Below are 57,671 nucleotides of genomic sequence, written 5' to 3' on the forward strand. Positions count from 1 at the left end.
TTAGAGACCCGCAAGCATCATGAAATAAGTCTGTCGGAAGGACTTGAACTGCTTTTACAAAACGAGCAGCAAGACCGGAAAAATAAGCGTTTTGACCGATTAAAAAAGAATGCTGGCTTCCGTTACCAGGCATCTGTGGAAGAAGTTTACACAGAGTCTGAACGGGGTGTGAGTAAAGAGTTAATGGCATCCCTGGCAACCGGAGGATATATCCAAAACGGAGAATCTGTACTGATAACAGGAGCATCCGGATGTGGTAAGAGTTTTATCGCCTCGGCTCTTGGTCATCAGGCTTGTATGCAGGGCTATAAAGTGGCTTATTTTAACCTTCAAAAGTTACTTTTGAGAACCAAAATGGCGCGTTTAGAAGGTACAATTATCAAGTTCTTTGAAAAGCTGTCCAAAACAAACCTGGTAATAATCGATGACTTTGGTCTTACTTATCTGGAACAGCAACAACGCATGGACTTAATGGAAATAGTGGAAGATCGACATGGTCAAAACTCTATTATCATAGCCAGCCAACTCCCTGTGGCCAACTGGTATGATATTATTGGAGAGGAAACAATAGCGGATGCCATTCTTGACCGGTTGGTTCACACATCACATCGAATCGAATTAAAGGGAGATAGTTTGAGAAAAAAACGGTAATATTGTCAGTCCATCACGCTCTTTGAACCAGTCCAATGTTAGGGGGGGCAATATCACCGGAGAGGGGGGTCAGTATCACCGGAATATCCAATTGCCGAAGAAAGACCAATATTGCCTCTGTTTTTCTTTTTCAGCTTAAGTAGCCTCTGTTTCCCGAATAATTCTAAAATGTTTTGATTAGGACAACAAATATACAGTAGTTCTATAAATAGTGAAACTTTTTTTGTTGATTTTTTATTTTGTGGTTGATTGGATGAAACATTATTTCTCTACTTGCCTAATCCCCTACTAGCCTAATCTACTAATCTCCTACTTGCCTGCTAGCCTAATCCCCTACTTGCCTATAAAACTTCTCATTCCCCATCATACTCAAAATAATCACCAGCACAATGGTAAAAGGATTGAGGGACGCCACCAGCCATGATTCTACACTGATGGATAGCAATATGCCAAAAAGAACTGCCCATACAAGTGGGGAGAAGCGGGAGGCCCTGATGAAGTTGACCAGCCAGCCAAAACAAAAAAGAATCAACCCGACCAGCCCGGTGTCCAGCCACATGGTAAGCCAGCTGTTGTGTACGTTGCCCTGGTGACCATGTTTTTCGAAAAAGTCTTTGTAGTGAGAAAAAACCAATTCGTTGTAAGAAAATCCTTTGCTGAACCAGTAGTTTTTCTGAATGTTTTCCATAGCCACCTGACGTGCCACCACACGCCCTGAACCGGTATCCAGGGTTTCGAGCCGGAAGTAATCTTCTAACCCCAGAGAGAGTACGATGCTTTCGAAATTGGCCATCACATATTGGTACGAGAGAAATATCAGTGACATGACGATAAATCCCATAATGGAATCACGACGTAAGAGGAACCAGGCAGCCAAAAAGAGGGCTGTAGAGAAGATACCGCCGCGACTTCCGCCCAAAATAAGGGAAACAAATATTAGTGCATAAACAAAAATGACCTGGTTGCGGGTAAACAGGTATTTGTGAAAATAAATGACAATAGTAAACAGGGCAGTAAACATAAACCCGTAAATTCCCAGTCCGTTGGGGTTGCCCAATAATCCGGAGAACCGCTCTCCTTTAAATATGACGAATCCGGGGGAGATAAATCGCAATGCCAGACCCGTGGCCAGGACAATGACTCCTACCATAATCAGATGATAGAGAAATCGCTCTTTTTCCCAGGTAAGCAGGAGGTTTACTGTGGGGGGGATTACTGTCAATAGCAATACATATGATACGGTTTTCTGAAATCCTCCAAAGGCTACCGGACTGCCGATTAGGGCAATGAATGCCACCGCAAAAAAGGGAATGAAAGGTTTTATAAAGCGCAGGGGATCGTCTTCTTTGGGCATGACCAGAAAAAGATAGCCCATTACCAGCATCATGGCTGTCTTCAGATTCACGGCAAAGCTGAAGATAGGTTGCCGGCTGTCGCTTAAGGTCAATACCAGCCATAACCCTAACAAAATCCATAGCAAGGCTCCCTTTTTATTCAGCACGAGCATGTGAACGGGTACCACCACATACACCAAAGGTCCTGCGAAGGCTCCGACCAGCACCCAGAACAGGAGGGTGAGATAGTTGTTTTTTTCGTATAGGAGTTCGTTGAGCATAGTATTTAGGTTATTAGGGGATTAGGCTAGTAGGCTAGTAGACAATTAGGCAAGTAGAGTTTAGGGGTTTAGGTCATTAGGTTGATAGGCTAGTAGGCTAGTAGGCCAAAAGGCAAGTAGAGATGTCATTCTGAGCTTGCGAAGAATCTCTGAAAGTACCAATAGTCTAGTAGAGTTTAGGTTATTAGGCAATATATTAACATTAAAAGTTTCATGTATGAATGAAATAGAATTTAATAGTCCGTTTTTTTCGTGCATAAATGAAACGAGCATGACAAGGTTTGTCACTAAAGAACATGTATAAACTTCAATCATGCGAGTTCCATCAGACCAATAACTTAGAATAATTTTATACTGATGAAACGAGCATGATATTTTTTAAGCATAAATATCACAAAAGAATATGTTTAAAAAATATTATGCGAGAGCGAAGCGGTTCCATTCGTTCTCAAATTTTTAATTAGTTCTTTATCAGATAATTACAAATTTTTAAACGAATGAAATTTTTAAGTATTTAAGCTGTTATATTTTTGTATTGGAAAGAAAATCAATTAAATGTATATGTTCTACTCCTTGTACATTCTTAGGAGCATATTGGTCTAATGAAACCACCATTTTTTTATAATTATTATTAACTTCCAATAAATTACCAAATTCTCTGTCAATCACCTGTTGGTCTGGCAATAAATATGCCGCCTGGACGTATAATTTCTTTCCGTTTTTGTATGCAATAAAATCTATTTCTTTATTGCCGGAAACTCCTACTTTAACATCATAGCCGGCAATTTTAAGATGATTAAATACTGCATTCTCAACTACCTGGTTTATCTGTATATTATTTTCGCCGGTTAGGGCATTTTTCAAACCAATGTCTTCAAAATAGTATTTTTCGTTGGTTTCAAATATTTTTTTACCGGACAAATCGCTGCGATTAACTTTAAAAACCAGAAAAGCATTTTCAAGATATGACAGGTAGTCTAAAACAATCTGCGGCGACATTTTCAAGTTTTGCGATTTCAGATAATCGCTTATTTTTTTTGCTGATATTAGGTTTCCTGTATTGTTGGCCAAATATTTCACCAAATTTTCTAAAAAGATGTGGTTTCGGATCTTGTACCGTGTAATTATATCTTTGTAAATTATTGTTGAAAATATATTTCTGAGATATTCAAAAATAACTTCATTTTGGGGCGAAAGATTTATTATATAAGGCAATCCGCCAATTTCCAAATATTTATTCAGACTCTGAATATGGTTTTCTAATTGGTGAAATTCAAGAAATTCTAAGTACGATAATCCATAAACTTTTATTTCGATATACCTGCCGCTTAGGGAACTTGCCAATTCTCCCGAAAGAAGCTTTGCATTGCTGCCGGTGCAGTAAATATCTGTATCAGGCTCGGATGAGAAATGTCTCAGAGCTTTTTCAAAATTTTCAATGTCTTGTATTTCATCAATAAAGATGTAATTTTTGTGATTTTTACGGAATTTATTTGTGCAATATTTAATTAATTCGGTATAATTTTTTATTGTGTCAAATTCGTAGCGCTCTTTGTTTATGTAAATTATATTGGCTTTGGGATCATTATTCTGTATATAATCAATTATCTGAAACAGCAAATAACTTTTCCCCACTCTGCGCTGGCCGACGATTACTTTTATTAAATTTTTTTCCGTAAAAGGGAGAATCTTATCGGTATAAATATTTCGATTTATATATCTGTTTTTCATCTGTACATGAAATTTTTGTAAATATATAAAACTTTTTCATTTATACATGAAAGAATGCTTAACCTAATCCCCGGGATTAAAATCCCGGATCATAAAATGGATCGTGCCTATGGCACTTTGAAGCAAGATATTTGGTAAGACCTGAATGACAGTTTACTTTTCTACTAGCCTAATCTCCTACTAGCCTAATCTCCTACTAGCCTAATCTCCTAATCCCCTACTAGCCTAAACACTTATTCTCCTAATTTCCTGAATTGTTCGTTCTGCCACCTGTTCCCACAAAAACTTCTCTTTAATTCTATCTACTGATATTTTCTTCATTTTCAGTAGATTTTCATTATCCATATTGAGCATGTTTATCATGGCATTTTTTAATTGATTTTTGTTGCCCGGTTCTATTAAAATGCCATTGTTGCTGTCAACCTGCTCACTGACCGCCCCAACATCCGATGCGATAATTGCACACCCTGATGCCATTGCTTCTAAGATTACTGTGGGCATGCCTTCACTCCAGGAAGGACAGACGAGTACGTCGGCATTCCGGAGGATTTGCTGTATTTTTTTTTCGTCGTGGATGGGGCCGTGGTAAACTAGACGAGTAGGCGAGTAGGGGATTAGGCTAGTAGGGGAGTAGGCAAGTGGGTTATTAGATGTTTTGGTTGCGGGTTGGTTACCCCCTTCAGGGGGGCAGGGGGTGAGCGAAGGGGAGGTTAGGCTAGTAGACGAGTAGGAGTTTAGGTGAGTAGAGGTTAGGTGTTTGGATTTGGGGATGGGACCGATGAAATGAAATTCGAATGGTTGGTTTTCTTTCATTAAATGTTGAAGAACTGAATGAAGCTCTTCGATGCCTTTACGTCTCTCATATCGCCCAATGAAAGCAAATTTTCTGATTTTGCTTTTTTGCTCGGGAGCTTCATCAATCAGCCAATCGTTTGTAATACCAATTGGCATTTCGATAATATTATTTTTTGCCGTAGTTAGCTTTTTTTGTATATGCGTTAACTTACCACCTAATGAAAAAATGATATCTGAATGGCGAATATTCCATTTTACCCATGGGCGAAGTAACAAATGTTCCAGTTTAATTCTCAGTGAGGGTGCTTTTTGAAACATTTCAACCCCATGAAAGTTGATGCCTGTTTTAATTCTGCCCCATGCTCCAGGTTCTTTCCGCCTTGCAAGAAACTCCCATCCGGAAAACCCTTGAATATAGACAAAGTCTGGTTGTGGTTGTTGAATAAACTTCTTGTAAACCCGTTTTGAGTAAATATAGCTCTCACGGATATAATGGCCCGGATATTTTGCCCGCTTTGGAAAATGAACCGGGAAAAATTGAAGGTTTTGTAACTCCTCCTCTGTAAAACCTTCCGGGGTTGTTGGAAGGGGCTGACCCTCTGGGATGGCATGATAAACATCAACCTTTACCCCTGTACGGGCCAGGTACTTGGCCAGGTAGTAGCTGTGTTTTTGCATGCCACCCATGATGTGAGGGTAAATGCCGTCGGTGAGGAGGGAGAGGTGCATGAAGTTAGTTATTATGTGTTAGGACGCAGCAGAGCTGCTTTAGGTTTTAGGATGTTGCCGTTATGCGGTGCACGGTGTGTCGGTTTTGCTGTTGACTAATTGAAGTTCACTTTTAGAAACTATTTTTCGAAGGTGTAAAAACCAATGCTCGAAACGATGCTTGTTGAACAATAGCTTTTGAATATGAAGTTAGACTTGAGTTGTTATTATCTTCCGGCCAAAACTTTTTTGCCCAACCAATTATACCCTTTTATCCGGTGGATGCCGTTTTGCAAGCCTTTGATATATAGGGTAAATAGCCCCTTAGGATTATGGAACGATTTTACGCGATCAAATAAACGGTTGCGTTCTTCTGCCGAAATATTGCCCAAATCATACTGAACCTGTGCCGTTAAATAAGCGGACTGGAAGGTGCCATTGAGTGCTTTAAATAATGGAGCCTTATCGTTACGGACTTTTATGATTTGCTTCATTTTGCTTGAATATAACTCAACAGCTTTAATAAAGGTTTCTACAAACTGATAAGGTGCTTTTAATTTGCGCTTTTCATCAATTCGGTAATAAAAATCAGGAGCTCCACCAATAATCTTGTATTTTACACCGGGTTGCAACAAAGCGCGGGTATGCAATTCCACATCCTGTAAGCGCGGAAAGGTTTCATCAAAGCCATTTAAACGTTTTAAAAATGAGGTTTTCCAGATGGGTAATGAAATATTCCAGGGGAGTATATGGGCTAAAAATTGTTTTGCATGATTCCCTTGAGAGGGAATCCATTGTGAATTACTGTCGCCAATGTTCCTATAGAAAGTACCTCCGGAGAATACGAGGAAATGATGATCGGGGTTCTGTTTTATATGGTTTAGTCTATTTGACAAACAATTTGGGGTTAAAATGTCATCCGAATCTAAGAACATTGTATAATTTCCTTGTGCGTTTTTCAGGCCTATATTACGACAGGTTGAACCTCCCTTGGGTTGGCGATTCCGTTCGAAAAGCCGAAAACGCTTATCTTGCTTGCAATATTGTTTAATTATTTCGATGGATTGATCGGTGGAACCATCATCGACAATAATGGCTTCCCAGTTTTCATGAGTTTGGGCAATAACGGATTGAATAGTTTTTTGTATGAAGTTGGCCTTGTTGTAGTTTGGGATGATGATGGAAACCAATGGATGGATGTTATTTTGTTGCATGTGTTTGGTTGGGAATTTTGGTGGAAAAGAGTTAGAAACTCATGATTGAAAGTTGTTAGCGTGTAAATTTTTATTTGTAATTATTCCTTTGCACACCCCCTTGGCCCCAAGAGGAGGTACGCTACCGTGCGATTCCTTTTGAATTGTTACATTTGTATGTTTTCATTTATTGCGAGTTGTGGGGTTGCTCGGTCCTCCCCTTTAGGGGAGTTAGCGGGGTGTGGGTAGGGCAGTTGAAAAAACTACCTTAATAAATCCTTGCATGTCTTTTTTAACTGTTCTACTACCTTCTCAATATTTTCTATTACCCCTTTATTCTTTAACCGGATAACCTTAATCCCCAAACGTTCAAGTTTTGCTGTTCGGTTTACATCGTATTCGTTTTGTTCCGAGTTGTTGTGGATACTGCCATCCAGTTCAATTACCAACTTGATTTTGTGGCAGTAGTAATCAGCTATGAAAATGTCTATTGGGTGTTGGCGACGGGAAACCCAGTCCTAATTTTTGATTATCTTTAATATACTCCCATAGCTTAAGTTCAGCCGGCGTCATATTTTTTCGTAGTTCTCGGCTTTTTCGTAAATGTGCGGTTTTGCGTTAAAGAACATATTTACTTGGTAACTAACAGCCATTTGTGTGTTTTAAATAGAATGCAATTTTATGTGCTTTACTGAGTTTGCCCTCCCTGCGCTCTACCCCCTGCCCCCCTATATGGGGTGCCACAACCGCACGATTTTAATGAATTTGAAATATGCGGATGTATTATTATATAAGGTTTTGTGGGTTAGCCGGTCCTCCCATTAAAGGGAGTTAGAGTGGTTGTAGGAAGGGTAAGTTGATGACTTTTATTTAAAACATTCGTTTTTTTTGTCCTTGCGCTCACACCCTGGCTCCCTATAGGGGGGACCTCCACCGCGAGTTCCTTTTTGGATGGGAACATTAGGTTGTATCAAAATCCCATGTGGATTGTGGGTTGGTTCGGTACTCCCTTTTTGGGGAGCCAGAGGGGGAACGGGGTAGAGTTAAATGAAAAGCCTACCGACCTAACAACTTCCTTGCCACTTCTGCACCCCAAAAGCCTAGTGCCCTATATAAAATCAAATATCCCCTTGTTGAATGCTCCTGTTTTTCAAATGGCCGGTATCGGTCTTTCAGGTGTTTTTTATATAAAGTATGGGCCTCAATTAGATTCTCATTGGCCATGATTTTCAGAATTCCGAAAAGTCCATCATCAAAGAACCTTTTTTCTTGTGCAAATAGTGTTGATTTATTTTCTGCAATCCATTGAACCATTTCCACTCTTTTTTCAAAATAGCGAATCCACTTTTTAGAATGATTTTGTTGCGATATCTGCCCCTCCGGCCGTTCCCTCACGATTGTCAGTGGCTTATCATCAAATATAACGTTTTCGGTTACTTGTAATAATCTGAACATCAAATCGGCTTCCTGACTGCTTTTAAGGGATTCGTCCCACCCGTTGATTGCTTCGATGTAATTGCGGTTCCAGAGATTGGAACTGGTAATGCCAAGTTGTGTGGCAAACAGACTTTTGAAAGGGTGTTCTTTGTTTAGGCTAGTTTTGGTTTCATTGCCCTTAAGGTCTCGTTTCAGGCAGGTGGCAGCGATAAAGGGGACATCGACAGCTGGCGTGTTGTTGATAAGTGCCACCTGGTGCGCCACTTTTTCAGGCTTCAGCAAATCGTCTGCATCCAAAAACTGCAACCATTCTCCCTTGCTTAACTGCAAGCCTTTGTTGCGAGCCGCGGGGGCGCCCGGTTTCATTTCTTTGTCGACGATGAGTTGCGGGTATTGTAGTTTAAGTTGCTCCAGCTTTTGCCAGGTACCGTCGGTGCTGTTGTTGTCGATGCAGATGACTTCAATATGGAGGTAGGTTTGGGCAAAGGCCGAGTGGATGCACTCTTCGATGTAGGGGGAGACGTTGTAGGCGGGGATGATTATGGAGACTGATATTTTGTTTTCCGGGTTCATACGAAAATTAATTTTGCATGAGTTTATGAAGAATTCGCCAATGTCTGCGAATCTGTTGTTTAATTTTGGAGTGTGGTTCCATTGTTGCATGTGCTTTTTTTGCATAAGACAAATAATTGCCCCAATCCTGCTTCTTCGTATGAATAAAATTAGATTTGTCTTTTGGATCACGCACTCTTTTTCTGCGACGATGACTGCCCAAATATGAGAACTTTTTGTAAAGTCTGTTTTTGAATAATTCACCGAATGTAGTTGTATTACCAAACCGAAGAGCGTGGTGTTTACCTTTTTTTACAGACCTTTTCATACGGCGGTAAAATTTGGACAGACTTGCTGATTTTAGGTAGGCATTTTCACCGTCAAATTCAAAACCCAGATATTCAAAACGATTGTTGGTATCTAAATACTCACCTCTTTTGTGATAACAGGTTATTTTATTATCCTTATTTTGGAAAAGAAAGACCTGCGTTTTTTCTTCCTGTATTTCTAACTTTTCTTCAGAAATAGCCTTTCGCATCCAGCTTTTTACTTGTTCTTCATAGTCAGAAGGACAAACAACAACCATATCATCAGAATACCTGCGGTATATTCCACCGATTTCTGTAACTTTTTTGTTTATGGTTGTATCAAACTCAAGCATATAAAGATTGGCCAGAATTGCACTTATTGTTGCCCCCTGCGGTATTCCTTTTTTTCTTAATTCTTTTGTTTCCTGGTTTAGGTATTTGTTATTCTTTATGTATTGATGTCTGTTATCCCATTTTAAATAATCTTTTTTTGTACAAAAAGCTATGGCATTTTGGTTGTGTAAATACTTAAGTCTTGTAACCCTCTTTCGTTTTTTGTTATTATGGATTTTAGGGTTTTTTGAGTGATTTTGTGTTATGATTTGGTTTTTGAAGTTTTCGAAAATATCTATCTCATCTATGTATGAGAATTTAGTGATATTCCGGAACACATTGTAATGGTCATCAGGTAGATTAAACCTCGTTAATAACCTTTGCCAACTGTGTTTTATTTTTTTGTGGTCAATGTTTTTAAAGAAACCCTTGATGTCAAAAACAATGGCAACCATTTCTGATTTGGTTTCTTTGCTAATATATTTGAATACATCATTGGCAAAGTCAATATTGCATTTTTTTTTACCACAGGGTTTTAGTGGGTTTATCGGGATTTTTCGATAGGCTGTTACACAATCATTGATTTCTCTTTCTTTTATTTGCTCTTCATACAAATATTGAAGTGTATTCGCATAAAAGCTGTAAATATTTGAATCCAGATGGCTTGCATAATGAATTGGGCGTGTTTTTGGTTTATTGTTTATCCGTGTTCTTGAACGGCTTCCATCAGGCAAATCGTATTTTCTAAACTTTCTTTGTTTTATTTCCCGGTGAATAAAAGGCAGAAAGGCATGAGTTGCTACTTTTTCAGGATCACTTACGTATTTTGCTACCCATTGCCTGTCATTACCAGTTAAGGGAAGTCCAATATGCGGATATTGCTTTTGTTTATACCAATCTTTCTCCATATGATAAAAAATGCAGCAAAGAACAGTCCAATACGGGGCAAGCTTGACCGGCACATGCTAATACGACACCCCATTAGGTATCGCCCCTGCATTTTGGGATGCAAATATTAGTAACTTTGAAACCAATAACAATCTATATGATTGAAATGATATTCACTACTACCAAATGTATGCACGAGAGATGGGAACTTTTGATAAGTTTCTGCGTAGAAATTATTGTTTCTACTTGTTTCTCTCATGAAATACATGTTCCTCATCAACATATATTATGATGAGCCTGAACCAAAAAACGTGACCGGCCGGCACTGTTCATTTGCTGCACTGTATGTTTTTTTACGTAATTGAAATTGACTATTTATAATTCACAGATTCTTTAGCGTATTTGTGAATCTTTGATAATTAATTTCTGCATTGAAGTGATTATTCCAATAATTGTAAACCTTTTGACGAAAACCTGCATTTCTTGAAAAACTCATGAATACTTCTTGAAGATTCTGGGCTATTTCTATTGGTTCGGGGTGTTCAGAAAGCAGAATTCCTGTCGAGTTATTTACAATTTCATTTGTACCACCCACATTTGTGGCAAGAACAGGTATGCCATATCCGGTAGCTTCCATTATACTTACCGGTAATCCCTCCGATGATGAGGTGTTTATAAAACAATCAACAAAATTGTTTTGAAAATATTGGAGTACTGCCTGATTAGGAATCATTCCTTTAAATTCTGTCTTGATATTATCAGGTAAATTCTTTTTTGCTAAATCTTTTACTTGCTTCAGTAAAGGTCCATCTCCAAAATGAACCCACCGTATTTGAAAGTCCGTAATTTTTGCAAGGGCCTCCACTATTAGGTGAACTCTTTTAATATCAATCAACCGCGAACAACTTACCAGTAGGTATTCCTTGTTGGCGGGTATCGACAGGTTTAATCGGTGATTATTTTCAATACCGAGATACGATAATTGGTATTTGTGTTGGTACTGAGGGTATTTGGACTTAATGTATTCCACACCGTTTTTTGAGATCAGGAAAAGCTTTGATACATTCTTTAATTGAAATTTCCTGAATGGTATAAATCCTTCCCTATGTCGGTCTTCATATAGGTCGAACCCATGTGCTCGTGAGATGTAACCTTTTATCCTTTTTTTTGACTTTAGGATTGATAGTAACGTACTTTGCTCATTGAACCAATAGGTGTAGTGCAATGTGTTGTCAATGAGGTTGTTGTTTTTTAGGAAATAGAAAAGTACTTCTGCCTGATATCCGGCCCGGAGTAGTGTGCTTAATGTGAGGATTTTATTATTGGATTTTAAAATGGCCGGCAGGATGGGGAAAAGCCATGGCCCAATGTTTTTTATTCCTTTTGGGGTGGAATACTCGGAATAATCCGCTTTTAATACTTCTACATTTTCCGGTACCAGCCGCTTTTTTGCGTCTGTATTATTGGGAATAATGACAACTTTTTTAAAGGCATTGGCAAGATACTTTATTTCGGTTTCGATGAATTGTTCGCCCAGTCCGTAGGGGTAGTTGGCGGTATGGAGACAGAGATTGTGACTCATTTTACCAGACTGAAGAGTTTTGTATTGATTTGTTAAAAATAACTGGCGAATATACAGGTGTCTCAAATAACAAAGCCAAAGCGTTCCTTCATTAGAATATTCATTTCCTGTTTCATTTCCTTTGTTAAATTGGCTCTGAGTGTATATTCTTCCGGAAATAGGGGTACGTTTTTCATTTCTTCTTTTCGTTGTTCAATGAATGCTTTGTAGGTGCCCAATATTCTGCATGGATTTCCAGCCGCGAGGCTATTATTAGGTATATCTTTGGTCACTACAGATCCAGCTCCAATTATAACATCATTACCGATGTAAACACCGGGTAAAACAATTGCTCCTGCTCCAATAAATACATTGTTGCCTATTTTTACTTTTCCTATTCTTGTGTAGTTCAATGGCTTTTTAGTGCTTGCATCGTGCGCTAAAATATGTACTCTGGGGGCAAGGGTTACATTATCGCCGATGGTAATGTGCCAACAGTGTGAAGAGTCAATTATCACACCTCCCATCATGTGAAAGTTCTGCCCCACGATTAACCCTTTTCTTTTTAAATCCTCTATTGGAGAGAAGGGCTTAGGCGGATTTATGAGTCGATGAATAATACGTTTAATAAGTCTAACCATTTTTATTCTTTTGTAATTTAATTATAGATTTTAAAAAGAGCTTACAGTAGAATAAAACAGAATAATTTTTCAAATAAGGGTTGTTAATGGCTTCGAGAAAAAGTGAAAAACTAAACTGCGGTGGGTCAATAAAATTATTATCTATATATTGCTTAACTGCTCTGCGGTGTTTGCTACTCAGGTTAAGAAAAACTTCATGGGGCAGTTTTTTTGAACAAATGGCATCTAACGCAATTAAATTCTTTAAGGTTATTTTTTTATAAATATGTATATCTATCAAAACCTCTTTTTCATCTTTTGAAAACAGGTGGCTTCTTTCTGCAAAAAAGGTTGAATAAAATTTGTCGGCATTATTTTTCCAAGAACCCTCCCAATGATGAATGGTATAGCTGTTTTTGATGGATTTTAAGGTGCCATCGTACTGCATGGGATAAAATACTTCTGAACCGGGTATAAAATAATCCTCCGAATTAAGATTATTTTCCTCCACAAGGATATCATTTAGCAATAAAGGTATGGGCTCAAGTAATACCAATTTATCATAGTACTCTATTAAACGGCTAATTGAACTGCATCCAGGAACGGCTCCAATGATTCCACAGCTTACCTGCTTGTCGACTTCTTCGCCTGCCAGGAATGTGTAAGTTCTGAATTGCTCAGGAAAGGGTTTTATCACTTCCATGTCTGTATCCAGATATATACCACCGTACTCTTTTAAAGCTAGTAATCTTGCATAATCTGCTACGTAGGCCCATTTTTTTTCTTTGTAACAAAAGTTCATAAATTCGTTTTCGGTAATGCCGATATTAGTTTCATTCCATTCCTTAATTTCATAATCTGGCAAAAACGTCTTCCAACTGGTAATGCATTTCTTTATTAAATCATTTTTCGGATTACCTCCAAACCAGCAGTAGTGAATTATCTTAGGAATCATATTGTGTTTTGGTTATTTTCTTTAGTTTATGATGATATGGAAAAGCTTGTAGTAGGAGATTAAGATTTATTGAAATAGGCCGCCATTTTTTTAGTTTTTCATCAATAAGGGAGTAGTCTATGTTATCAACTATACTAATTGGCTCTTTTTCTTCTCTTTTAACAGATAAAAAATAGTCGTGGAATTTAAAATTATTTCCAACAATTTTATCTCCAAAAGAAATCCAAGCATTTGGAATATTATAGGCATCAGAAATAATTAAGCCATGTAAGGAACTTGAGATAATGTATTGACAGGAATGAATTTGTTTTACAAATGTTTTAAAATTACCTCCCGTTTGGATGTCAATTATTAAAACATCATTTTCTTGTTCTAATAATTTAATATTTTTGTGATCTTTATCAATATAATGAGGTATTACCCCTATTTTATATTTTTTTTTGATTTGAGGGGCAGAATAGACTAATGGGAAAAGCAAGGCGGGATCTCCATAAATCTCAGGACAATCAATGTTGTGTTTTAAAAGTAATTTTCGGGTTAAAGGTCCTCTTACGGCACAAATACAAAGGGGGTCTTCTTTTGGTAGATGGTTTTCTGAAATGCAGCCTGCCCCCCAAATAATTGATCGATTATTTGATAAGTGAATAATGCTACCTATCATTAATAAGTTATCAATGTTTGAATTTTGAATTGAATTGAAAAAGGCAATTTGGAAATTTGAAATTTTTTTTATTAAAATTTTGTTTAGCGCATCTCCGAAATTTTTGCTATTGGTATAGCCATTGATTATTAAAGTGCTTTTTCTAAAAAAGCGCAAATTATATTTTGAGGAAATTATATCAATAAGTGGAATTTTTTGAAAAAAAACTAAATCAAGAACATTTTTATACTTTGGGAGTAGTTTTACCAATATTTTATATATAAATATTTTTCCTTTTTGAATATTAAGCAAATCTCTTATCAATGTAACAGCTCCTTGTTTATTATTTCTGTAATCGAGTTTTGTAGATATTTTTTTCAGTAGTCTTTTATATAATTTTTTATTGATTAAACCAGTTGAAAGTGCATGATTAAGATCTACTTTGTATTGGTTGAGGATTTCTTTTTTATTGATAGATTTAGAGTTTATTGGAGAAGTAATGCTACTATCATGTTTTCTGTATTTTATCAAGTTTTTATTTAATAAGCCTATACTTCCCAAAATAAAGCACCGTAGCAAGAATGTTGTGTCTTCGGTTGGGCAAGAAGGGGATAAAGGAGGAAAATAATGAATAACTTTCCGGCTAATAGTTCTTGAGGGACCGTTTATATGAAAATATTTTTTTGATAGAAAAAAATCAAGAGAATAAATCTTGCTTTCAGTTATAGATTGCTCTTTTAATTTTAATCCTTGCTTATCTATAATTTTAAGTCCGGTGCTAACAGCTAGAATGTCTTTTTTTTTATTAAAAAAGGCTATAGTTTCATCTATCCTATCTGGTAAAGAGATATCATCGCCTGCTGCCATGGCTAAATATTCACCTTTTGCAACTTTGTATAATACTGTATTTACATGTTCTGCTAAACCTAAATTTTTTTGGTTTTGTCTGACTATTAATTTGTGAGGTCCTTTGTAATTAGCAACTTTTTTCTCAATTATCTGGAAAGTAGAATCTGTTGAGCAATCATCTGATATTATAATTTCTAAGGGTGAATAAGTTTGATTTAGAGCTCCTTCGATTGCTTCTTCAATAAATTTTTCTTGATTATAGCAAAACAAGCAAAAGGATACTAATGGATTTTTATTCATAATGATTAATTATTTCGGTAATTTTATGCTCCTCCTCTAATTTCATTACCGGACTAATCGGCAAACTCAAAATCTCCTCATGTATTTTTTCTGTAATTGGCCAGTGTTGATTGTTCCATTCTTTATAGGCATTTTGTTTATGAGGAGGAACAGGATAATGGATTAGTGTCTGGATGCCATTATCGGCAAGGTATTGCTGTAATTTGTCGCGTTGTTTGCATCGGATAGGGTAGATGTGCCAAACGTGAGAAAGAGGGTTGGAGGGTTGAAAAAAATCCTTGGTTACAGGTAAGATGATATTTGGGTTTATTATGTTTTCGGTGTAAAAGCGGGCGATTTCTGCACGTCGATTGTTGTCTTCATCAAGCTCACTTAGTTTCGGGCGTAAAACAGCAGCTTGTATTTCATCAAGGCGGCTGTTGAGCCCTTTGTAATCGTTGATGTATTTTTTAGAAGATCCATAATTGGCAATGGCACGTATGGTATTTGCCAATTGCTTGTCATTGGTGGTAACAGCACCTGCATCACCCAATGCTCCGAGGTTTTTTCCGGGATAGAAACTGTGACCGGCTGCATGCCCGATACAGCCTGTTCGTTTCTTCCCGTAGTAACAGCCCTGTGCTTGTGCGTTGTCTTCAATAAGTTTCAGGTTATATTTTACTACCAGCCTTTCGATTTCCGGATGCATTGCATTTTGGCCGTAAAGATGAACAATCATTATCCCTTTAGTTCTTGAAGTGATTTTGTCTTCAACTTTAGAGGGATCTATGTTGTAGGTGTTAATATCGGGTTCCACCAATACCGGCTTCAGGTTGTTATCGCTAATGGACAGAATGGATGCAATGTATGTGTTGGCCGGCACAATAATTTCATCACCCTCCTGTATCTGCCCCAATTCTGTGTAAGCGCGGAATATAAGGCGCAAAGCATCCAGACCGTTGGCTACCCCAATGCAGTAATTGGTGCCGATAAATTTTGCATATTCTTTCTCAAAAGCATTTACCTCATTGCCCTGCAGGTACCATCCACTTGTCAGTACGCGGTCGATGCCTTTTTCGATTTCAATTCTATGTGGAAGGTTTACCTGCTCGAGATTCAGGAAAGAAATGTTTTTTTCTTCCTGTTCTTCGATTTCTGAAATTGCTTCATCAACAGTGATTGTGAGGTTACTTTGTTGAAGAAATTTTTTGTCGCGGGTAATAATTTTACTGTTCTTAAGTGTTCGAGCCGATAGTTCGATCAGGTAATCTTCAATATCTGTTATAGCAAGTTCATTTGAAGAGTCAATGTAAGCGGGCGTTTTTACAATATCGCATTTTTTCAAAAAGGTATCTATTAGTTTTTTTGTAATAGCCGGATCAATTTTATTCTTTGAGTTTTCTCTTTGAACAATGAAATGGATATTATGAAGTTGGGATGATGAAATATAAATATTCAAGTTGTTTTGAACTTTGAATAATTTATATAATTCAGATACCTTATCATAGAAAGGCTCCCTTTTAAGCAGTATATCCAGAATTACATTGGTGTCCCAATAATATTTAGAGCTCATACTTCTCTTTTAAAGCATCGTACAATAAGTCGTCATCATCCTTACCAGAAGCTTTGTATTGGTAATCGGGAGGCGTACTTTCATGCAATGCTTTGATAAAGTCATCTTCTGGAAATTGTCTGTATAACACTTGAGTTTTTTTAAAAGCATCACTTTCCTGAGTATGTGATTTCTTTATTTTTTCTTCAGGAATAATATTTTTTCTGTCAATCTCAATGAAAAATTTGTCCGCAAGATCCTGTGGTGGATTGACTAAAACAAACTCATTGTTTTTTTTAATGATATGTAGTTGCATGGCTAATTTTTTACAATTCAGAAATGGTATTATTCTGTAATTTATAACTCTTTTTACACTTTGTACAGTGTAATTCGGAAGAAAGCTTATTGCCGCATTCACAAACAAATCCATGTTGTTTTGCGGGGTTCCCATACCATAAGGTATAGGCAGGTACATCCTTTGTGACAACACTTCCTGCACCGATTAAAGCATATTTGCTAATGGTGATTCCCCCAATGATTGTAACGTTAGCTCCAATAGATGCCCCTCTTTTTATTAGGGTTGTGGAGAATTTTTCCGGATATTTCTTTGAACGGGGTACTATGTCATTGGTAAATGTGACATTAGGACCTAAGAAGACATCATCTTCGATGGTTATGCCATCCCAAAGAAAAACACCGGACTTTACAGTTACATTTTTGCCAATGATGACATCATTTTCAATAAATGTATGGCAGTTGATATTACAATTTTCGCCAATTCTAGCGTTTTTAAGAATCACAGAGTACTGCCATATCTGGGTGTTCTTTCCAATGTGGGGGCTCTGTACATCAGCTAATCTATGAATCTTTACCATAGATTTTGAATAAGGTGTAATCGCGAATATAATCCTCTTCTGAATAAAGATTGGATGCTAAAACCAATTGGACAGCATTGTGTGAGTAATGCATATTATGCCAACACAATTTCGGTAAATATAAGCCTTCATCAGGTTTGGATAAGGTATATGTTGCTTTAAACCCATCCTGCATCTCGATGTTAATGTTAATAGTTCCAGCAACAGCAACAAGAACTAATTCTTTATTTATATTGGCATGCCCTCCTCTCGTCACATCTTGTGGTGTGAAATAGGTCCAATAGGCACGTTTTATTTCAAAGGGGACTTCTTTGTTTCCTTCAGCAACAGAAAGGTAGCCAAGGGTTGAAGAACCAATTGATTTGAAGTTAATAATGTGTGGTTTTTCCATTTAAATAATAGTTAACTTAGATGGGTTGAATTTCCCATTTTAAATCAGGCCTAATAACACCTTTCATTTTGCTAAAATTCGCACCCTGTCCGGTACTTGTGTTTTGCACTTCAAAAGCAAAAATATCTTTGTTTACAAGTAAGGGGTATCTTTGATCTTTCCCGAAAACAATTTTGATATAGTAAATTCCTGCATTTAAAGTGTGAGGAGGTAAAAAACCATTTACAACAAAAATCCCTTTTTTTGCATCTCGATTTGTAGAAACTAGTGCGCCCTGGTGAAAAACTATAATCTCATCGTGGGTGCGAATTTCCATTGTACAATCCAAATTAATATTGGGAAGCTTGTTCTCAAATTCAATTGTAAATTGAATGCCTGAATCAATATTTAATTCATTACCCCTCCTTGGTCTTACTTCTATCTTTCTAAGTTCAATACTATCATTTGATGTTTCGGGGTTGTTTTTTGGGAATGTTTTTGTTGTTGATGTTTGAATGTTACCTTGTTGGAGATAAAAGTCTACACTTTCTTTGATATCTCCTGTAAAAGCCTCTGTCCCGTTAACTAAGACCATGCCTGATGTGCAAAGTGTTTTCACACTCGCCATATTATGACTCACAAACAGCACCGTCCGACCATCATTGGTACTCACATCCTGCATTTTCCCGATGGCCTTTTTCTGGAACTCCGCATCGCCCACCGCCAGTACTTCATCCACCACGAGAATTTCCGGTTCCAGGTGGGCCGCCACGGCAAAGCCCAGGCGTACCTTCATACCGCTGGAGTAACGCTTCACGGGGGTGTCTAAGTATTTGGCCACGCCGGCAAACTCCACGATCTCGTCGAGCTTGCGGGCAATCTCCCACTTGCGCATACCCATGATGGTGCCGTTCATGTAGATGTTTTCGCGGCCTGTCATCTCGGGGTGAAAGCCGGTGCCTACCTCGAGCAGTGAGGCCAGGCGTCCTTTCACGCTGATGCTGCCGGTGGTGGGGGAGGTGACGCGGGAGAGGACTTTCAGCAGGGTGCTTTTGCCTGCGCCGTTTTTGCCAATGATGCCTAGTACTTCGCCCTGTTTTACTTCCAGGTTGATGTCTTTGAGGGCGGCGATGTGCTCTCCTTTGGTGGCCTTGGCGGTGCGGTCGTTGACGCCTCCTACGAGGGCGTAGGGGTCATCTTTACCGCGGATGTTCATTTGCCACCAGCGGTTGAGGTCGTGGGAGAGGGTGCCGGTGCCTATTTCGCCGAGGCGGTAAATCTTTGAGAGGTTTTCTATTTTAATTACAGTATTACTCATGTATTTCCACTAATGTTTTATTGGCCCTTCGGGCGGTTGCTCCGCAACTTTTTTTGTCCACAGATTCCACAGATTAACACAGATTCTTGTGTTTTGCGGGTTTGGGGTTCCCCTTTCAGGTTTACCCTGTGATATTTTCTACAGGGGGGTTAGGGGGTATGGTTTGGGTGGTTGCTGCGCAACTTTAGGTTGTCCACAGATTCTTGCAAGCAAGCGGCATAGCCGAGCGACACAGATTTACACAGATTATTTTGTATTAAGTTTTGTGAAAGAGAATATATTTCAGCTACAATACAATCCGTTTGTATTGGAGACTTTTACATCCAAAGTTTAATAAAATGCCTACTTTGAAATTGGTGGCTTTTAGATAATTCAATACCTGTGCTTCATGATCTCCACATAGCTCATTTAAAGCCTTTAGTTCAACAATAATTTTGTCATAACAAATAAAGTCTGCAATGTATTTCTTTGATAGGACGTGGTCTTTATATTGGATTTGTAATGGCACTTCCCTTTCATTTTTAATGTTTCTGGTTTTGAATTCGATGCTTAATGCTTCCTGATACACTCCTTCAAGAAAACCAGATCCAAGAATTTTATGAGCTTCCATTGCAGCTCCAATAATTTCGTAAGTTTCTTCTTTGAAGGGAAATTCTTTTGGGGTTAGGTTAGTCATAATTTTAAAAATTTAAAATCTGTGTAATCTGTGAAATCTGTGGATCCCCCAAAACAAAACGGCGCAGTCGTTTTTATATTTTATTTGTGGACTCATTTTAAGCACCACTTTAGTATATCATCGTCCGATGTATTGATTGGGGTATTGTATTCTAAAAGCTTCAAGTTAGTTGATCAACCAAGACAACCTTTAATTCTTTGAATTTATTAAGCTGATTGTCGTTGGTTATGAAAAAATCTGAACCAGATTGTAATGCAGATGCCAGTTGGATTGCGTCAGGAGTTTTAAAGCCATATTTAGCTCTGATTTTTGCAGCATTTTTGGCAATGTCCGCATTGATATCAAGCATCTCTATTGATGGCGAATAACAAAGAATGTTTGAGTACTGCTCAGACAACTCAACCTTGTCATTCTTTAAGGGGTGTATTAGTACTTCAATAAGAGTAATAACAGAGGTGCTGAAAATAAACAGTCCTTCTGCATTGGCATTAAACAGTTTTTCCAAACGAGTAATGTACGCTGGATTTTCTTCGATAAAATAGATGATAGGTGCTGTATCCAGAAAAATTTTTTTCCCTGAAAACTTTTTGATTAATCCCATGTTTTTCGTTGAGAATCTATGTATTCATTCACGTTAATGTTTTTCCAAAGGTCTTTACCCAAGCCTTTTAGGCTGTTTAGTCCTTGTCTTGCAGTTAATTTTTGTTTTTTAAAGCTATGTATGATCCTGTCCATAACTTCAACTTTCTCATCATAACTAAGACCTTCTATTTGGGATAATATTTGGTTTATATGGTTGGTTTTAGTTTGCATGGCATTCATTTTTGTTAAAGATAAGAATTTTAATCGTTGGTGGCTGATTTTTATTCTGCGGGCTGGTGTTGCTTTGCAACGTTTTTCTGTTCACGAATTCTTGCAAGCAAGCGGCAGAGCCGAGCGTTTACAGATTTTCACAGATTAATTTCTAAGTATTATTCAGCAGCCCTTATTCAGCCTGAATAAATTGAAAAACATCCGGCAACCGATGTTTAAAATAATCTGGTGTTTTTTCGGTCATTAAAACTATTTCTCCTTTTTCAATCTGTAATAAGTTTGTATAAACATCGCTCTGCTTTGAGTTATCAACGAATAAAATATTATCAAAAAATCGAAAATATAAATTTGCGTTTTTATATCCTGCTTTCCATTTCAAATCTATTGTTTTATTATCCACAAAATGACCTTTAAATTCAGTACGCACCTGAACTCTGTGTCTTGCAATGTCTTGATTATCCAAGCAAAAGAAAATCAAGTTTATTTGATATCCATTTTCTTTAAATACTTGTGGCCAGTGTAAGGGATGTGCATCGAAATTTGTTTCGTAGCAAAAATCCATTTTATATAACAAAGCCTTTTCAATGGATGCTTCAAAAGATTTTGTTGTTTGATTCTTAGCCATAGTTTCCCTGAATTCACTGTCCGGCAAGCTGTGGTAATTTTCTAAATACAATCTGTCCTAATCGAAAGAAGTTAATCCTTCAGGTAAAAATGAAGAAGCGAAAATGGATTTACCTGCACCATTACAACCGGCAATGATTATTAAATCAGGCATTTGATTTTAAAGCATTTCTGAGTTCAGAGCTTAATTTGCCTTTCTTTTTCCGTATTTGGAAAAGTTCTTCTTTGGGTATAACTTGATTATTCAAAATAATCCTTGCTTTACTCATTTGTTGAGTAACTTTTATTCCTGTTATTAATTTTTCTTTACACATGTCACAAAATTAATCATATTTTGGTTAGATCGAATTTACCCTTTCTGGATTTTTATTGACAAGTTTTATTGGCTTGCAAATAGTTTAATATTTCAAGGGTTTCGGCCATATATTAACGTTTTATCATAGAATGATAGTATTATCGTTTGAGTTGAAGCAGAGTGTTCTCCTGGTGTTTTTCAGGAAGGACTTTAATTCGATGTATATTGAGTCCATTGATAATTGATCATTGATTTCTCTCCACGCCTACGGCGCGGTGAGTCACAGTTGGCCCACCTGCATAAACATATTGTACTACGGTGCAAAAATAGAGAAGTTTCGGGGAAAGTGGATAAAAATGGAGGGGGAATTTGGGGGTTTGCTGAGGGAGGGGCGGAAGTTCAGAGAGTTAGGAGGTGACTTGCGCAACATTTTGTCCACGAATTAATACATTGCATGCGGCTTGTTGCTTCGCAACATTTTCTGTCCACGAATTACACGAATTTATCGAATTATTGCCCTTCGGGCTTTGTGTTGCATAGCAACACTTTTTTTAGAACTGCTTGCAGTTCTAATCATTCGCATAATTTGTAAAATTCGTGGACAAGCAAAAATAACGGCGCAGCCGTTTATATATTTTTTATTGGTGGACTCACCTAACGGACAATTCTTTTGTATCTCAAAGATAATTCACCGAAGTTAATTAAGAGGCCTAATTTGAAGCCTGTTGTTTTTAGGTAATTGAATGTCTGAGATTCATGTTTGGAAACCAGGCATTCCAGTGCTTTTGTTTCGATGACTATTTTGTCGTAGCAGATGAAATCTGCAGTATATTCTTTTTTCAAAGTTTGGCCCTTGTAATGCACTTTTAAGGGTGCTTCCCGTTGGTATGGGATGTTCCTGTTTATGAATTCTATTTCCAAAGCTTCCTGATTCACCCTGTGTAATAGGATTCATTATAAAGAAAATTCTTTATTCTATTCTTGATATATCTTTTGCCATAAGTTGTTTTTAAGTATTTTTCTCTATGAGTGGCATCCTGTTGGTTTAAACAAGCCTCGAAATATACCAGTTTTAGTGGTATTCGATTTTTAGTAGAAGCTACTTCTCCATTATTATGGGCTTTCAAACGTTCTTCCAGGTTAGAGGTGTATCCTGTGTAGAACATTTTATCTTTTTGACTATATAAAACGTATGTATAATACATTATTACACAGGGTAAACCTCCATTGCAGCGCCAATTATTTTGTAGGATTCATCTTTACCCCGTGTAATAATTATTTGTCAAGTATTCAATGTAAAATACGAGATAAGAATGCTTAAAGAAAGCTATTACACAGGGTGAATAGAGGATTTGATTTTGGGCTAGAAGGTCAGGCATGGCTTTTAGGATTTTGGGTTTCTTACTAATTGGTTATTTGCCCTGCGGGCGGTTGCTTCGCAACTTTTTTTGTCCACGAATTACACGAATTTTACGAATTATGCCCTGCAGGCGGCTTGCTGCTTCGCAACTTTTTTTTGTCCACGAAACGATTGAAAGGAGTTCGATAACACCTTAAAAGGATGATTGTGATGTTGTCAATTCTTGCAAGCAAGCGGCAGCGCCGAGCGACACGAATTTAACGAATTAATAGACCAGCAAGCAGTTCTTGAATAATGTTGCTTTGCAACATAAGCAGCGAAGGCAAAAAATTCGTATAATTCGTGAAATTCGTGGACCCAAAACAAAACGGCGCAGTCGTTTTTATATTTTATTTGTGGACTCATTTTAAGCCCCTCTAACAGTTATATTTTTCTTTGAGTGCTTCGAAGAGTATCTCGTCGTCCGATATATCGGTTGAGGGATATGGGCGATAGTATTTTAGTTTGAGTTGAAGCAGAGTATTCCACGGAAACTTTTTGGCAAGAGTCTTTAACTCGTTGTATGTTGAGTCCATTGATAATTAATCATTGATAATTGATCATTGAATCACCTCACGCCTACGGCGCGGTGAGTCACAGCTGCCCCACCGGGAAAAGATCAATTTTTACTACGTGGCAAAAATAGCGAAGTTTCGGTGGATGGTGAAAAACCATACACTAAACTTTTCGGGTTATGACATAACCTCCGGTTTTTTTGCTGCCTTGGCGTTCAATAAAATTTTTTCGTGTAAGATTTCTTATATGTCGTTCAATGGTTTTGTAAGGGATTCCTAATTTTTTGGAAATGTTTAACATGTTGATGCCGGGTGTTGCTCTTATACTTTGTAGTATCTTAAGTTCCACTTCATTTAATCCCTCATTTAATCCCTCATTTAATCCCTCATTTAATCCCTCATTGTCTGGAATCGGCTTTAAGGGGATTATGGTTAAAAAAACATCATTTTCTTTGAATTGAATATTGTTGTTACCTGAGTATGCCATTGAATATTTAAAGACATTCTGAATGCCAGTTCCAAGCTCTTCTGTGCGCCCCATTTGGGTAAACATTTGGGCAATGTGTGGATTTTTGGGGTAAGGTTCGTAATTGCCTGGTTTAAGAGTTTGATGAATATGTGCTTTATTGGCATTTTTTGTTTCTAACCTGTCTTCATAAATAATGAAAGATGTAGGAAAGGAATTGGAATATTCGCGATGTATCAGAATGTTAGCAACCACCTCCCTGAAAATTTTGTCGCGCAGGGATACTCGTTGATCGTTTTGCAGATAAAACTTATCCGGTAGATGCTTGGCCACAAAAGCCATAAGTTTGTCATAGGCTTCAATGATGTTGCATCTGATATTTTCCCGGTCGTCATATCTTTCAATGTGGTCTCTACGCAGGAGTGCGTCTATTTTGAAATGGGGTAATGCACTTTGAATAATTTCATCTTTCCCAAATAGTAACAATGCCGACATAGTAAAGCCTTCTTTACCTGTGGCAAGGTCTTTTCTGTACAGACCGGCAGTTCTAAAGAACTCTAGATCGGTTAACTCATTCCATGGGTGATCTGGTCTGTTGCTTCGAATGATTTTACGGCAACGTTCCACTATTCCCTCTGCAAAGTCATTTTGTTCAAGAAAAGGATAAATGGTGTTTTCCGAATACTGAGTACTTTTTCTGACGTAAACTTGTTTAAGCTGCTCTCCGGTTGATAATTCAAAGTCCCCATCAGCACTTCTGTCATAAATTTTCCCTTTGAATTGATGTACTTGTGATGAAGCCGGTACAAGGATGTAAACAAGGGTTTTATCCTGATATTTTACTATTTGGGCATCGATAAGGAATGAAGGTGATAACAATTGTGGATTATTACTGGTATTGGATATTTGTTTAACAAGTTGTTCTGCAATGTGAGGTTCGATACCTTCTATGGTCTTGTCGTCGGTTACTCCTAATACAATTTCTCCACCATTTCGATTTAAAAAGGCACAGATGGATTCAAACAGACTGGAAGGCAGTTGTTTCTTTGCTTTTTTGAATTCTATAGTAATTCCTTCTCCCTGTTGGAGGAGTTTTTCTATTTTTTCAGCATTTATCACGAAGCTGTATTTGTTTTTGCTAGAAAAGTCGTTGTTGTGTAACCATTTTTTTTGAGATAGCAGATCGCAACAGTATTGCTCTTGTTTGCAAAGGAGGGGGTGCCGTTCATGTAGATGTTTTCGCGGCCCGTCATCTCGGGGTGAAAGCCGGTGCCTACTTCTAAAAGTGATGCCAGGCGGCCTTTCACGCTGATGCTGCCGGTGGTGGGGGAGGTAACGCGGCTGAGGACTTTCAGCAGGGTGCTTTTGCCTGCGCCGTTCTTGCCTATGATACCGAGTACTTCGCCTTGTTTTACTTCGAGGTTGATGTCTTTGAGGGCGGCGATGTGCTCGCCTTTGGTGGCCTTGGCGGTGCGGTCGTTGACGCCTCCTACGAGGGCGTAGGGGTCGTCTTTACCGCGGATGTTCATGGCCCACCAGCGGTTAAGGTCGTGGGAGAGGGTGCCGGTGCCAATTTCACCTAATCTGTAAATCTTCGAAAGATTTTCTATTTTAATTACGGTATCACTCATTTTTTTCCACTAATGTATTATTGGCCCTTCGGGCGGTTGCTTCGCAACGTTTTTAGGAACCGCGAATTAAACGAATTAAGCGAATTATTGCCCTACGGGCGGTTGCTTCGCAACTTTGTGTTTATCCGTAGATGTCGCAGATTCTTTGCGAGCAAAGCGGGATAGCCGAGCTAAGCGAATTTTTAACAGCTACGCTGCTTATTAAACCGCAAAGCGGTTTGTTAATTCGCACAATTCGCATAATTCGCGGTTTATATTTAGCGTTAAGAAAATCATTTTGTTTATCGTTCTTTCACAATGCGTTGATAATCTAATGAATTTTTCCCAAAGTTTACAAGTATTCCAAGCTTAAAGCCAGTTGTCTTAAGGTAATTGAATACTTGTGCTTCATGAATGTTATCAAATTCAGTTACAGCTTTTGTTTCTATGACTATTTTGTCGTAGCAGATGAAATCTGCGGTGTATTCTTTTTTTAAGGTGTGCCCCTTGTAATTTACTTTTAGAGGTGCTTCCCGTTGATAGGGGATGTTTCTGTTTTGGAATTCTATTTCCAGGGCCTCTTGATATACTGCTTCGAGGAAACCAGGGCCAAGTTCGCGGTGTACCTCCATTGCGGCACCAATAATTTTGTAGGATTCGTCTTTGTAGAGGATTTGATTTTGGGCTAACAGGTCAGGCATGATGTATGATTTTTTGGCTTTCCGCTAATTGTTTGTGCCCTGTGGGCGGGTGTTGCTTCGCAATTTTTTTTTTGGTACCGCGAATTAAACGAATAACGCGAATTTATGCACTGCGTGCGGCTGTTGCTTTGCAACGTTGATTGTCCACAGATTTCACAGATTAAGGGATTACGGGGTGGGGGTTCCCCTTTCAGGGGGTTAGGGGGTATGCGGTAGGGCGGTTTATTTTAATTACTGTGTTACTCATTTTTTTATCCACTAACGGTTATATTTCTCTTTGAGTGCTTCGTAGAGAACATCATCGTCTGATATACCCGTTGGGGGATATGGGCGATAGTATTTTAGCTTAAGTTGAAGCAGAGTATTCTCCGGGTGTTTTTCAGCAAGCATTTTTAATTCGATGTATGTTGGGTCTTCGTTTAAGATCATTGTTTTTTTATGCTCTTCTTGACTTAAGGATGGAATTACCTGGCTGGCGCTCTATTCGTTATTTAATTTCAAAATTTCCTGAATAATATTGTCTGCAATTCTAAAATCAGTTTTCAATAATTTGTTAATCAGGGGTTTCACTTTTGGGATGATTGACATTTGTTTAGCTTTATGAATCACACCAAGAGCACCGGTTACTTTAAAATGTAATTGAGTTGCTAATTTTCTGGCTTTTAAATCATCCAATAACAATGTTACATCTTCGAATTCAGCAGCTAATGCTATTGCACTTGCTTCGGCATAGTCAACCTGTGTTTCAAGAAACTTTTGGTATTTTGTATCCCTTACGGATTGAATTTTTACCCAATCAGGGAGTTTTTCACCAAATTCCTCAGCGATTTCGGGGGTTGTTATTAATTCTCCATATACTTTTTCTAACAAACTGAATTCATCAATTTTGTGAAAAAGAATAAGTGTGCTTGTATCAGAAATTACAATTCTATGCATTTGCTATATCTGAATGTAAATCAGTTATTGAATCGCTGAAAACCGATACTCCATATTTCCCAAGCATTTCTATGAAAGCTCTTTTGGATAATCCAACTATTTCTGCTGCCTGACCGGCTGATAATTTGGCTTCCTCATATAGTTTTGAAGCAACTATCATTGAAAAGTCATAATCTTTTAAATCAAGACCATCAGGAATATTTAATTGAACTGTTCTCATAATTGGTTTTTTTCAAAGTATCACAATACTAATATTGCGTCACATTATGTATGATTAATTAAAGGTAAGATATAATTCTAATATTCAAATACTTTAGGCGCAGCCTGGTTTACTGAGGCGGTAGATCTTGGAGAGGTTTTCTATTTTGATTACTGTATTGCTCAGGTTTTTCCACTAATGTACTATTGGCCCTTCGGGCGGTTGCTTCGCAACGTTTTGAGGAACCGCGAATTAAACGAATTAGGCGAATTTTTTAACAGCTTTGCTGTTTATTAAACCGCTTTGCGGTTTGTTAATTCGTACAATTCGTTTAATTCGCGGTTTATATTTAGCGTTAAGAAAATCATTTTGTTTGTCGTTCTTTCACAATGCGTTGATAATCTAATGAAATCTTTCCAAAATTTACAAGTATTCCAAGCTTAAAGCCAGTTGTCTTAAGGTAGTTGAATATTTGTGCTTCATGAATGTTATCAAATTCTGTTACAGCTTTTGTTTCAATAATTATTTTGTCGTAGCATATGAAATCTGCGGTGTATTCTTTTTTTAGGGTGTGGTTCTTGTAATTTACTTTTAGAGGAGCTTCCCGCTGGTAGGGGATGTTTCTGTTTTGAAATTCTATTTCCAAAGCCTCCTGGTAGATAGCCTCGAGGAAACCAGGGCCAAGTACTCTGTGTACTTCCATTGCGGCACCAATTATTTTGTAGGCTTCATCCTTGTAGAGGATTTGATTTTGGGATAGGAGGTCAGGCATGATTTTTAGGATTTTGGGTTTTTACTAATTGTTTTTTGCACTGCGTGCGGCTTGTTGCTTCGCAACGTTTTTTTGTCCACGAATTTCACGAATTAATAGAACTGCAAGCAGTTCTTGAATAATGTTACTTTGCAACATAAGGGCCGTAGGCCAATAATTCTTAACGCTCGGCTCTGCCGCTTGCTTGCAAGAATTTGTGTAATTCGTGGACCCCAAACCAAACGGCACAGCCGTTAAATATTTTATTTGTGGACTCATTTTAAGCCCCTCTAACGGTTATATTTCTCTTTGAGCGCTTCGTAGAGAACATCATCGTCTGATATACCCGTTGGGGGATATGGGCGATAGTATTTTAGCTTAAGTTGAAGCAGAATGTTCTCCGGGTATTTTTCGGCAAGGGACTTCAATTTGGTGTATGTTGGGTCTTCGTTTAGGCTCATTAAATTTGATGTTTGGAATTTAATGGTGAACTATTCTTTTTATTTTTGTTTCTAAATCAGGCAATGTGGTATTAATTATTTGCCAAACTTCTTCTGCATCAATTCCGAAATAGTTGTGAGCTATAATGTTTCTAAAGCCCCGGATTTTAAACCAGTCAATTTCTGATTCTGAAGAATGCTTGAAGTTTTCGGATAGTCTCTCAGCCATTTCTCCGATAATGATGAAATTCATCAGTGCAGCATCGAATGTTTTTGATTCACTGAAGAAGTCGTCCGAATTAGAGCAATCAACAGAGTACTGCTTAATTTTTTCGATGGATTCTAAGATATTAAGCAAACAGGCAAAATCCTTATGAGAACCATTAAACATATTTGATTTCTGAAAGAATCTGGTTTTTAAAGATTGGTTTTATGTATTTTATACGGCAAATATCAACAGGTCTGTTAAATTTCTTCTGTATCTCTTGCTTGAGATTGAGCTTAAGCGAATATAAATCAGGAGTGTTAGGTTCAAATTCAATTGCAATGTCAATATCGCTATCAGCTTTTTGATCTCCACGAGCCACTGATCCGAATAATCCAATCTGAGTCAGATGATAATCTCTGCTCAATCTTTCTTTATTGGCTTGCAAATAGTTTAATATTTTACGGGTGTCTACCATATACAATAGTATTTATTGGTTAAATATATGGAATTTTTGCATTCGTTTAAACTTTTGTAATTATCTGATAAAAAACTAATATGATAATTTAAAAATCTGTGTTCATCTGCGTCATCTGCGGATAACAAAAAATCGCGAAGCGATAATAAATTTTTGCGGATTACACTGTATCGATAAAGTTTCTCTCCGTTTTATGAAACACCACGATACCTGCCGTCAACAATATGGTGGCAAAGGCGATGCTGTACCCCAAACTTATCCAGCTGAAGTGACCGGCACCCAGGAAGGCATATTTGAATGTCTCCATGAGGGGGGTGATGGGGTTGGCCAGGATGAGCATTTTTAGTTTGCCATCGGGGATGGTGCTGAGGGGGTAGATCACCGGGGTGGCATACATTAGCAGTTGTACGCCAAACTGCAACAGGAAGGTGAGGTCGCGGTATTTGGTGGTGAGACTGGTAAATATGAGTCCGGCACCCAGGCCGAACATGGCCATTAGTAATACCAACAGTGGTAGTAGCAGGATATAGATATTGGGCTGAACGCTGGCATTTCCCGATATCAGGTAATAGGCATAGACGGCCAGGAAAAACATGAATTGTATTCCGAATTTTATGAGTCCGGAGGATACTTTGGCAAAGGGCATGATGAGCCGGGGGAAATAAACCTTGCCAAAGATGTCGGCATTGTCCTTAAATGTTTTGGAGGTGGTGTTGAAGCTCTCGGCAAAGTAATTCCAGAGGGTGACTCCGGCCAGGTAGAACAATGCTCCGGGTACGCCATCGGTACTGATCTTGGCGATGTTGCCAAAAACCAGGATGTAGATGGCGGTGGTGAGGATGGGCTGCACCACAAACCAGATGGGACCCAGGACGGTTTGTTTGTAAATGGTGATGACATCCCGCTTAACGAACATGTAGAGCAGGTCGCGGTAATTCCAGATTTCCTTGAAATTGATGTCGAATGCATGCCGCTTGGGGCGGATGATGAGGTCGTAATTTTCAGTCATTGGTATTTATGAGGGGTTGCTTGCGCAACGTTTTTAGGAACCGCGAATTTAACGAATTAAATGAATTTATGCACTGCGTGCGGCTGTTGCTACGCAACTATGGGTTGTCCACAGATGGCACAGATGAACACAGATTATTGGTAATTGATCATTGATAATTGGTCATTGATAATTGGTCATTGATAATTGACTTATGCACTGCGTGCGGCTGTTGCTACGCAACTATGGGTTGTACGCAGATGGCGCAGATGGACGCAGATTTATTGGTTAATAATTCTGTTTACCTTTTTATCGAATGTAAATATGGTAGCATTTTTTTCTTTAACAAAAGCAATCAGAAGAGCATCTGCATAATCGACTCTATTCCCGGCAAAGATTGACAATGCTTTTTTTATGATTTTAGGTTCATTGATTGAAATTGTTGGGTATTCAAACAAATCGAGAAGGGTACTCTTTATAATTTCATCAGGCACCTGATAAACTTTTTGTAATACATACACAACTTCAGCAATAATCTCACCTGGCAAAAACACGTTGTAATTCTCAATAACAGAAGCTGATTTCAGATATTGTTCATCAATGTCTTTTAGGAGATACCGGAGTATGTAATTGGCATCAATGATTTTCATACTTATCTTTGACGTGTTTTTCCCAGGCTGTTTTTTCTTCAGCTACTTTATTGGATGATGCAAATCTCTTCAGGCTACCGGCTGCTTTATATTCCTTATTCTGTGAAGAGTCATTAGTATTGTTATTGTCCTCCAGGAGCAGGATAACTCTTACTTTTTTACCATTTTCAAGATATCCGGAAATGTTTTCCGGAACTGTAATGGTTTTATTTTTTAGGTTTGATGTGAATTCTACTGCCTTCATTTGTCATCTTTTTATCAAAGATAATGATATAATTACTGCGGTGCAATGTGGTTGTCCGGGCACTTTTTTTATTTTAGTATCACTCATTTTCCCACTGATTGTTTTTTTGCCTTGCGTGCGGCGGTTGCTTCGCAACTATGGGTTGTCCACAGATGGCACAGATTTACACAGATTATTGGTAATTGATCATTGATAATTGACTTATGCCCTGCGGGCGGCGGTTGCTTCGCAACTTTTTTGGAACCACGAATTCTTGCAAGCAAGCGGCAGAGCCGAGCGACACGAATTAAACGAATCTATGCACTGCGTGCGGCTGTTGCTTCGCAACTTTTTAGGAACCGCGAATTTAACGAATTAAACGAATTTATGCACTGCGTGCGGCTGTTGCTTGCGCAACTATGGGTTGTCCGCAGATGGCAAAGATGAACACAGATTATTGGTAATTGATCATTGATAATTGACTTAGGCCCTGCGGGCGGCGGTTGCTTCGCAACTTTTTTGGAACCACGAATTACACGAATTAAACGAATTTATGCACTGCGTGCGGCTGTTGCTTGCGCAACTTTGGTTCGTCCGCAGATGAACACAGATTATTGATCATTAATCATTGAGTTTCCTCCACGCCTACGGCGCGGTGAGTCACAGTTGGCCCACCTGGAAAAACATATTGTACTACGTTACAAAAATAGGGAAGTTTCGGGGAAAGTGGATAAAAATGGAGGGATATTTGGGATTTGCGGGGGGAAGGGCGGAAGTTCAGAGGGTTAGGAGGTGGCTTGCGACATTTTGTCCACGAATTTATGCACTGCGTGCGACTTGTTGCTTCGCAACTTTGTAGGAACCGCGAATTACACGAATTTTTGCCCTGCGGGTGGCTGTTGCTGCGCAACTTTTTTGGGAACCGCGAATTAAACAAATTCTTGCAAGCAAGCGGCAGAGCCTAGCGAAGCGAATTTTTAACAGCTTCGCTGTTTATTAAACCGCAAAGTGGTTTGTTAATTCGTACAATTCGCATAATTCGCGGTTTATATTCTGTCTTATGAAAATCATTTTGTTTATCGTTCTTTCACAATGCGTTGATAATCTAATGAATTTTTCCCAAAGTTTATGAGTATTCCAAGTTTAAAGCCAGTTGTCTTAAGGTAATTGAATACTTGGGCTTCATGTATGTTATCAAATTCTGTTACAGCTTTTGTTTCAATAATTATTTTGTCGTAGCATATGAAATCTGCGGTGTATTCTTTTTTTAAAGTATGGCCTTTGTAATTTATTTTTAGAGGTGCTTCACGCTGGTAAGGTATGTTTCTTTTTATGAATTCTATTTCCAAAGCCTCTTGATAGACTGCTTCGAGAAAACCAGGGCCAAGTTCGCGGTGGACTTCCATGGCGGCACCGATAATTTTGTATGATTCATTCTTGTAGAGGATTTGATTTTGGGCTAATAGGTCAGGCATTGTATTTGAGTTTTTGGTTTTCTGCTAATTATTTTTGCCTTCGGGCGGTTGCTTCGCAAAGGGTTTTGGAACCGCGAATTTATCGAATTGAACGAATTAGGATTGGCATAGCCAATCAATAGAACTGCCATGCAGTTTTGAAAATTCAAATAATTCGTGACGCTCGGCTCTGCCGCTTGCTTGCAAGAATCTGTAAACCGTACCAATCGCGAAGCGATTATGGTGTTGCTTTGCAATCATGTTTCTCCGACGATGATTATTGCTTGTGCAATTTTGGGTTATCCGCAGATGGACGCAGATGATTGTTGCTTTCCCCAAAAAAAAAGTTTCATTGTTGGTTGTTACTGTCTGAAATATAATTAAGGTGCTTAACATTTTCCACCATGCAAAAGGTCTATATATCTGTGTTTATTTGCTTCATCTGCGGATTATAAAAATCGCGAAGCGATTCATAATTCGTGAACATCGCTGTTAAGAGTTAACAAGTTTTTTAACGCGCTCATCCAGTGCTTTCTGGTCTTTTGTGAAAGCAGCCACGCCGGCCAGTGTGAGGAGCGTGTCGATGGCTGTTTCGCCGCGTGAGATGAGACTTGCCCAGCGGTCGTGCCGTGGTATTTTGCCATCATCGGTGATGAAGAGTTCTTCTATGGGAGTGAGGTGGGGAAAAATATCCGTGATACCCTCTTCCCTGAGAATATCCACCAGTTCCCAGGCCGATTGTGGCGGATTGGCATGGAGTTCCCGGAAGAGGCGTTTTTCGTTTTCGGAGACACTCCAGAGTTTGTCGATTTGAATTTCGGAAGTAGCTACCCCCGGTTCATACACGATGTTGAAATCGTGGTCGGTCATGGGTTGGAAAGGCCCTTTGAGTTTTTCCAGTCCCTCGGTGAGGACTTTGGCGGGGATGGTCATTACATCAATGCCGCACAGTGCAGGGAGTTGAGTATAGTCTCGGATGCTGGCAGCTATGAGTTTGGTTTTCAGGGATAAGTCATGTCTCAGGGTTCGGAGACATTTCTGGGTGTGGTGCACGGTTTTTTCTCCCGGTCCTGATGCATCGCCCAGGTGGTTGTCTTTCATATAGGCTCCGATGCGACCCATGAAAACATTGGTATAGGCCGGTTTAGCCACGAGGGAAGCCAGCATATTCTGTCGTACGCTGAAAAGGAGGGTGAAATTGACAGGAATGCCCATCTCATGCAGTTTACGCGCTCCCAGCAGTCCGGATGGAGACATTGGGACTTTTATCAGAAAATTATTGGGTGCGATATTGTGAAAACGCTGGCCATAATGAACGATGCCATCCACATCATGTGTGACATCGGTATGCAGTTCCACACTTACCATACCTCCATAGCGCTTGACCAGTCGCAGAGCATGCAGTGCGTTGAGCAAAAATGCAATTTCCACGATGCGTTTCTGCGGTGGCAGCTCATCGAAGCGGCCGGCATTTTCTTTGATGATCTTGTCGTATATGCCCTTTTGAACCTCCTTGTTGAGCAGGGTGTTGTTGGTGGTCACTGCACTTACTTCCGGGGTGATGAGTTGGTCAATGGCTTCGATATCGCCTGTGTCGAGCCATATCTCGCTGCCTGTTTCTTTGCAGGCTTTCATCAGCGGTTGTGAAGGATTGGCATTTACTTTTGTGTCATCGAACCGGTTTAGCAACTCCGGTAATATCTGTTCGGGAATGGGTTGTGTACTCATAGCTCTATCGTTTTTAGCCTAAGATAATTAAGATTTGGGAGAAATACAAGAGAGGGAGGAGCATGGGGCATGGAGCATGGAGAATGGGGCAAGGAGAGATGAGGGTTGAGAGTTGAGGGATGAGCTAATAGTTACCTGTTTCGGTGGTTTATTTATATTGTAATTGCATGGATAGCGCATGAGATTAGCCCCGGTCTTTAGGCCGGGGTTTCTTTGAGGTCACAACACTTCCTTGTCAGCCGGCTTTGAGCCGGCTTTTTTAAAAACATCAATTTCTTGAATATTTCCCGAAAAGCCGACTTGAAGCCGGCTCCCCTGATTTGTGTGACGTTTCAAATATTCCCCCGGCTAAATCCGGGGGCTATACTCATCATAAAATCTATGGATCGTAATCATCTCCAGATTTTTCCTTTGCATGATGGAGCCGCCCCGGCGGGGCAAAAGTTTGGAGCAGGGAGCTACGAACTAAAAGCCAACATCATTTTTCCCTTTTCATATCGTGACTCCCGCAATTTCCGTTAAATTTGTAATTCTAATTTTTTGAAACAAGAATTTGAGGGATGATAAGAACCATATATTTACCGGGATTGTTGATGCTGTTGTTGGTTGCGAGTTGCGGACCATCGCAGGAGGAGTTGGCCGGGGAGAAGCTGCAGGAGGCTGAGATGCTGAGCGACAGTGGTAAGTTTAACCTTGCCCGGCTTAAGTTGGATACCCTGATGAGGGAGTATAAAAGCCTCACAGAGCAGGTGGCTGATGCCAAAAGATTGTTGGCAGACATTGACCGGAAAGAAAAAGAGCGAAACCTTGCTTATCTGGACAGCATGATTGCGGTGAAAGAGAAAGAGCTGGAACCTCTGATGAAAAACTTTATCCGTTCCGATGAATACGGTGCCAAACCGATATTGATTCATAAGCGCCAAAGACCCGAAAACAGTTACAATCGTACATTCATTCGGGCGCACCTGAATCCTGAAGGTGAGTTTTATATCTCAAGTCGTTATTTTGGGGATAAGTGGATTCATCACAATCAGATAAAAGTTTATAATGCCGGTGAATCTGTGACTTCTGAAGAGGTCTCCGAGGATGGATTCAACAACCGTCGTTTTGAAGATGGCGGCAGCAAATGGGAGATTGTTAACTATATGAATGGTGCCGACAACGGGGTCATCAACTTTATCGCCACCAATGCCGATCAGCCCCTGAAGGTTCAGTTTATCGGCAAGGGATATTACTACATTGTCATGGAGAAATTCGACAAAGAAGCCATCCGTGATGGCTATGAGACCTCTTTTGTGCTCAAGGAACTTGCCGGTCTGAAGAAAGAGCGGGAGAAGGTGGTGAGGGAGAGGTGAAGGGTTCCGGGTTTTGAGCTTTGAGTTGCTTCGCAACCAGGGGATCCGCAGATGAGCGCAGATTATATAGTTTTACCAGATGAATTGGATTGCGGGTATGGAGTTCCCCTTTCTGGGGGTTAGGGTTTACCCTGTGAAGAATTATACTTCATTGGGGTATGCGGCAGGGCAGTTTTTAAAAGTGTTGTTCCGATAGCTTAATAATTGATTCCTCTCTCCGTTCGGGCGAATTTGTAATCCGACCGTTCTGAACACCTTGGATTTTCAATCCTTCTTTATTGTTCAATTCACAGGCAGAGGCAATTGTTGTTTGATTCCCGCTTTTTATGCAGAACCAGCCCCGGCGGGGCGAAAGTATGGTAGCAAAAGGTTATTTCAATATGTGGTAAAAGCCCCGGCAGGGGTGATACTATTTTTACAGGGGTTAGGGGAAGCTACATCCCCCTCCCTGGGAGGGGCTAGGGGGAGGCCACATTTTACCCGTTCCGTTCCACCTCATCCAAATTAAGAACAAGCATATATCCGATGTGACTGATTCGGAGGTAAAGTTTCTTTTTACCCTGAATCTCTTCCACTTCGCCTTCGATACCTTTGAGGGGGCCGCTGGTGATGGTTACTTTCTCTCCTTTCTTGAGGGTGTCGGACTCCACAGAGAAAGCCAGCTTGTTTTCGACTGTGCGGCGCATGGCTTCAATTTCCCTTTCGGGGATGGCGACTGCCTGTCCTTTGTGGGATACATACGCAACCACCCCGCGGGCATTGAATACATCGCGGTACTGTTGAGGTTTTATTTTTATGAAGATGTAGGAGCTGATGACCGGCACTTCTACCCATTTCTTGCGGTCGCTCCACTGACGTTGCTCACGCTTGAGCGGCAGATAGGTTTCAATGCCTAGCATTTTCAATTCTTCATAAACTTTTTTCTCGGCCCTCGACTTTGTGTAAAGAGCATACCAGCTGGGTTCAGTGTTTTTTTCCAAAATTCCTTCCTTTTTTGACAGGGCGAAAATAGAAAATTTTGTGAGAAGGGGCAAGGGGCCGTTGAGGGTTGAGGGTTGTGGGGCTGTTAGCTCCTGGCTCTTAGCTGATAGGATTAATAGCGGGGTTTTATGGAACTGGTATCATGTCTTTTATGGTGGGGCAGCCGTGTCGGTCAGTCTTATTATAAAACGTTATTTATGAGTGGTATAGATTGTTTTGTTATGAACGTGATTCATGAGATTAGCCCCCGTCTTCAGGCGGGGGATTCTTTGATATCACCACATCTCCACGTTAGCCGGCTTTGAGCCGGCTTCAAAAAAAACACCAATTCCCTGAATATTTCCCGAAAAGCCGGCTCGAAGCCGGCTCTAATGACCTGTGTGGCGTTTTATTATTCCCCCGGCTAAATCCGGGGGCTAAACTCATTATAGAATTTCATGCATCTATCACATAAAATTTTCAATCATTGGTCTCCGGTTAATAGATTGAGATTGCTTCACTACGTTCGCGATGACGGGCTTTTGTAATAGAAATTAGCGAAATTAAAACTCTAAAAAACGTTTCTTTTTGTTGGAAAAAGATATTTTTGTTGATGAGAAAAATATTTAAAAAATGGAAACAAACAAAAACGGACGAATACTTCCCCTTTTTATTTTAAGGACAGCAGTTGGCTGGCTCTTTCTTCACGAAGGACTCTACAAATTGTTTACACCTGGCTGGACGGCTCAGTATTATCTGGCGCAATCGGAGGGACCGCTGCAAGGATTGTTTCAGTGGATGATCTCTAATGAAGTTATTACCGAAATTGCCAATTACGGAGTGGTGATATTACTTGTTGCTACCGGATTGTTGCTGATGACAGGCTTTTTGGAGCGGGTGGCTTCAGCTGTCGGAATGGTGCTGCTGGTATTTTTCTATCTTTCCTATCCGCCATTTGGCGAAATCAGCGATGTGATGGCTGAAGGCAATTACCTGATTGTGGATAAAAATATGATAATGTTCCTGGTGCTGTTGGTGATCTGGAAAATGAGACCCGGGGAGCAGTGGGGACTTGACAGGTGGAGAGCTTAGGTCATGGAGCATGGGGCATGGAGCAGAGAGCATAGCGCATGGAGCGTGGAGCATTTTCGAAAATGAGTACTTCTCGGACAAGCGTAACGTAATAAATGGTACTTTATGGACAGACACTAATTAGCTCTGTCTATAAAGTCGGGGAAATGTCTAACTGAAGCTGTGTCTGGTCAGAAAGTGCCAATTGCAAGGCTTGCGAAGCCGCCAAAAACGGAGTTTACTTGGGTAAATGAGTATTTTGGCGGCAAGCGTAACGCAGCAAGTGGTACTTTATGGACAGACATTTAAAGAACGCAATAAACACACAATAATGAACAGACGAGATTTATTAAAAGGCCTGGCCGGTGTTCCATTTCTGGGGGCGTATGGCTATATATTTGCCGGGAAAATAGCAACTGAAAAAACTGAAGAAGCAAGTGCTTTTCAGAAATTTGTGAGGTCAAAAATATTGCCTTCCGGAAAGAAGCAGTCTGTACAAACCTCCGGAGGGGAAAAAGTGCGGATAGGGCTTGTGGGATTTGGCATCCGGGGCAAACAGCTGATGAAATCGATGGGCTTCATGACCCCTGAAGATATTGACCGGATGAACGATCGACAAAGGAAGCTTTTTCTGGATCAGCCCGATTTGAATATAGAAATTTCCGGTGTGTGCGATTTGTACAAGCCGCGGTTGGAGGAAGCTGCCCGTGCAGGAGCCAATAATGACCGGGAAGGAACGTCTTCTTTTAATCGTAAACCGGTGAAACAATATGGGCGTTTCGAAGATTTGATAGCATCTCCGGAGGTGGATGCAGTGGTGATTGCCACCAGCGACCATTGGCACGGACCCGTTGCGGTGCTGGCAGCCAATGCCGGAAAGCATGTCTATTGTGAGAAGGCGTTGACACATGCTCTGGAAGATGTGTATGATGTTCGGGATGCGGTGAAAAACAACCGGGTAGTGTTTCAGCTGGGACACCAGAACAGGCAGGCTGAAAGTAACAGAATGGCTGCGAAGGTGGTACAGGCCGGGATGTTGGGAAATGTCAACCTGGTGGAGACCACCACCAACCGCAATTCTCCCAATGGTGCCTGGGTTTATGATATCCCGGAGGATGCCGGGCCTCACAATGTTGACTGGCAGCGCTTTCTCCGAAATACCAATACTCCGTTTAATAAAGAGCATTTCTTCCGATGGCGTTTGTTTTGGGATTATGGCACCGGACTCAACGGCGATTTGATGACGCACGAATACGACAGTATCAACCAGATGATGAATATGGGAATTCCGGAAATCGTGACTACTACAGGTGGTATTTATCACTGGAAAGATGGCCGGGAAGTGCCGGATGTTCAGCAGACGGTTCTTGAATATCCTTCCCGGAACTTCTCTTTGCTCTATTCGGCTTCGCTTGCCAGCAATTTCTATCGTCCCAAGAAGGTGATGGGCGATGAAGCATCTATTGAAGTAGGTGCAACCCTTAAGATGTTTGTGGACTCTGAGTCTAAGATGTACGAAGAATACCTCAGCAATGAGGACATTTTACCCAATCAGCCCATTGCGCTTACGCAGGATATGCAGGCCCAACTGGATGCGGTGAGTTCCGCTACCGAGAAGTATTTTGCCTCCCGCGGACTCCTCTATACCTCGCAGGGTGGACGCATGGTGGATACGGCCCATCTGCACCTGGCAGAATGGCTGCACGGCATCCGAACCGGTGCTGCGGTCAGTTGTGGCATCGATGAAGCTTTTGAAGAGGGCATTACCGCTATGATGGCAACCATTGCATATCGTGAAGGACGCGTGGTCCGTTGGGATGGTGAGAAAGTGGTGTGAGAGTTGAGAGATGAGGGGTGAGGCCTTTCATGAGATTAGCCCCGGTCTGCAGGCCGGGGATACCGCAAGACAGATCGACCTCCACGGCAGCCGGCTTTGAGCCGGCTTCTAAAAACACCAATTTCTTGACCATTTCCCGAAAAGCCGGTTTGAAGCCGGATTACCTGATTTGTGTAATGTTTCAATATTCCCCCGGCTAAACCCGGGGGCTCATTATAAATCCTTTGAGAGACATCGGCAATTTTTTATGAATCCTTCTCAATTTTTTAACTGGACACCAATGATTTTTGGCGTCTTCTGCCATTTTTCTTCCGGCTTCTTCCATCACCTCAAAAAACAACCACCATCTTTTACAGAAAATCTTCTGGTAATGTGTAACTTTATGGCGGAAAATGAACATGGTTGTTGACCAACAAAAAGAGAAAATAGTATGTACCAAATAAAACCGCAAATAATTCAGGTAAAAGTAGTTCTTCAGGGAATTGAACCCACGATATGGCGAAGGTTGCAGATTCCTGCAGATCTTTTTTTACATGATTTTCATAAAGTGCTGCAAACCGCAATGGGATGGGAAAATCAGCATTTACATATGTTCCGGAAGGGGCGGAAAATGTTTGGTCAGTCGGATGATGAGTTTGTCAATAATCCCAATTTTCTGGATTATACAATTGTGCGGGTCAACGATTTGCTGCGTAACCCGGGAGATGAGATGGTTTATCAATACGATATGGGCGATGACTGGCGACATACCATTACTTTTGAAAGAGAAGTGAAGCCTGATCCCATGGAGTATTATCCACTTTGTACAGGTGGCGAACGGGAATGTCCTCCGGAGGACTGTGGCGGGCCGGGTGGATATGCGGAGATGGTCAAAGCGGTCAGAGATCCATCCAATCCGCAGCATAAGTTCTTTAAGGCTCTTTTCCCGGAAGGACTGGATCCGGAATACTTTGATCTGGAAGAGATTAACGATATTTTGTTGGAGGATGATTACGGATGCCTGCTGCCTTTTGATGAGGAGGAGGAAGATTAGTCAGTAGTCAGTAGTTAGTAGTCAGTAGTTAGTAGTGCCTTCACCTTTGAATTGAATATCAAAGACAATTTGCAAATTTGATATGTTCACAACGGTCGGATTACCATTCCGTTAAAAAGGAGGTGTCACCTGGTCCCTGAGAGGGGCAAATTTGAGTAACACCGGATGCAGTCCGGGGTAAAGGCACCCAAGATAAAAGGTCCCTGAAAGGGGCCAACGAGAATAAACAAATTCTCCTCCAATAACATACGACACCTTCAGCGCCGTTTTCTCTATTATCATGAGTTCTATAAACATGCGAGCCCTTCAGACTCAGGTTAATTAATTATTAAAAAAGGGTCACATCGGAAAAAATTGAGGATGAGATTAAGGTTGAGGTTAAGAGAGTGTAAATAAAAACACCTTCTAATTGATCATTGATAATTGGTAATTGATAATTAAAAATGTGTCACCCCCGCCGGGGCTGGTCCATATATAAGGAAGGTGCTAACTTCATAGCGAACCGCTGTTTACTCTGCCAGCTATGAGCTGCGAGCTAACCCCTATTCCTGAACCCTGAACGACACTACCACTGCGGCATGGTCAGACGGAAAATCAAATTCCGTGGAGTCGATTACCTCAGCTGTTGACGGTGTGAGCATTTTCCCCATATAATAAATAAAGTCCATTCTGGTTTGCAGACCTTCCTGATAGATAGGGGACCAGGTATGACCGGGTACACTGACTTCATCAGGTCGGATGATTCGGAAAGCATCAGAGAGACCTGCCTCAGTCATGAATCGTGTGGCCGGGAAGTCCACAATCAGTCCATTGTGTTTTTCCTGATTTCGATCAGTCCAGTCGAGGTGCGATCCACTGTTGAAATCCCCTGCAATTACTACCGGTATTTGATTGGCATTGATGAGAAACGGACGCATTTCGCTTAAGATAAAGTTTGCTTCCCGACCGCGGGTTTCCATTTCCCGTACCTCAATGGTATCGGTTCGCGCATCGCTTTTGGCAACATAAGCCGCCAGATCGGGCTGCTGGCTCAGCCAGACAGGAGCCACCAAAATACTTTTTTGATTATCGATGGCTACCTCCAACGCGCCTGAATGGTCAGAACGAAAAACATTAAAACTCTTTACCGGATGAAAACGCGAAAGAATACTCAGATTTTTGCTTCGACGGTAGAGGTAATAATCCAGCTCGCCCGCAAGAATTTCGCCGGCATTCATAGTTTCCTGAAGCGACACGATGTCGGCTCCTGAATTTCGAATCACTCCTGCAATACGTTGAATTCCCACGAACTTACCCTGCAGTTCACCGCCATTGGCAATGTTCCAGGTCATTATGGTAAGAGAATCAGTATAAGTTTTAAGAGGCTTCAGTTTTTTTCCGGATACAGATGTGTAAACACCGCTTACCTGGGTGTCGTAGAGCACACGTGACCATACGCCCACTTCGTCAATCATACCGTTGAAAGTTCCGGAAACAGGATTTTCTGCCAACGGGTCGGCGCCGATGCTGAGGGCAGTCCCCGGAAATTCAATGTTGACCGATTCCAGACTTAAGATGGCTTTCAGGTCTCCGTCGTAAAAAAGGCGTGCTTCCTGTTGCCTCTTGTCAATAGCAAACCCTACCTGATGCCATTTTTTGTCATCCAAAGGTTGATGTGAGCGTGGAGGAGCATATCTTAGTGTTTGCTGGCCATCGGAGAATTCCCAGCACCAGCCACCCTTTTCTGTTTTGCTGATGTTCCATCCTTTGAACTTATGATTGTCCAGGAATATCTGTTGTCCGGCCATCACATACCTCATGGGATCATTGCGGGCGGCCTTAACCCACAACAGAATTGTGAGCCCCTCATAATCTCCGAAACTGTTGGCAGGCCCTTTTTCTATAATGACAGGTTTGCGGTACTGTGCATTGATTGAAAGATCCAGGCTGGTGTCTTTAATGCCTTCGGCAAACGACACATATTTTTCTCCCCTGAATTCCACTGGTAAAATGCCTGAGTTTTCGATTTTGTTATTGAAATCGAGATAGATAAGTGAAGGCCCGGGGTCAGAATACTCACGGTTGTTGCATCCCCAAAGCAGGAGTGTTACGGATATGATTGTCAGGTAGATGTGCTTCATAGTTTGAGGTTTGACGGATGACAATATAGAAATTTTTTTTGAATGAAAAGGGCAGAGTGCATGGAGCTTTGGGCATGGAGCCAAGAGTTGCAAGCTGTTAGCTAACTGATAGGTGAGCGGGGCCTCCCCTAACTCCTCCCAGGGAGGGGGATTGAATTTTTTGGTATGGAATAGCGTTTTAAGAGAGAAGGAATGAAGTTTGGCAGGCAGCCGCAGAAGCAGAAAGAGGGGTGAGCTGCAAGCTAAAAGCTACGAGCTGACAGCTATCCTTTCTCTATTTTTTGTAAAATTTTTCTACCTTTGCAATTCTGCCCTGCAGAGAATAAAAATGATTATAGATTTAACTTTCATTGAGTTATGGAAAAAGCAGCAATTCACACCCCCAAAGGAGTTATGAAGATAGAGTTCTTTCATGATGATGCTCCCGGTACTGTAGAGAATTTTATAAAACTGATCAAAGACGGTTTTTATGATGGTTTGGCCTTTCACAGGGTAATCCCCGGATTTGTTATTCAGGGAGGATGCCCCTATTCCAAAGATATGAGTGATCCTAAAGTGGGAACAGGCGGTCCCGGGTATCACATCAAGTGTGAGTTGGATGGTGAAAAGCAATACCACGATCGCGGAGTGTTGAGTATGGCCCATGCCGGTCGCGACACCGGAGGTTCTCAGTTTTTCATCTGCCACAGCCGGGAAAATACACAGCACCTGGACCGTCAGCATACCGTATTCGGAAAAGTGTACGAGGGGCTGGATGTAATCGACCAGATCAGAGAAGGTGATAAAATTGAAAAAATTGTAATTGAATAACCACACAAAATCATTTTATGAGTTTTGAGCTGACCGGCAAGCTAATTGTCAAAGAAGATACTGTAAATATTTCCGACCGATTTAAGAAACGGGAATTTGTGATTGATGTTCCCAACGACAGAAATCCGGAATGGAACGATACCATAAAATTTCAGACTACCCAGGATCGGACAGAGTTGATTGAGCCCTTTAATCTTGGTGACGATATTCTTGTGGCATTTAATATTAAAGGTAATAAATGGGAGCGCGACGGGAAAGTAAACTACTTCACAAACCTGGAAGCCTGGCGAATCGAAAAAGTTGGGTCCGGTAGCAGTAGTACACCCGGTGCAGCACCATTACCCGACCAGCCCGAAGCATTGCCACCCGAAGAAGGGGAGGATGATTTTCCGTTTTAATTAATTGTTGAAGATCTGATTCCGGAAAAGCATTTTATCATTGATGAATGCTGACTGTTTACGGCTGAGGTTCATCCTAGGTCAATTTAATCATTAACAAGGGTGTGAAATGTTAAAATATCAGGCAATCCAAGCAATAGCAAGTAAATTTGAAGCAGGAAATAGTGAGCTGTTTTCAAGTCAAATTTGATGAGGATACCTTATTTAGAAGACACCCTTACATTGTAATAAATGATTTTTGAATCGAAATTTGACGCAGTCAATTATCATATTAGAAAGATATCATAAAAAAACCGGCTCTAAAGCCGGTTTTTTTATGCAATTTGTGTTGAAGAGCAGCACCTGGAAGATAAAGGAGCCGGGTTAGATATTTTGATGACTCAATGTATGTTTGTAACATTTTTTTAAATATATTTGCAAAAAAGGAGTATAAATTACTTTTAATAATAGAAGGAGGTTGAATAATATCAGTGTATTGATATATTGGTGTATATGCCGATGAATGGAGCATATGCTCAAAAGAACTTACCTGGGGGAGAATGATAAAAGAGTGGATTGTTTTTGATACAAAAAGTTATGAAGCAGATTCGGAGTTCATCATTTCAAAAGGAATTTGACCTGCCAGGTTTGGTCTGTGGTGAAAAGAAGGCTTTTGAATCTATCTATATGGATTTTTACGATATGCTGTTTCATCTGGCCAGTGGTTACACAGGTAATCGTGAAATTGCGCGGGAGATAGTGCAGGATACATTTCTGAAGCTCTGGGAGTATCGTGAACAACTAAATAAGAAGACGAATATCAAAAATTTCCTCTATACGCTCACCAAAAACAGTTGTCTCAACCATCTGAAGCAACAAGAAGTTATTTCACGCAACAACCGTGACTACCTGATTACAGAGTTGAAATATAAACAGGAAGCATTGGCTGGTTTTCCAGATGATTCGGTGGGACTTGAAGAGCTCATGGATATGGTGGAGGCTGCTATTGAAAAGCTTCCGGAAGAGGTAAAGATAACCTTCAAAATGAATCGCTTCGAAGGATTGACTTACCGGCAGATTGCAGATCATCTGGATATCAGTCCTAAAACTGTTGAAGCCCGCATATCTAAAGCGCTCAAACTTCTTCGTGCAGACTTAAAAGAGGTGGTTCCCGTTATTCAGGTTTTATTTTTCTTTCTCAGAATGTGATATTTAGATTTATTTTTCATCAATGCTACTGCTCCGTTTTTCTTGAATATAATGACATGAATCCGATGTGGGGTAACTATTTACAGATGTGTTTGGCTTTATTCAAATTTTGTTTTGTTAATTTCCAATACTCCGTCAAAGTATTACATGTGATTGATAATTAATTTATTACATCTTTCGGGGCAGACTCCAATTCACTTTTAATAAAAACTTTGCGTCTTTTCGTTAAAGCTTTTTTTAACGGATTGAGAATTTCCATTAATCCAAAAAAATCTGTCAATGTTCCTGTTGATTCAGGAGAGGGCGTTTGTTTGGTAGAGAAAGGCCTCTCTAAGTCCCTTGAGTAGCGGTAATGGCGTCCCTTCTCGCATACATGAAATTCGGGCACCCCTTTCCGGACTTCGGTTGTAGGTTTCTATTTGGGGTAAAAGTGAATGTGAAAGTAGAATCAGGTAGATGATAAAATTAGAATTTGTCTTTGATTTTTTTTGTTTTTTTTTGAGAAAAAAGTTTTCTTTTTAAAAGGTTGTCTTGCAGTGTATTATGAATGATGTTTGTAAAAAAGTGATAAAAAAACTGTTTTTCTGATAGGGGATAGATGTTTTAAGTTGTTAAGTGTTAAAAATAGTTTGATTTGGAAGAACAGTTTTTAGATATCATAAAAGGTAAGGGAACCGCTGAGGAAAGGGAAAAATTCTTCAGAGCGATAGATGAGAACCTGGAACGAAAAAAGGATTTCATGGCCTATGAACGGTTGTGGGTCCTTAATAATATGAAACACAAGCATTCGTCACTCCGGCATAAAAGGCAACAGTTTCAAAAATTATGGGGACAGGTAAAGCCCGGAATTCAGATACAAGCATGGCAAATGGTGTCAGGTATAGCGGCGGTGGCACTGATAACTCTGTTGATGGCGGGTGCCATTTTTAATTATTACCAAAGACTTGTTCCAGAAAAAATAGTATTTAGTTCTCCCAAAGGGAATATTTCCCATGTTCTACTGGAAGATGGAAGTCGAATTTGGCTCAATTCCGACTCCAGAGCAGTCGTGAAGAAATATGGAGGAGATAAGGTGAGTATTGATCTAAACGGAGAAGGTTATTTTGAGGTGATACATAATCCTGACCGGGAGTTCATAGTGCATCTTGGCGATTATACAATTCATGACCTGGGCACCACCTTTAATGCGGAATATGACGATGTTAGGGAGAGGGTAAGCGTTGCTCTCTTTGATGGGGCTATCGACTTCAGAAAAGGTGATCATATAATGAATTCAGATTTGCAGGCAGGACAAATGATTTGTTTTGATATGAAAAACCAGGAGCTTTCTGTGACTGAAGCTGATATGGAGTTTATTACAGCCTGGAAAGAGGGGAAGTTTGTTTTTGTAAATCGAACCATGCAAGATATCACCAAAGAACTGGAGGAGTGGTATGATGTACATTTTATTTTTGAAAATGAGTCCATTAAAAGTGATATGTTTTCCGGAGTTATTAAAAGGAAAACCAGTCTGGAACATCTGCTGAGAGTATTGCGCCTTTCGGCAGAAGTGGATTACCAGATAGAAGAGAATGATGACGGTAGTTTTACCGTGATTTTTCAATAAAAAACAGGCATACCGCGCCAACGATATGCCTGCTGTGATAATTCGAACGAAACTGCGCCAACAGTTTCATAAGTGTAACTTAAAACATTGCAAATCTATGAAAAAAAATCGTATGATGCTGTGCCGGTACCGGTGCAGCTGGGAAAAAACCTTACGTATTATGAAAATCTCCCTCGTATTGTTGGTCTTTTGCGGGCTTACACTGTCAGCTTCGCCAACCAAAGGACAAAACCAATCCGTAACTCTGGAAGTCGAAAATGCCACCATTCTTGATGTTTTCAGACAAATAGAGGAGGTCAGCAACCTGGGGTTCTTTTTTAAGAATGACCAGTTGGATCTTAAAAAAAGGTATTCCCTGAATTTGGAGAATGCCAGCGTGGAGGAGATTTTGAATCAGGTGCTTGATCTGAATGATTATGATTACCAGATTGTGGGAGAGAATGTGGTAGTGACACGAAAGACGTCAGGATTTGCGGTTTCTCCACAACAATCCTCTGTTTCCGGAACTGTTACCGATGCTGCCGGAGAGCCTGTTCCGGGAGTAACAGTTACAATAAAAGGAACCACAACAGGAACCATTACCGATGTTGACGGGCATTATGAATTGAATAATGTTTCGGAAGATGCGACTCTTGTTTTCTCTTTTGTTGGAATGAAAACCCGGGAAGTATTGGTGGAGTCGGGTGTTATCAATGTTCAATTGGAAGAAGCTGTAATCGGACTTGATGAAATTGTGGCCATTGGATATGGACGTATGAAAAAGGCCGATGTAACCAGTTCTGTATCAACCGTGAAGTCGGATGATTTTGTGAAGGGAGGTGTCAGAGATGTAGGTCAGCTTATTCAGGGGAAAGTTGCCGGTCTGACAGTTACTTCACCCAGTGGAGATCCTACCGGAAATACAGAAATCCGGCTGAGAGGAAATACCACTCTGTATGGAACCAGCACCGCCCCACTAATTCTTATTGATGGTGTTCCCGGGGATTTTAATTCTGTTGCCCCGGAGGATATTGAATCCATCGATGTGTTGAAAGATGGTTCGGCTGCAGCGATCTATGGAACCCGTGGTACCAATGGTGTGATTATTATTACAACTAAGAGGGCCAGTGGTATTTATGACGCGAAAGTGGAATACACCGGATATGTTAGTACCCAGCAAATAGCCAATGAGTTGGATGTGCTCACTGCTGACGACTACAGGCGCCAGATTAATGAAGGTATTCGTTCTGAAAGTGATGATCTTGGAGCTTCGACTAACTGGCTGGACGAAATTACGCGAACTCCGGTTAGTCAGGTTCACAACCTTACCATTAGAGGAGGTGATGTGAAAACCAACTATTTGGCTTCTGTCAATTTTAATGACCGCAAGGGGATTTTTCTGAAATCCAATAAAGAGACTTTTACCGCACGTACCGACATTAACCATTCCATGTTTGATGGGGTGTTGAAGGTTAATTTTGGTATTATTTCCAGAAATATAAAATACGGAACCACGGGTGATGGTTATGGTTTCAACGGATACACTTACCGTCAGGCTTTGATCTATAATCCAACAGCTCCTGTGAAGTTGGAAGATGGTGATTGGTATGAGAATGTTGGGGCTTTCAATTATGATAACCCTGTGGCCCGGATTAAAGAATCGGAAGGAGAAAATAAAAACCAGTGGTCACGTGTTAATGGAAATATTGTTTTTAATCCTTTTGATGGAATGAGTGTAAAGGCTTTATTAAGCTATTCAAAATACAACCAAACCAGAGGATATTATGAAACACGGAATCATATCTCTACCAAACGAAGTGGCTTGAATGGTTATGGATCAAATGGTGCCATTGAGTCAATTGACCGTTTGGTTGAGTTAACCGGAGAGTATCAAAAAACTTTTGATCTTCATCATTTTTCGATACTTGGAGGGTATAGTTATTCCGATAACGACTGGCGAGATTTTTATATGACCAATCAGGAATTTCCCACCGATGAGTTTGGATACAATAATATTGATCTGGGACAAGGGATTGAACAGCAGGGAACAAGCTCCGGGATAGGTAGTTCCCGTTCAAAAACCAACCTTATCGGATTCTTCAGCCGTGGAACTTACAGTTTTGCTAATAAATATTTGTTTATGGGAAGTGTCCGGTACGAAGCCGCCAGTCAGTTGTGGGGCACTGAAGATCCCTGGGGATTATTCCCCTCAGCGTCGGTTGGATGGCGGATTTCTGAGGAACCTTTTATGGCTGGTGTTGGTTTTGTTGAAGATCTGAAACTTCGTGCAGGGTATGGGGTTACTGGAACACAACCATCTGCTTCTTTTCTTGGTGTAGCGACGCTGGGATATACCGGACAGGTTAATATCAATGATAAATGGGTACAAACGATTGGTCCAACTCGTAACGAAAACCCTTATCTGAGATGGGAGGAGAAAAAAGAAACCAACGTTGGTGTTGATTTTGCCTTTATCAATGGAAGAATAGGCGGTAGCATAGATTATTACAACCGTGAGATTGACGGATTATTATGGGATTTTGCTGTTCCGGTACCTCCTAATATGGTTGGTACTACTACTGCTAATGTCGGGGTGATGTCTAATAAAGGATTGGAGTTTCTTGTCAATGCCATTCCAGTGAGAAATTCCGATATAGAATGGAGTACTACCGTTAGTTTCTCAACGAACACTAATAAGCTTAAGAGCTTGAGTAATGAGCTTTATCAAACCGAGAAAGACTACTTTACCACCGGAGGTACCGGAGAGCCCATTCAAACCTATACACACCGGGTTGATATTGGTGGACCGATAGGAAATTTTTATGGTTTTAAAGTCGTGGATGTGGATGAAAACGGGAAGTGGATTTATCAGGATGGCGAAGGAAATCTTGTTAGTTATGATGATTTTGAGCGCTCAGATGAAAACAAGCAGGTACTGGGTAACGGACTACCAAAGTACTATGCTTCGTGGAATCACAATCTGAGGTATAAGAACTTTGATTTGAGTATTACAATGCGGGGAGCTTTCGATTATCAGATTCTCAACTTCGAAAGAATGTATCTTGAGAATACCAAGACAACCCAGTACAATCGGTTACAGTCTGCTTATGATCCCGTGTTTGGTAAAGCCGTGTTGAGCAATGAGGTGGATCTTGAATACAATAGCTATTACATTGAGGATGGAGATTTCTGGAAAATTGATAATATCACTTTAGGGTATAACATTCCACTTAAGGGAGATACTTTCAAATCATTCAGAGTGTATGCTTCATCATTGAATACACTGACGATTACAGGATATAAAGGGATAGATCCGGAAGTTACCGCAAGTGGACTGGCTCCGGGTAACGATAATCGCGACAAATATCCGACTACACGCACTTTTACTTTAGGTGTAAATGTTAGTTTCTAAACATTTTAAGATTGATTAATATGAAAAGAAAATATATAATTAAGAGCCTTGTTTTTATGATGGCTTTATTCTTTACCATGCCGTCGTGTACAAAGTTGGAAAACGAGAATTTCAGCGAGTTTATTGCTGAGGATTTTACCCCCACTGAGTCTGACTTGCCACGTATAACCAGGGCCGCTTATGGAGATTGGCGTAAGGTGCTGCTTTTATGGGATGGCTACTGGAGAGTTCAGGAGGTGAGCGCTGACCAGGTGGTAATTCCTGCCCGCCCCAACGGATGGGTTGATGGAGGTGTTCACAAGAGAATTTTTATGCATACATGGCTCCCTAGTGATCCTATTGTGAATGAAACATGGTATCGAAGCTATGCCGGAATTAACAACTGTAACCGGGTTATGTTCCAATTGGAGAGCTTGCTAGATGAGGAAGAAGCTGCACCGGCTATTGCTGAATTGAGAGCCTTGCGGGCCAGCTATTACTATGTGCTTTGTGATGTGTATGGCAATGTTCCTATCGTCACTGACTTTGATGTCCCTGACGGATACCTTCCAGAGCAGAATACACGTAAGGAAGTTTACGACTTTGTGGTAAAAGAACTGGAGGAAAGTATTCCTTATCTGACTGAAGAAAATAACTCTGAAACGTATGGCCGGTTTAATGAATGGGCTGCCAGAACCCTGCTGGCAAAGGTATATCTGAATGCCGAAGTGTGGTCAGGCACTCCTCAATGGGACAAATGTATTGCCCAATGTGATTCAGTTATTTTGTCTAATAAATATTCTCTGGAGCCTGACCAGAAAAATGTATTTGTTACAGAAAATCAGAATTCCAATGAAATAATTTATGGTATTTCTATTGATGAGAACTATACCACAGATTGGAATGCGTTCGATATTCATATGCAGACACTGCAGCCCTCCAATCAGGCTACATATGATATGACGCATACGCCCTGGGGAGGAATGTGTGCTGTACCCCAATTTATTGAAACTTTTGATTCTGAGGATAAACGATTGATTAACAATTTTATTTATGGCCAGCAATATTCTTCTTCGGGAGATATGCTTTATTGTACCATGGGTGATCTGGCCGGCGAACCTCTTGCGTATATTAATGAAATTCCCAGTATTGATGCCTCACAGGAAATTCATGGATTTCGTTTTGGTAAGTTTGAAATTGCAATGGGGGCTTCCAATATTTTGAATAATGATTTTCCACTTTTCCGTTATGCCGATATTCTTATGATGAAGGCCGAATGTTTATTGAGAACCGGATATTCAGATGAGGCAGCTCAGATTGTGACACAAATCAGAGAACGTGCGTTTCCTGTTACTTCCGGAAAAGCTGCAGTTACAGGAGATGAATTATTGCAGGGGAGCGTTTATGACTATGGGGTAAGAGATAACAATTCTACAACCTTTGAGGGGGGTGGGGATATTCCTTATGGCCGTTTCCTGGATGAATTAGGCTGGGAGTTTAACCAAGAGGGACGACGCCGTCAGGACTTGATTCGTTTTGGTGTGTTTGCTGAAAAATCATGGTTTTCGCATTCCCCAGAGGGTGATTATCGAGAACTGTTTCCTATTCCGCTGAATGTTATGGATACCAACTCTAAATTACAACAAAATCCTGGATATTAATGTGCTGCAACCTCCTGTCTAAGTTGATAACATAAAATTTGTGAAAGGGCTGTGGCATGAAAATTCCCACAGCCCTTTCTTGCTGGTTGTCAGTTGTTTTTCAGGGGCATATGCGGATTGCCGCACAGTAATGGGAGCATATGTTGATGCATGTATTCCTCTGCGGAAGATTAGAGATAACTATTGGTGAAAAATCGGTTGAGCAAATTGCTCGTCAATAGGGGGAATGAAATTGATGGAAAACCGTTTCGGTCCGTATGAAAGAGTTGTTCTCTATTCGGTATAATAAATTGATAATGAATGAAGTATTGTTGGGCTTTGTCAGAAATGAAAAGTTATTTCTTAAATTTTTGGAAGATGATTGGGGTGGATAATTGACTATGATAAGAAATCACAAGTATTGGTCCTTGATGAAAATAAATACCATTGCGTTTGTCCTATCGTTGCTTCAGACCATGGAATGAATTCATTCAAAGCTATTCCTTATTTTATTGGAACAATAGAGGCGCTTCAAAAATGAAGGTTTGGCTGGATAAATAGAAGTTTGATTGAAAAATATTATCTTTCATTCGTGTAGTGGTATTGATTATGTTTCGCTGGATCTGGTAATTTTGCATCGTAGTGTCGCTGAGGTAAGGACCTTTTTTATTGAACTATTGAAATCGGATTAAAGTAACAATTTATGAAAAAGAATTTGTTAAAAATTATAATTGCAGGCATTGTTGGCCTGATGAATTTTGGGTGTACTAATAATAAAGCGGTTACCACCCCCGATGTGGAATCCTTTCCGCTTTCGGCAGTACGTCTGCTTGACAGTCCGTTTAAACATGCGGAGCAACTGAATGAAAAGTATGTTTTTGCGCATGACCCGGATCGTCTGCTTGCACCATTTCTTATTGATGCCGGTCTGGAACCGAAAGCACCCGGGTACGGAAACTGGGAGGGAAGCGGATTGAACGGACACGTTGGCGGTCATTATCTCACTTCACTGGCACTGATGGTGGCATCAACAGGAAATGAGGAAGCTGAAAAGCGCCTGAATTACATGGTGGATGAACTGGCACGTTGCCAGCAGGCCAATGGAAACGGCTATGTTGGCGGAATACCCGGTGGTCAGCCCATGTGGGCCGAAATAGCGAAAGGCAACATCGATGCCGGTGGTTTTTCACTCAATGGCAAGTGGGTGCCTCTTTATAATATTCACAAGTTGTTTGCCGGATTGCACGATGCCTGGAAATATGCAGGGAACCAAAAAGCACTGGAGATACTTATTCAACTTACGGATTGGTTTATTGGCGTAAACAGCGGCCTTTCGGATGAGCAGATTCAGGAAATACTGGTGTCCGAACACGGGGGGCTCAATGAGGTTTTCGCAGATGTGTATGCCATTACAGGTGAGGATAAATATCTTACACTGGCACGTCAATATTCTCATCAGGCCATCCTGGAACCCCTATTAAATCACGAGGACAAACTCACCGGTTTGCATGCCAATACCCAGATTCCCAAAGTGGTTGGTTTTATGCGCATCGGAGAGTTGACCAGCGATAGTGCCTGGATTGATGCTTCTGACTTTTTCTGGAATACCGTGGTAAACAACCGTACCATCACCATTGGCGGAAACTCTACACATGAGCATTTTCACCCTGTGGATGATTTTTCCTCGATGGTTGAGTCGCGTCAGGGGCCCGAGACATGCAATACTTACAACATGCTGAAGCTGTCGAAGCAACTCTATCTGTATGGGAATGATTTGAAATATTTGGATTATTACGAACAGGCGTTGTACAATCATATCCTTTCGTCTCAGCATCCGGAGCATGGCGGTCTGGTCTATTTTACGCCCATGCGTCCCCAGCATTACCGGGTCTATTCCAATCCGGAAGAAACATTTTGGTGCTGCGTGGGTTCGGGCATAGAGAACCACGAAAAGTACGGAGAGCTGATTTATGCGCACAGTGACGACGACGTGTTTGTGAACCTGTTTATTCCCAGTGAGTTGAATTGGGAGGAGAAAGGTCTGAAACTGACTCAGAAAACTGATTTTCCTGATATTGAACAGACCTCTCTGAAGTTGAATCTTGACGAATCAAAAGAATTTACCATCGGCATTCGTTATCCTGCCTGGATGAAGTCGGGAGAGATGAAGGTGGCTGTGAATGGAAAAAAAGCAAAAGGTGCTGGTCAGCCCGGCCAATATTATCAGCTTTCGCGTGAGTGGAACAATGGCGATGAAATAACTATCAGCCTTAAGATGCATACCACCGGTGAATATCTGCCCGATAATAGTCCGTTCCTTTCCATTAAACATGGCCCATTTGTGTTGGCAGCAGTTACTGGTAGAGATGATTTGGACGGGCTTATTGCTAATGACAGCCGTATGGGACATATTGCACATGGCCCATTGCGTCCGCTTGATGAGGCCCCCATGCTGCAAATTGATGATGAGAACTGGACAGAAAAAGTAGTGCCTGTTGAAGGAGAAACCATGACTTTTGAGGCCCCTGAGCTAATTGTTCCTGAGTCAGAGAAGAAGCTTAAGTTGGTACCGTTTTACCGGGTGCATGATGCCCGATATATGGTTTACTGGAGAACAGGGACTTCTTCTGAAATAGATTCCGTCCGTAGTGTTACAAAGGCTGCCGAGCAAGCCTTAATGCTGTTGGAGCAACAAACTATCGATCAGGTAGCTACCGGTGAACAACAGCCCGAATCGGAACATAACTTCAAAGGAGAAGGCTCAGAGGCAGGAGTTCATATGGATCGTCACTGGAGGCATGCTTCCGGGTGGTTTTCGTATGACTTGAAAGATCCGGATAATGAAGCTGAGAAACTTCGTATTACCTACTTCGGTGGGGATAGTGGGAGAATTTTTGATATCCTTATCAATGAACAATTGCTGGCAACTGTTGAACTTAAAGGTGATGGTGGCGATAAGTTCGTGGAGGTGGATTATGCCATTCCCGCGGCAATGAGAAAATCGGCCAAAGATGGTGTGCTGACGGTGAAATTCCGTGCGGCAGAAGGTTCTATGGCCGGAGGTATTTATCATGTGCGATTGATGAGGTAAGTGGGCTGAGGGCATGGAGCATGGAGCGGGGTGCAAAGAGTAATTGGCTCTTAGCTCATGGCTATTAGCTGGGGTGGAGTTCTGACTTTTTTCAACTTATTTGTCTTACATGGTTTAAATCTTCATACGATCTTCATAAACAAATTATTAAGCATGAAAAAATATTTGTCGATTTTAGCGGTTTTGTTCTTCCCGGCTTTCGGTTTTACCGGTTGCCAGGATACAGAACCTACTAAAGTTACCAGCCCTGATGGAAATATTACCGCTGAGGTCCGGATTTCAGAAGGGGGAAAACTACTTTATGAGGTTCAGAGCGGCCAACAGCAGGTTTTGCAACCGTCCCGCCTTGGAATTCAAAGCAGTGATGCCGATTTTACGCAGAATCTTGAAATAATTGGCGTTTCGGATATTTCTCGTGTGGTGGATAACTATGCCCTGATGCATGGAAAGCAAAAGGAGGTGACTTATGACGCCAATGAAGCTGTTATCCAGGTTAGCAATGTTGACGGGAAATTGATGGAGGTTATTTTCAGGGTTTCGGACGATGGCGTGGCTTTTCGTTATCATTTTCCTGGGTCTGTTGATAAGAAGGTGATAATTGAAAATGAAATTACCTCTTTTGTAATGCCTATGAATACAAAAGGATGGTTGCAACCGGTATCAAAAGCCAAAACAGGTTTTGCGGAAACTAACCCCTCTTACGAAGAGAATTATTTGCAGGAGGTGCCGGCGGAGATCGATTCCCCAATAGGTTTTGGCTGGGTTTATCCTGCTTTATTCCAAACCAATGGAGTGTGGTTGCTTCTTACAGAGACCTCACTCAGTGCTAATTATTGTGGTACCCATCTCGAAAATGAGGGAAACTGCTATCGGGTAGCATTTCCACAACCGGAGGAGGTGATGCCTCAGGGAGCTATTAATCCTGAAGGCTTTTTGCCTATGTCAACTCCCTGGCGAATTCTGACCATCGGGGATTTAGCAACTCTCACGGAATCTACATTGGGTACCGACCTGGCAGAGCCAGCTATCGATGTGGATTTCTCGTTTGTGGAACCGGGAGTGGCCTCGTGGAGTTGGGTAATTTTGAAGGATGAATCGGTGAACTACGAAACCCAGAAAGACTTTATTGATTTTGCTGCTGAAATGAAATGGTCCTACTGTCTGGTGGATGGTTTGTGGGATGAGCAAATTGGTCGCGAGAAAATCGCTGACCTTTCGGAATACGCCCAAAGTAAAGGCGTTGGATTGTTGCTTTGGTACAATTCGGCCGGAAGCTGGAACTCTGCTTATCAGACCCCGAAAAATAAGATGCTGACGCATGAAAGCCGGGTGAAAGAGTTTGAGTGGATGAATGAAATCGGCATAAAAGGAATAAAGGTGGATTTTTTTGGCGGTGACGGGCAGTCGGTCATTGCTTATTATCATGAAATTCTCCGGGATGCCGCTGAGTATGGAATCATGCTTAACTTTCATGGTGCCACTCTTCCACGCGGTTGGGCACGGACTTATCCCAACCTCATGACCGTTGAGGCCATCAAAGGGTATGAGTTTATTACTTTTGGGCAGGAAACAGCCGACAATGCACCTACCCACATGGCCATGACCCCATTTACGCGTAACGTGTTTGACCCGATGGATTTTACTCCCATAAATCTCGGAGGAATTCCAAATATCGACCGCCGTACCACCAATGGTTTTGAACTGGCCCTTTCTGTGGTCTTTACTTCCGGAATTCAGCATATTGCTGAAACACCTGATGGAATGGCAACGGTACCCGATTACGTGAAAGATTTCCTGACCGGTTTTCCCGGCGGTGATTGGGACGAAACCATATTTATTGACGGATATCCCGGAAAATTGGCTGTTATTGCCCGTCGTCATGGAAATCAATGGTATGTGGCAGGCATCAACGGAGAAAACATTGAAAAAGTGGTGAAACTGGATCTTCCATTTGTTTCAGGAACCAATAAAGCCGTAATGATAACTGATGGAGAAGAGGGAATTCTGTCGTTTTCACAAGAGGAGATTTCACTTAATGAAAACCAGCCATCAAAGGTTACCATCAAGCCCAATGGTGGGTTTGTGATGGTGCTGGAGAACTGAAAATCCTTTCGGCATTTTCTTCCCGGGGTGCTGTGATACCTGGGGCGATGCCGTTTTGTCACGGGATGTTGGAATTATACCTTGGGCGGCGGAATCATGTCCCGGGGCGCCGGCATCATCTCCCAGGGCGTTGCCGCTGGGCTAAAATTTATTGGGCTTTCAGCCCGATTTTGGTTGCATTATGGTGATGCCCCAAGGCGTTGCCATTGGGTTATAATCATTTGGGCTTTCAGCCCGATTCTGATTGTGTTATGGGAACCTGGGCTTTCAGCCCGATGGGATGTATTGGTATCAGGAGTGTTTTGGCCCCGGAAATCCGCCCTGAAAGGGCAAGTTACAATAGCCCGGGGTAATCACCCCGGGTAAATGGAAGATTCCCAAAGTATCGCCCTGAAAGGGCAACTAAACTCCTTTGTTTAAAAAACAATTTAATAATTCACATTTTTTTTATTAAATTGGGTGTGTTGTAAGAAGCTAGTAATTAGAATCATACAAAACAATAAAAATGCCTCAATCCCTCTCTCAACTCTACGTCCACATTGTCTTTCATGTCAAAAATCGGAATTGCCTTTTGCGTAAACAAGAAGAAGACCATTTGTATGCATACATTGGAGCTGTTATTAAAGATAATGGCTCAATTCCCTTTGAAATAAATGGAGTGGAAGATCACATTCACATTTTATGTTCGATGTCCAAGAATATTTCCTT

54 protein-coding genes and 1 pseudogene (1 of these 55 running past the window's edge) are annotated in these 57,671 nt (G+C 40.6%); 15 read left to right on the forward strand and 40 right to left on the reverse strand.

Going from position 1 to position 57,671, the window contains the following annotated elements:
- Positions 1-651: IS21-like element helper ATPase IstB (istB, locus tag BY457_RS04825; RefSeq protein ID WP_106152199.1), on the forward strand; the 651-nt coding region annotated here is incomplete at its 5' end.
- A 325-nt stretch (positions 652-976) separates the two neighbouring features.
- On the opposite strand, the gene BY457_RS04830 is transcribed toward istB, so the two are convergent.
- From BY457_RS04830 to BY457_RS05005, 38 genes and pseudogenes are all read right to left on the reverse strand, one after another.
- Positions 977-2,266, reverse strand: coding sequence for an O-antigen ligase family protein (locus BY457_RS04830; RefSeq protein WP_106152200.1), 1,290 nt, complete (start codon positions 2,264-2,266; stop codon positions 977-979).
- A 522-nt stretch (positions 2,267-2,788) separates the two neighbouring features.
- Positions 2,789-3,997 carry an ATP-binding protein gene (locus tag BY457_RS04835; RefSeq protein ID WP_106152201.1) on the reverse strand — a complete coding sequence of 403 codons (1,209 nt, stop codon included), beginning with the start codon at positions 3,995-3,997 and terminating at the stop codon, positions 2,789-2,791.
- A 225-nt stretch (positions 3,998-4,222) separates the two neighbouring features.
- Positions 4,223-5,479 (reverse strand): glycosyltransferase family 4 protein, encoded by a 1,257-nt coding sequence (locus BY457_RS04840; RefSeq protein ID WP_258176616.1) that lies wholly within the window; start codon positions 5,477-5,479, stop codon positions 4,223-4,225.
- A gap of 248 nt (positions 5,480-5,727) precedes the next feature.
- On the reverse strand, positions 5,728-6,690 hold the full coding sequence (locus BY457_RS04845; protein WP_181256378.1) for a glycosyltransferase family 2 protein: 963 nt from the start codon (positions 6,688-6,690) through the stop codon (positions 5,728-5,730).
- Positions 6,691-6,956: 266 nt separating this feature from the next.
- Positions 6,957-7,187: pseudogene (locus tag BY457_RS19215) on the reverse strand (endonuclease domain-containing protein); the annotation flags it as partial.
- Positions 7,165-7,266, reverse strand: coding sequence for a hypothetical protein (locus tag BY457_RS19325; protein ID WP_374956692.1), 102 nt, complete (start codon positions 7,264-7,266; stop codon positions 7,165-7,167). The gene BY457_RS19325 and the pseudogene BY457_RS19215, both read right to left, overlap by 23 nt.
- Positions 7,267-7,749: 483 nt before the next feature.
- Positions 7,750-8,703, reverse strand: coding sequence for a glycosyltransferase family 2 protein (locus BY457_RS04855; protein ID WP_258176617.1), 954 nt, complete (start codon positions 8,701-8,703; stop codon positions 7,750-7,752).
- 7 nt (positions 8,704-8,710) lie between these two features.
- Positions 8,711-10,231, reverse strand: coding sequence for a reverse transcriptase domain-containing protein (locus tag BY457_RS04860; RefSeq protein ID WP_106152204.1), 1,521 nt, complete (start codon positions 10,229-10,231; stop codon positions 8,711-8,713).
- A gap of 362 nt (positions 10,232-10,593) precedes the next feature.
- Positions 10,594-11,793, reverse strand: coding sequence for a glycosyltransferase (locus BY457_RS04865; protein ID WP_106152205.1), 1,200 nt, complete (start codon positions 11,791-11,793; stop codon positions 10,594-10,596).
- A 62-nt stretch (positions 11,794-11,855) separates the two neighbouring features.
- Positions 11,856-12,413, reverse strand: a complete 558-nt coding sequence (locus tag BY457_RS04870) for an acyltransferase (RefSeq protein WP_106152206.1) — start codon at positions 12,411-12,413, stop codon at positions 11,856-11,858.
- On the reverse strand, positions 12,406-13,347 hold the full coding sequence (locus BY457_RS04875; protein WP_106152207.1) for a glycosyltransferase family 32 protein: 942 nt from the start codon (positions 13,345-13,347) through the stop codon (positions 12,406-12,408). Before BY457_RS04875 ends, BY457_RS04870 begins: the two co-directional genes overlap by 8 nt.
- Entirely contained in the window at positions 13,337-15,136 is a 1,800-nt protein-coding gene (locus tag BY457_RS04880; RefSeq protein WP_106152208.1) for a glycosyltransferase, read from the reverse strand. The genes BY457_RS04875 and BY457_RS04880 overlap by 11 nt, the downstream gene beginning before the upstream one ends.
- The gene (locus tag BY457_RS04885; RefSeq protein ID WP_106152209.1) at positions 15,129-16,688 is read right to left on the reverse strand and encodes a DegT/DnrJ/EryC1/StrS family aminotransferase; all 1,560 of its coding nucleotides are present in this window, start codon (positions 16,686-16,688) and stop codon (positions 15,129-15,131) included. Before BY457_RS04885 ends, BY457_RS04880 begins: the two co-directional genes overlap by 8 nt.
- Positions 16,678-16,983 (reverse strand): hypothetical protein, encoded by a 306-nt coding sequence (locus BY457_RS04890; protein ID WP_106152210.1) that lies wholly within the window; start codon positions 16,981-16,983, stop codon positions 16,678-16,680. The genes BY457_RS04885 and BY457_RS04890 overlap by 11 nt, the downstream gene beginning before the upstream one ends.
- 10 nt (positions 16,984-16,993) lie before the next feature.
- Positions 16,994-17,542 carry an acyltransferase gene (locus BY457_RS04895; RefSeq protein WP_106152211.1) on the reverse strand — a complete coding sequence of 183 codons (549 nt, stop codon included), beginning with the start codon at positions 17,540-17,542 and terminating at the stop codon, positions 16,994-16,996.
- Complete coding sequence (locus BY457_RS04900; RefSeq protein ID WP_106152212.1) at positions 17,526-17,933, reverse strand: sugar 3,4-ketoisomerase; 408 nt, start codon at positions 17,931-17,933, stop codon at positions 17,526-17,528. Before BY457_RS04900 ends, BY457_RS04895 begins: the two co-directional genes overlap by 17 nt.
- A 16-nt stretch (positions 17,934-17,949) precedes the next feature.
- A complete protein-coding gene (locus BY457_RS04905; RefSeq protein ID WP_106152213.1) occupies positions 17,950-19,230 on the reverse strand; it encodes an ABC transporter ATP-binding protein in 1,281 nt (426 codons plus the stop codon).
- A 286-nt stretch (positions 19,231-19,516) separates the two neighbouring features.
- Positions 19,517-19,906 (reverse strand): GxxExxY protein, encoded by a 390-nt coding sequence (locus tag BY457_RS04910; protein WP_106152214.1) that lies wholly within the window; start codon positions 19,904-19,906, stop codon positions 19,517-19,519.
- Between the two features lie 160 nt (positions 19,907-20,066).
- The gene (locus tag BY457_RS04915; protein ID WP_106152215.1) at positions 20,067-20,507 is read right to left on the reverse strand and encodes a type II toxin-antitoxin system VapC family toxin; all 441 of its coding nucleotides are present in this window, start codon (positions 20,505-20,507) and stop codon (positions 20,067-20,069) included.
- Positions 20,498-20,719: a hypothetical protein gene (locus BY457_RS04920; protein ID WP_106152216.1), complete on the reverse strand. Its 222-nt coding sequence runs from the start codon at positions 20,717-20,719 to the stop codon at positions 20,498-20,500. Before BY457_RS04920 ends, BY457_RS04915 begins: the two co-directional genes overlap by 10 nt.
- A 172-nt stretch (positions 20,720-20,891) precedes the next feature.
- Complete coding sequence (locus tag BY457_RS04925) at positions 20,892-21,344, reverse strand: hypothetical protein (RefSeq protein ID WP_146130952.1); 453 nt, start codon at positions 21,342-21,344, stop codon at positions 20,892-20,894.
- A gap of 948 nt (positions 21,345-22,292) precedes the next feature.
- Positions 22,293-22,574 carry a GxxExxY protein gene (locus BY457_RS04930; protein ID WP_258176619.1) on the reverse strand — a complete coding sequence of 94 codons (282 nt, stop codon included), beginning with the start codon at positions 22,572-22,574 and terminating at the stop codon, positions 22,293-22,295.
- A complete protein-coding gene (locus tag BY457_RS19330; RefSeq protein WP_106152219.1) occupies positions 22,571-22,843 on the reverse strand; it encodes a GIY-YIG nuclease family protein in 273 nt (90 codons plus the stop codon). Before BY457_RS19330 ends, BY457_RS04930 begins: the two co-directional genes overlap by 4 nt.
- An 872-nt stretch (positions 22,844-23,715) precedes the next feature.
- Positions 23,716-25,137 carry an RNA-binding domain-containing protein gene (locus BY457_RS04940; protein WP_106152220.1) on the reverse strand — a complete coding sequence of 474 codons (1,422 nt, stop codon included), beginning with the start codon at positions 25,135-25,137 and terminating at the stop codon, positions 23,716-23,718.
- Positions 25,134-25,649: an ABC transporter ATP-binding protein gene (locus BY457_RS04945; RefSeq protein WP_308738100.1), complete on the reverse strand. Its 516-nt coding sequence runs from the start codon at positions 25,647-25,649 to the stop codon at positions 25,134-25,136. The genes BY457_RS04940 and BY457_RS04945 overlap by 4 nt, the downstream gene beginning before the upstream one ends.
- A 281-nt stretch (positions 25,650-25,930) precedes the next feature.
- Positions 25,931-26,329 carry a GxxExxY protein gene (locus tag BY457_RS04950; protein ID WP_106152221.1) on the reverse strand — a complete coding sequence of 133 codons (399 nt, stop codon included), beginning with the start codon at positions 26,327-26,329 and terminating at the stop codon, positions 25,931-25,933.
- A 258-nt stretch (positions 26,330-26,587) separates the two neighbouring features.
- Positions 26,588-26,758 (reverse strand): hypothetical protein, encoded by a 171-nt coding sequence (locus BY457_RS18980; protein WP_181256380.1) that lies wholly within the window; start codon positions 26,756-26,758, stop codon positions 26,588-26,590.
- Between the two features lie 51 nt (positions 26,759-26,809).
- Positions 26,810-27,265 carry a DUF3368 domain-containing protein gene (locus BY457_RS04955; RefSeq protein WP_106152222.1) on the reverse strand — a complete coding sequence of 152 codons (456 nt, stop codon included), beginning with the start codon at positions 27,263-27,265 and terminating at the stop codon, positions 26,810-26,812.
- Complete coding sequence (locus BY457_RS04960; RefSeq protein ID WP_106152223.1) at positions 27,258-27,485, reverse strand: UPF0175 family protein; 228 nt, start codon at positions 27,483-27,485, stop codon at positions 27,258-27,260. The genes BY457_RS04955 and BY457_RS04960 overlap by 8 nt, the downstream gene beginning before the upstream one ends.
- A gap of 343 nt (positions 27,486-27,828) precedes the next feature.
- Positions 27,829-28,236: a GxxExxY protein gene (locus BY457_RS04965; RefSeq protein WP_106152224.1), complete on the reverse strand. Its 408-nt coding sequence runs from the start codon at positions 28,234-28,236 to the stop codon at positions 27,829-27,831.
- A gap of 269 nt (positions 28,237-28,505) precedes the next feature.
- Positions 28,506-28,676: a hypothetical protein gene (locus BY457_RS18985; RefSeq protein WP_181256382.1), complete on the reverse strand. Its 171-nt coding sequence runs from the start codon at positions 28,674-28,676 to the stop codon at positions 28,506-28,508.
- A gap of 19 nt (positions 28,677-28,695) precedes the next feature.
- Positions 28,696-29,013, reverse strand: coding sequence for a HepT-like ribonuclease domain-containing protein (locus BY457_RS04975; protein WP_219885136.1), 318 nt, complete (start codon positions 29,011-29,013; stop codon positions 28,696-28,698).
- Positions 29,014-29,038: 25 nt separating this feature from the next.
- Positions 29,039-29,338, reverse strand: a complete 300-nt coding sequence (gene mntA, locus BY457_RS04980; protein ID WP_106152227.1) for a type VII toxin-antitoxin system MntA family adenylyltransferase antitoxin — start codon at positions 29,336-29,338, stop codon at positions 29,039-29,041.
- A 160-nt stretch (positions 29,339-29,498) separates the two neighbouring features.
- The gene (locus tag BY457_RS04985) at positions 29,499-30,347 is read right to left on the reverse strand and encodes an ABC transporter permease (RefSeq protein ID WP_106152228.1); all 849 of its coding nucleotides are present in this window, start codon (positions 30,345-30,347) and stop codon (positions 29,499-29,501) included.
- Between the two features lie 260 nt (positions 30,348-30,607).
- Entirely contained in the window at positions 30,608-30,976 is a 369-nt protein-coding gene (locus BY457_RS04990; protein ID WP_106152229.1) for a PIN domain-containing protein, read from the reverse strand.
- Positions 30,963-31,220, reverse strand: a complete 258-nt coding sequence (locus tag BY457_RS04995; protein WP_106152230.1) for a hypothetical protein — start codon at positions 31,218-31,220, stop codon at positions 30,963-30,965. The genes BY457_RS04990 and BY457_RS04995 overlap by 14 nt, the downstream gene beginning before the upstream one ends.
- Positions 31,221-32,275: 1,055 nt before the next feature.
- On the reverse strand, positions 32,276-32,674 hold the full coding sequence (locus BY457_RS05000; RefSeq protein ID WP_106152231.1) for a GxxExxY protein: 399 nt from the start codon (positions 32,672-32,674) through the stop codon (positions 32,276-32,278).
- A 471-nt stretch (positions 32,675-33,145) separates the two neighbouring features.
- Positions 33,146-34,381, reverse strand: coding sequence for a transaldolase family protein (locus tag BY457_RS05005; RefSeq protein WP_106152232.1), 1,236 nt, complete (start codon positions 34,379-34,381; stop codon positions 33,146-33,148).
- 276 nt (positions 34,382-34,657) lie between these two features.
- Between BY457_RS05005 and BY457_RS05010 the strand changes: the two genes are divergently transcribed.
- Positions 34,658-34,903, forward strand: a complete 246-nt coding sequence (locus BY457_RS05010) for a hypothetical protein (protein WP_106152233.1) — start codon at positions 34,658-34,660, stop codon at positions 34,901-34,903.
- Between the two features lie 38 nt (positions 34,904-34,941).
- Positions 34,942-35,736: a hypothetical protein gene (locus tag BY457_RS05015; protein ID WP_106152234.1), complete on the forward strand. Its 795-nt coding sequence runs from the start codon at positions 34,942-34,944 to the stop codon at positions 35,734-35,736.
- 476 nt (positions 35,737-36,212) lie between these two features.
- Here BY457_RS05015 and BY457_RS05020 read toward each other — a convergent pair whose 3' ends face one another.
- Entirely contained in the window at positions 36,213-36,716 is a 504-nt protein-coding gene (locus BY457_RS05020; protein ID WP_106152235.1) for a UpxY family transcription antiterminator, read from the reverse strand.
- A 613-nt stretch (positions 36,717-37,329) separates the two neighbouring features.
- On the opposite strand from BY457_RS05020, the gene BY457_RS05025 reads away from it, so the two are divergent.
- The 3 genes from BY457_RS05025 to BY457_RS05040 all read left to right on the forward strand — a co-directional run bounded on the left by BY457_RS05025 (position 37,330) and on the right by BY457_RS05040 (position 40,637).
- A complete protein-coding gene (locus tag BY457_RS05025; RefSeq protein WP_106152236.1) occupies positions 37,330-37,788 on the forward strand; it encodes a DoxX family protein in 459 nt (152 codons plus the stop codon).
- A 310-nt stretch (positions 37,789-38,098) separates the two neighbouring features.
- The gene (locus tag BY457_RS05030; RefSeq protein WP_106152237.1) at positions 38,099-39,604 is read left to right on the forward strand and encodes a Gfo/Idh/MocA family oxidoreductase; all 1,506 of its coding nucleotides are present in this window, start codon (positions 38,099-38,101) and stop codon (positions 39,602-39,604) included.
- 430 nt (positions 39,605-40,034) lie between these two features.
- A complete protein-coding gene (locus BY457_RS05040; protein ID WP_106152239.1) occupies positions 40,035-40,637 on the forward strand; it encodes a plasmid pRiA4b ORF-3 family protein in 603 nt (200 codons plus the stop codon).
- A 542-nt stretch (positions 40,638-41,179) separates the two neighbouring features.
- Here the strand turns inward: BY457_RS05040 and BY457_RS05050 are convergent.
- Positions 41,180-42,757, reverse strand: coding sequence for an endonuclease/exonuclease/phosphatase family protein (locus BY457_RS05050; RefSeq protein WP_181256384.1), 1,578 nt, complete (start codon positions 42,755-42,757; stop codon positions 41,180-41,182).
- A 357-nt stretch (positions 42,758-43,114) separates the two neighbouring features.
- Between BY457_RS05050 and BY457_RS05055 the strand changes: the two genes are divergently transcribed.
- The 9 genes from BY457_RS05055 to tnpA form a co-directional block, all read left to right on the forward strand.
- Positions 43,115-43,567 carry a peptidylprolyl isomerase gene (locus BY457_RS05055; RefSeq protein WP_010663435.1) on the forward strand — a complete coding sequence of 151 codons (453 nt, stop codon included), beginning with the start codon at positions 43,115-43,117 and terminating at the stop codon, positions 43,565-43,567.
- 17 nt (positions 43,568-43,584) lie between these two features.
- Positions 43,585-43,965 carry a DUF3127 domain-containing protein gene (locus BY457_RS05060; protein WP_106152242.1) on the forward strand — a complete coding sequence of 127 codons (381 nt, stop codon included), beginning with the start codon at positions 43,585-43,587 and terminating at the stop codon, positions 43,963-43,965.
- Positions 43,966-44,541: 576 nt separating this feature from the next.
- Complete coding sequence (locus BY457_RS05065; protein ID WP_106152243.1) at positions 44,542-45,153, forward strand: RNA polymerase sigma-70 factor; 612 nt, start codon at positions 44,542-44,544, stop codon at positions 45,151-45,153.
- Between the two features lie 634 nt (positions 45,154-45,787).
- Positions 45,788-46,759 carry a FecR family protein gene (locus tag BY457_RS05070; protein ID WP_106152244.1) on the forward strand — a complete coding sequence of 324 codons (972 nt, stop codon included), beginning with the start codon at positions 45,788-45,790 and terminating at the stop codon, positions 46,757-46,759.
- A gap of 160 nt (positions 46,760-46,919) precedes the next feature.
- Positions 46,920-50,150, forward strand: coding sequence for a SusC/RagA family TonB-linked outer membrane protein (locus BY457_RS05075; protein WP_219885137.1), 3,231 nt, complete (start codon positions 46,920-46,922; stop codon positions 50,148-50,150).
- A 20-nt stretch (positions 50,151-50,170) separates the two neighbouring features.
- Positions 50,171-51,790 (forward strand): RagB/SusD family nutrient uptake outer membrane protein, encoded by a 1,620-nt coding sequence (locus BY457_RS05080; protein ID WP_106152245.1) that lies wholly within the window; start codon positions 50,171-50,173, stop codon positions 51,788-51,790.
- Positions 51,791-52,472: 682 nt separating this feature from the next.
- The gene (locus tag BY457_RS05085) at positions 52,473-54,860 is read left to right on the forward strand and encodes a glycoside hydrolase family 127 protein (RefSeq protein WP_106152246.1); all 2,388 of its coding nucleotides are present in this window, start codon (positions 52,473-52,475) and stop codon (positions 54,858-54,860) included.
- Positions 54,861-55,013: 153 nt separating this feature from the next.
- On the forward strand, positions 55,014-56,963 hold the full coding sequence (locus BY457_RS05090) for a glycoside hydrolase family 97 protein (protein WP_106152247.1): 1,950 nt from the start codon (positions 55,014-55,016) through the stop codon (positions 56,961-56,963).
- Between the two features lie 505 nt (positions 56,964-57,468).
- Positions 57,469-57,671: the beginning of an IS200/IS605 family transposase gene (gene tnpA / locus BY457_RS05100; RefSeq protein WP_106152249.1), read on the forward strand. The gene runs 253 nt beyond the window's last position; only the first 203 of its 456 coding nucleotides appear in the window; the start codon lies at positions 57,469-57,471; its stop codon lies off the right edge, out of view.

Source organism: Marinilabilia salmonicolor, from assembly GCF_003003035.1.
In the GTDB taxonomy this organism is placed as follows: domain Bacteria; phylum Bacteroidota; class Bacteroidia; order Bacteroidales; family Marinilabiliaceae; genus Marinilabilia; species Marinilabilia salmonicolor_A.

Excerpts from the sequence above, each read along its gene's own strand:
- BY457_RS04920 (WP_106152216.1), bottom strand. The coding sequence starts at position 20,719 with ATGCAAACTAAAACCAACCATATAAACCAAATATTATCCCAAATAGAA.
- BY457_RS19330 (WP_106152219.1), bottom strand. The coding sequence starts at position 22,843 with ATGTATTATACATACGTTTTATATAGTCAAAAAGATAAAATGTTCTAC.
- BY457_RS04990 (WP_106152229.1), bottom strand. The coding sequence starts at position 30,976 with ATGAAAATCATTGATGCCAATTACATACTCCGGTATCTCCTAAAAGAC.
- BY457_RS05090 (WP_106152247.1), top strand. The coding sequence starts at position 55,014 with ATGAAAAAATATTTGTCGATTTTAGCGGTTTTGTTCTTCCCGGCTTTC.
- BY457_RS04950 (WP_106152221.1), bottom strand. The coding sequence starts at position 26,329 with ATGCCTGACCTGTTAGCCCAAAATCAAATCCTCTACAAAGACGAATCC.
- BY457_RS04890 (WP_106152210.1), bottom strand. The coding sequence starts at position 16,983 with ATGCAACTACATATCATTAAAAAAAACAATGAGTTTGTTTTAGTCAAT.
- BY457_RS04895 (WP_106152211.1), bottom strand. The coding sequence starts at position 17,542 with ATGGTAAAGATTCATAGATTAGCTGATGTACAGAGCCCCCACATTGGA.
- BY457_RS04865 (WP_106152205.1), bottom strand. The coding sequence starts at position 11,793 with ATGAGTCACAATCTCTGTCTCCATACCGCCAACTACCCCTACGGACTG.
- BY457_RS18980 (WP_181256380.1), bottom strand. The coding sequence starts at position 26,758 with ATGATCTTAAACGAAGACCCAACATACATCGAATTAAAAATGCTTGCT.
- BY457_RS04955 (WP_106152222.1), bottom strand. The coding sequence starts at position 27,265 with ATGCATAGAATTGTAATTTCTGATACAAGCACACTTATTCTTTTTCAC.
- BY457_RS04960 (WP_106152223.1), bottom strand. The coding sequence starts at position 27,485 with ATGAGAACAGTTCAATTAAATATTCCTGATGGTCTTGATTTAAAAGAT.
- BY457_RS19325 (WP_374956692.1), bottom strand. The coding sequence starts at position 7,266 with ATGACGCCGGCTGAACTTAAGCTATGGGAGTATATTAAAGATAATCAA.
- BY457_RS05055 (WP_010663435.1), top strand. The coding sequence starts at position 43,115 with ATGGAAAAAGCAGCAATTCACACCCCCAAAGGAGTTATGAAGATAGAG.
- BY457_RS05025 (WP_106152236.1), top strand. The coding sequence starts at position 37,330 with ATGGAAACAAACAAAAACGGACGAATACTTCCCCTTTTTATTTTAAGG.
- BY457_RS04885 (WP_106152209.1), bottom strand. The coding sequence starts at position 16,688 with ATGAGCTCTAAATATTATTGGGACACCAATGTAATTCTGGATATACTG.
- BY457_RS04875 (WP_106152207.1), bottom strand. The coding sequence starts at position 13,347 with ATGATTCCTAAGATAATTCACTACTGCTGGTTTGGAGGTAATCCGAAA.
- mntA (WP_106152227.1), bottom strand. The coding sequence starts at position 29,338 with ATGGTAGACACCCGTAAAATATTAAACTATTTGCAAGCCAATAAAGAA.
- BY457_RS05075 (WP_219885137.1), top strand. The coding sequence starts at position 46,920 with ATGAAAATCTCCCTCGTATTGTTGGTCTTTTGCGGGCTTACACTGTCA.
- BY457_RS04910 (WP_106152214.1), bottom strand. The coding sequence starts at position 19,906 with ATGACTAACCTAACCCCAAAAGAATTTCCCTTCAAAGAAGAAACTTAC.
- BY457_RS04830 (WP_106152200.1), bottom strand. The coding sequence starts at position 2,266 with ATGCTCAACGAACTCCTATACGAAAAAAACAACTATCTCACCCTCCTG.
- BY457_RS04880 (WP_106152208.1), bottom strand. The coding sequence starts at position 15,136 with ATGAATAAAAATCCATTAGTATCCTTTTGCTTGTTTTGCTATAATCAA.
- BY457_RS05040 (WP_106152239.1), top strand. The coding sequence starts at position 40,035 with ATGTACCAAATAAAACCGCAAATAATTCAGGTAAAAGTAGTTCTTCAG.
- BY457_RS05030 (WP_106152237.1), top strand. The coding sequence starts at position 38,099 with ATGAACAGACGAGATTTATTAAAAGGCCTGGCCGGTGTTCCATTTCTG.
- BY457_RS05050 (WP_181256384.1), bottom strand. The coding sequence starts at position 42,757 with ATGAAGCACATCTACCTGACAATCATATCCGTAACACTCCTGCTTTGG.
- BY457_RS05065 (WP_106152243.1), top strand. The coding sequence starts at position 44,542 with ATGAAGCAGATTCGGAGTTCATCATTTCAAAAGGAATTTGACCTGCCA.
- BY457_RS04995 (WP_106152230.1), bottom strand. The coding sequence starts at position 31,220 with ATGAAGGCAGTAGAATTCACATCAAACCTAAAAAATAAAACCATTACA.
- BY457_RS05060 (WP_106152242.1), top strand. The coding sequence starts at position 43,585 with ATGAGTTTTGAGCTGACCGGCAAGCTAATTGTCAAAGAAGATACTGTA.
- BY457_RS05085 (WP_106152246.1), top strand. The coding sequence starts at position 52,473 with ATGAAAAAGAATTTGTTAAAAATTATAATTGCAGGCATTGTTGGCCTG.
- BY457_RS04840 (WP_258176616.1), bottom strand. The coding sequence starts at position 5,479 with ATGGGTGGCATGCAAAAACACAGCTACTACCTGGCCAAGTACCTGGCC.
- BY457_RS04870 (WP_106152206.1), bottom strand. The coding sequence starts at position 12,413 with ATGGTTAGACTTATTAAACGTATTATTCATCGACTCATAAATCCGCCT.
- BY457_RS04835 (WP_106152201.1), bottom strand. The coding sequence starts at position 3,997 with ATGAAAAACAGATATATAAATCGAAATATTTATACCGATAAGATTCTC.
- BY457_RS04945 (WP_308738100.1), bottom strand. The coding sequence starts at position 25,649 with ATGAGTGATACCGTAATTAAAATAGAAAATCTTTCGAAGATTTACAGA.
- BY457_RS04855 (WP_258176617.1), bottom strand. The coding sequence starts at position 8,703 with ATGAACCCGGAAAACAAAATATCAGTCTCCATAATCATCCCCGCCTAC.
- BY457_RS04905 (WP_106152213.1), bottom strand. The coding sequence starts at position 19,230 with ATGAGTAATACTGTAATTAAAATAGAAAACCTCTCAAAGATTTACCGC.
- BY457_RS05015 (WP_106152234.1), top strand. The coding sequence starts at position 34,942 with ATGATAAGAACCATATATTTACCGGGATTGTTGATGCTGTTGTTGGTT.
- BY457_RS04965 (WP_106152224.1), bottom strand. The coding sequence starts at position 28,236 with ATGCCTGACCTCCTATCCCAAAATCAAATCCTCTACAAGGATGAAGCC.
- BY457_RS04915 (WP_106152215.1), bottom strand. The coding sequence starts at position 20,507 with ATGGGATTAATCAAAAAGTTTTCAGGGAAAAAAATTTTTCTGGATACA.
- BY457_RS05005 (WP_106152232.1), bottom strand. The coding sequence starts at position 34,381 with ATGAGTACACAACCCATTCCCGAACAGATATTACCGGAGTTGCTAAAC.
- BY457_RS04900 (WP_106152212.1), bottom strand. The coding sequence starts at position 17,933 with ATGGAAAAACCACACATTATTAACTTCAAATCAATTGGTTCTTCAACC.
- BY457_RS05000 (WP_106152231.1), bottom strand. The coding sequence starts at position 32,674 with ATGCCTGACCTATTAGCCCAAAATCAAATCCTCTACAAGAATGAATCA.
- BY457_RS04985 (WP_106152228.1), bottom strand. The coding sequence starts at position 30,347 with ATGACTGAAAATTACGACCTCATCATCCGCCCCAAGCGGCATGCATTC.
- BY457_RS04925 (WP_146130952.1), bottom strand. The coding sequence starts at position 21,344 with ATGGCTAAGAATCAAACAACAAAATCTTTTGAAGCATCCATTGAAAAG.
- BY457_RS05080 (WP_106152245.1), top strand. The coding sequence starts at position 50,171 with ATGAAAAGAAAATATATAATTAAGAGCCTTGTTTTTATGATGGCTTTA.
- BY457_RS18985 (WP_181256382.1), bottom strand. The coding sequence starts at position 28,676 with ATGAGCCTAAACGAAGACCCAACATACACCAAATTGAAGTCCCTTGCC.
- BY457_RS04860 (WP_106152204.1), bottom strand. The coding sequence starts at position 10,231 with ATGGAGAAAGATTGGTATAAACAAAAGCAATATCCGCATATTGGACTT.